This window comes from Goodfellowiella coeruleoviolacea (genome assembly GCF_024171785.1).
GTDB classification, from domain to species: domain Bacteria; phylum Actinomycetota; class Actinomycetes; order Mycobacteriales; family Pseudonocardiaceae; genus Goodfellowiella; species Goodfellowiella coeruleoviolacea.
This window is the reverse complement of sequence record NZ_JAMTCK010000015.1, coordinates 1-55,016: the sequence shown is the minus strand read 5'-3', so window position 1 is coordinate 55,016 and position 55,016 is coordinate 1. Positions and strand designations below refer to the sequence as shown.

Genomic DNA, 55,016 nt, shown 5'->3' with positions numbered 1-55,016 from the left:
AACCGGGTGATCAGGCCGACGATGTCGGCACTGGCCCGGCGGTGGGACGTGTCGTAGCGGTCGGCCAGCACTTCGGCGGCGTGGTGCGGGCTGCCGCCGTCGAGCATGGTGCGCAGGGCCAGCGTGGCGGTCGTGTTGAGCTGGTAGTACCGGCCGGTGCGCTCGTCGAGCAGCACGGACCCGTCATCGAGTTCGGTGAAGACGACGTCGGCGCGCAGCCGCGTTGTCATGGTCGGGCTCCTTCGGGGGTGGGACTGCGGGTGTCAACGGGGTCGGGCTGGTCGGCGACCCCGGGGCGCGGCAGCCGGACGTGCGAGTCCAACCAGGACTCCACGCCCAGGGTCCGGCCGAGCGCGGGCAGGGACAGTCCCAGGTAGACAGCGCTGAAACAGGTGCGGCGCAGCCCCTTGAGGTCGACCAGTCCCCGGTCGGCGAGCAGTGACTGGTCGAGCAGCCTGGCCAGTTCCTCGCGGTTCTGTCGCAGGCCGGCGTAGCCGTCCGCGGTGAAGCTGTCCTTGGTCTCCCGGCTCAGGCTGGCCTCGGGCACGATCCCCCGCATGGCCTGCTTGAGCAGCGGCTTGCACTGGAACGGGGTGCCGCGCTGGTCGGTGCGCACCGCCAGGCAGGCGCTGATCACCTGGTCGTCGAAGAACGGGGCCTCCACGGGCAGGCCGACCCGTTCCAGCACGGTGGACAGGTGCCGGGTGAGCCGGCCGTCCTGGCGGATCCGGTGCAGTGCGGCGTGCTGGCCCCGGCTCGGGGCGAGCGGTTCGGCGCCGCCGGCCAGTTCGGCCACCAGGTCGCGCACCGCGTACACGGCCTGCGGGGTGGCCCACGGCGGCAGGTGCGGGGTGATCTCCCAGCCCAGCTCGGGTTCGGTGCGGCCGATCACCAGGGGTGGCGCGGTCAGCGGCTGCCTGGCCAGCCACTGCGCGTAGCCGCGGCGGGTGGCCAGGGCCACGGCGGTGCCGGACAGCGTCCAGCGGGTCAGCGCGAGGTAGCCGCGCAGGTGGTTGAGGGCGGTGCCGGGCCGCTCGCGCAGCACGTCGTGCAGGTAGGCGGGCAGGCCGCGGCACACCTGGTCACCGCCCGCGCCGATCAGGTGCAGCCGCGACCCCCGGGCCATCAGGTGCCGGGCGAACCCGGACCAGAACCGGTACTCGCGCACGCCGTGCGACGGCTCGTCCAGGTGGCTGCTGGCCTCGACCAGCCCGGCGAACATGTGGGCGACGTCCCTGGTCAGCACCAGGTGTTCGGCGGGAGGCAGGGCGGCGGCCGCCCGTCTGGCCCACACCACGTCCTCGCCGCCGTTGTCCGGCCCCTTGTGGGTCAGCGCGACGAGCTGCGCCGGCCCCCGGCTGGCCAGGAAGTAGATCGAGGTCGAGGACAGCCCGCCGGACAGGTCGGTGCTGATGGTGCCGCCGGTGCGGGTGCGGGCGGCCACCGCGTTGGCCAGGGCCGCGGTGACCGCGGGCACCCCTTCGAGCAGGTCCAGGTCGGGGTCGGGCGGGCTCCACCAGCGGGGTGTTCGGGTCTGGCCGTGCACGTCGACCAGCAGGTAGCGGCCGGGCGGCACCGCCTCGACCCGGCGCCACGGGCACAGGTCGGCCAGTGGCTCGGGGATCGACGCGAGCAGCCACAGCGGCAGGTAGCGCTCGTTGATGCCGGCGCCGGTCAGCCTGGCCAGCACGTCGCTCCGGTCGGCCGCCACGGTGGTGCCGGCGTCGTGCGCGTAGAACACCCGGCGCACCCCGGATGCCGTGCCCTGCACTCGCAGTCGGCCGTGCACCGAGGCGATCAGGTGGTAGCTGCCGGCCATGCCGCTGGTGACGGCGCTCAGGTCGGTCACGTCCCGCAGCCGTTCGGTGCGCCGGGCCAGTTCGGTGGTGGTGATCGACACCCGGCCGAGCACCACCACCTTGACGTGACCCGCCTCCGCGACGGTGACGGTGTCCGCTGCCCACTGCCCCACCAGCATCGGGCGCCCGGACGGGTGGGTGATCACGGTCAGGGACTCGGGTGGGCCCAGCCGCGCGGCCACGCCCGGCCCGGCCGGGACGTCCGGCAGGGCCGCGAACCAGGGGCCGCTTCGGTCGCTCGCGTACTCCGACACCGCCATGTGCATGTGACTGATGCCGATCCCGGGTCAGAGCGGACCCAGGCCGAACAGCCCGTCAAGGTGCCATTCGACCGGGCCGTGCGTCACGTCGGCGAACTCTCCGACGTCCTGCACCAGGGGCGGCTCGTACGGGTCCCGCTCCGCCGTTGTCTCATCCATCGCGGCCTCCACAACCAGGTGTAGTTCAACGACTACCCTCTGAGGATGAGGCGGCGGTTTCCCCGGTCGCAAACCCAGGCGGATGGATCACCCGACGGCACAACCTGATCAGCGACGGCGGCCACGCCACGTGGACCGTGAAGCGGTTTCCGACCCGTCCGGGATTCCCCCGCCCGTGGCGGCGTTTTCCGGCCCCGCACCGGCTCCGGTGTGGACGGTGCGACGACCGGGGCCTACCGCTCCACTGTGGACTCGGCGGATGGTCCACAGTGGAGATCGGTGCCGGTCGGCGCGCCCGGTGCGGGTCAGCCGGCCGGACTGGCTTGTCTGGCCGGACTGGCTCGCCTGACTGCCCTGACTGCCCTAGCCGCCTTGGCTGCGCTGGCTGTCCTGACTGCCCTAGCTGCCCTAGCTGCCCTAGCTGCCCTAGCTGCCCTGACTGCCCTAGCCGCCTTGGCTGCCTTGGCTGCCCTAGCTGCCTCGGCTGCCCTAGCTGCCCTAGCTGCCCTGACTGCCCTAGCTGCCTGGCTGTCCTGACTGCTCTGGCTGCCTTGGCTGCCCTAGCTGCCTCGGCTGCCCTAGCTGCCTCGGCTGCCCTAGCTGCCCTGACTGCCCTAGCTGTCCTGACTGCTCTGGCTGTCCTCGACCACCTCGGCGGCGAACATCGCCACCAGTTCCATCCCGCCGATCTCGGTCAGGTTCGCGCCGGCCGCCTGCCACTCGGGCGAGGCGAACGTCGTCTTCATGGCTTCCCGTGACTCGAAGTACAGCTCGGCCACCAGGTGCGGTTCGTGGTCGCCGAGGAAGCCGGGCACGTAGACCCGTTGCACCTTGGCCACCTCGGCGCGCAGCACGCCGGGCGCCCTGGCCACCAGCGGCAGGTGGGTGGCGAAGTACTTCTCGTCGAACTCGTCGGGATTGGCGGGTTTCCGGTACAGCGCGAGGTACTTGATCACGTGACGCCTCCCAGTGTCACTCCGGCGCCCACCTGGCTCCGCCAGATGAGCTGTGGTTCTCCAGCCTGGCGGTGCTTTCCAGCCTGGGCCGGCACTGTAACAACAGCTTCACGCGCCGTCACCGAACGCTGCTCCGGTTGGGGCCCTCGGCACCATGGAAGTGTGCGGATCATTCTGCTCAGACATGCGCAAAGCCTTGGCAACGTTGACGAACTGGCCTACTGCCGCATCCCCGACCACGCCCTGCCGCTGACTCCGCTCGGTGAGCAGCAGGCCACCGCGGCCGGCCCCGCGGTCCGCCGCGTCCTCGGCGCCGAGCCGGTGGCCGTGTACGTCAGCCCCTACCTGCGGACCCGTCGCACCCTGCACCTGCTCGACCTCGGTGACCTGGTCGAGCGCACGGTCGCCGAGCCCCGGCTGCGCGAGCAGGACTGGGGCAACCTCCAGGACCCGGTCGAGCAGGAGCTGCAGAAACGCCAGCGCCACGCGTTCGGCCACTTCTTCTTCCGGCTGGCCCACGGGGAGTCCGGCGCGGACGTGGACGACCGGTGCGCGGCCTTCCTCGGCGAACTCCAGCCGAAGATGATCCGGGATCCCCGACATCCCAAGACCGTGCTGATCGTCTCGCACGGCCTGACCATCCGACTGCTCTGCCGTCGATTACTCGCGTGGAGCATCGAGCTGTTCGAGTCGTTGTCCAATCCCGAGCACTGCGAGCACCGGGTGCTCAGCTACGACGGCGGGGTGTGGCGGCTGGATCGACCGTTCGCGCAGTGGCGGGACGCGCCGGACGGCACCACCCAACTGGCGCAGCGGTGATCCAGCCGCTTCCGCCGCACCCGGGTCAGAGCAGGCCGCGGCGGTAGGCGTTCACCAACCTGCGTGGCACCAGGAGCTTCCGGCCGTCCGCCGTGGTGATCGGCACCAGCTCCGGTGCGCTCGCCTTCCAGCGCGCCCGGCGATGCCTGGTGTTGCTGCGTGACGTGCGGCGCTTGGGGACGGCCATCAGCGCTCCCCTCCCCGCCGCTCCCGCCGGCCGTAGCGGCGGTGGAACTTCTCCACCCGGCCCGCCGCGACCAGGCGCTGCTGCCCGGTCCAGAACGGGTGTGCGCCCGCGGTGACGTGCACGTCCACCTCGGGCTGGCTGCCTGGTTTCACGCCTGGTCCTCTCGGTCCTCTCGGTTCTTCCGGTTCGTGCGGTTGGTTGGGTCGTCGCGGCCGGGCGTGCCGGCGCCGGTGGGGCTGGGCGGTGCGCAGCCGCTGTCCCGCCAGTCGGCGAACGGGTCCGGGTAGCGCAGCCACTCCCGCTGGCCTCGGCCGAGTTCCGCGTCGGTGAGCAGGGCGGCCCGCAGTGCCGAGGTGATCTCCTCGGGGTCGGCCAGGTGGGACAGCACCGCCAGTTCCTGGGTGCGGTCGCCGTGGTCGGGGTGCCAGCTCAGCGCGGCCATGGCGCGGCGCTCCGGGTCGACACCGGCCCAGTCCGCGTCGGGGATCGCGGCCAGCCACGGGCCGGCGTGCCCGACCCGCAGTCCGCCGCCGGCCGACTCCAGCCACAGCGCCACGTCGGGCTGGCTGGCCAGCCACACCCGGCCCCTGGTGCGCACCACGCCGTCCAACAGCACGTCCAGCGCCCGGTGCAGCCGCTGCGGGTGGAAGGGCCGGCGCTCGCGGAACACGGTGAGCGCCACCCCGCAGTCCGGCTCCAGCGGTGGCTGACCGCGCAGCAGCGGCCCGTGCGGGTCGTCGGTCCGGCCCCGCCGGGCGTTGTCCGGCACCCGCCCCAGCAGGCCGGCGACGTCCACACCGGCCCCAGCACCGTCCGGGGTGGACAGTTCCACGCGGGCGGTGGCCGGGGCCAGCCGGTCCAGCACGGCCCGGGTGCGCGCCCCTGCCCAGGCGTCCGCGCCCGGCACCAGCACCAGCGCGTCGGCGAACTCCACCTGGCCCACGGCCACCTGGGCCAGGGTGCGCTCGTCGGTCGCTGCCGCGCCGAGACCGCGCTCGGCCAGGGTGGTGTCCCCGGTGGCGTCGGTCAGCCAACTGGCCAGGTCCACGGTGGTGATCACCGCCTCGATCCGCACCCGGTCCGCCGCGGTGCGCCCGTCCGCGAGCAGCACGTGGTGGATGGCCCAGCAGACCGCCTCGGGTTCCAGGGCGGGGTCCAGGTGCAGCACGATCCGGTGGACGGTGTCCGACCGCGCGGCCAGCCGGACCAGCAGCGGCAGCAGGTCCTCGCGCAGGGTGCAGGACACGCAGCCGTGGGCGAGTTCCAGCAGCGCGGTCCGGTCGTGGATGTCCGGGCCCGGCCGGTGGTGGCGGACTCGGCGGTGGATCACGCCGTCGGCGAGCCGGCGCAGGTCGTGCCGGATCACCGCGGTGCCGGCCCGGTCGAGCAGCAGCGCGTCCGCGACCGTTGCGGCGGCCGGCTCGGCCAGCCCGGCCACCAACACCACTGGGATGCGCTGGTCCGTGACCACGACAACCCCCTATCGACAATGATTTCCATCTAGCTGTCGGGCACGCTACCCTGTCGCCGGGCATTTGTGAAAACGGATCCCGTTTTCATCTAGGTCTGGCCCATCAGGAGTGAGGAGAGCGGAACCCGTGGCCCGCAACGAACTTCGGCCCATCGTCAAACTCCGGTCCACCGCCGGGACCGGCTACACCTACGTGACCCGCAAGAACCGGCGCAACGACCCGGACCGCCTGGTCCTGCGCAAGTTCGACCCGGTGGTACGCGCGCACGTCGAGTTCCGCGAGGAGAGGTGACCGACGTGGCCAAGAAGTCCAAGATCGTCAAGGACCAGCAGCGCCGCCAGGTGGTGGCCAGGTACGCGCAACGCCGGGCGGAACTCAAGGAGGCGCTGCGCTCACCCGCGTCCACACCGGACCAGCGCGCCGCCGCCGCGCGCGCCCTGCACCGGCTGCCCCGCGACGCCAGCCCCACCCGGCTGCGCAACCGGGACGCGGTGGACGGCCGGCCGCGCGGCCACTTCCGCGCGTTCGGGCTGTCCCGGATCCGGCTGCGGGAGCTGGCCCACCGCGGCGAACTGCCCGGCGTGACCAAGTCGAGTTGGTGAGGAGGACACCACCGTGGCACGAGTCGAGCGGCGCCCTGGCAAGCGCCGGCAGAACCTGCTGCTCAAGGAAGGCGTCGAGCGGGTGGACTGGAAGGACACCACCCTGCTGCGCAAGTTCATCTCCGACCGGGGCAAGATCCGCTCCCGGCGGGTCACCGGCCTGACACCGCGCCAGCAGCGCGAGGTCGCCTCGGCGATCAAGACCGCCCGTGAGATGGCCCTGCTGCCGTACCCGGGACCGAGCCGGAGCTAGCCAGCCCCTCCCTCCGCATCGGACACCCGACCGGGTCAGAGTCCTCACCTGACCGGGTGGCAGACTGGCGCTGAGCCCACTGGACACACTGGACTGGGAACCAGCCGGCAGAGCACACCGTCCACTCGCTGACGTGTTACGCCAGGATCGGCACAACGACCGATCGCACCGTTAGCCTGGATAGGCCAAGCCGGCGTACGTGGCAGGACGTCCACGTGTTCAGTCGGACTGGGGAGTGTCGAGGGCGAAGTGGAGTACGACAGCCCGCTGGCGGCGGGCGACATACCTTCCGAGGACCAGCGGGTCCGCGACCTGCTCAACGCCGGCCGGCTGGCCGACGCCAACCAGTTGTTCGACGAGGTGGTGGCCAGGGTGCCACCGGGCGGCGGACGCTGGAGCCGGTCGGCCGTGCTGGTCAACCGGGCGGTGTTGGCCTGGCGGCTGAGCCGGATCCCGCTCGCGCTGGAACTGGCCGCCGAGGGGTGGACCGACCTGGACTCCGAGCACCCCGACTCACCGGCGGCGGCCCAGACCATGAGCGCGCTGGGCTACCTGCTGGAGGGCATCGGCCACCGCCGGGCCGCCCTGGACATGCTGCGGCTGGCCGTGCAGGTCGCCAGGCGGTCCGGGGACGCCGAAACGCTCGCGCAGTGCCTGCAACGGCTCGGCGGCATCCTGAACTTCCGCGCGGCCTCCGGCCCGCCCCAGGCCGCCGAGCAGGTGTTCCGGCAGGCCGCCGGCTACCTGCGGGAGGGCCTGGAGCTGGTGGCGGACCCGGCGTTCCGGCGGGCGATCATGGCCGCCTACAGCCGGTCGCTGATCGGCATCGGCGCGTACGACCGGGCCGAGCAGCTGGCCAGGGACACCCACGACCAGTGCGTGGCGGTCGGCGACGAGTGGGGCCAGGCCGTGGCCGACTGGGTGCTCGGCATCCTGCACCAGCACCGCGGCGACCAGGACCAGGCTCGCGACGTGCTGCGCCGCGCCGTGGAGCTGGCCGAGCGGGTCAACGACATCTCGCTGTTGTTCCGCTTCTCCCTCGACCTGGCCGACGCCTGCGCCGCCGTGGGCGATCCCGTGGGTGAGGCCGCCGCGCTGCGCCGCAGCGTCGGGGCCAGCCTCACCGCCGTCGAGACCCTCCAGGAGGGCCTTGGCCAGGCGCTGGAACAGCGCAAGGTGGCCGTGCAGGCGCAGCGGCTGGCCGTGGCCGCGCAGGAGGCGGCGGCGCGCGACCCGCTCACCGGGCTGACCAACCGGCTCGGGCTGGAGCGCACCGCGCCGTTCCTGTTGGACAGCACCGCCACCAAGGGCCGGATCCCGTGGCTGGTGCTGTTGGACGTGGACGGGTTCAAGGGCGTCAACGACGACGCCGGGCACGCGGCCGGCGACGCGGTGCTGCGGGAGATCGCCCAGCTGCTGCGGCGGGAGTGCCGGATCGACGACCTGGTGGCCCGGTGGGCCGGCGACGAGTTCGTGGTGCTGCTCGGCGACACCGGCAACGACTACGACATCGGCCCGGCCGTGGCCGAGCGCATCCGCAAGTCCGTCGACCAACACGACTGGTCCGGACTGCTCGGGCCGATGATCCGCCCGCCAACGGTCAGCGTGGGCGTGGCCGCCGGACCGGCCAAACTGGACACCCTGTTCAAGGCCGCGGACGCCGCCCTGTACCGGGCCAAGCGGCTCGGCCGCAACCGGGTCGAGGTGGAACCGACGGCCAGGTCGTAGCCTCTCCCCCGTCAGGCAGTTGGCACGTGGTGATGGGAGCGTGGCGCGATGCGGACCATGTCCGAACAGGAGTGGCGGGACTTCGTCGGCGAGGGCACCAGGACCGGCAAGCTGGCCGTGGTCCGCAAGGACGGCAGCCCGCACGTCACCCCGGTGTGGTTCCTGATCGACGATGCCACACCGGACGCGCCGCACATCGTGTTCACCACCGAGGCCACCTCGGTCAAGGGCCGGGCGCTGCGTCGCGACGGCCGGTTCTCGCTGTGCGTGGACAAGGAGCACCCGCCGTACGGCTACGTCCGGCTGGACGGCGTCGCCGAGCTGTCCGAGGACCTGGACGACCTGCTCACCTGGGCCACCCGGCTGGGCACCCGGTACATGGGCGAGGACCTGGGCCCGGCCTACGGCCGCCGCAACGGCGTGCCCGGCGAACTGCTGGTGCGCGGCCGGATCACCAAGGTCGTCGCCGTGGACAACGTCTCCGACTGACCCCGGCCACCAGCACCGCCCGGTGCCGCCCAGTGCCGCCCGGAAGCGGCCGACCCTAGGGGATCAACCCGCAGCCGACCCCGAGCGCGACGTCGTCCACGTCCGCCTGGGGTCGGACCGCGAACCACTCCGCGGACCGATGCCGGAACCGCACGCTCGTCCATAGCTTTGCCGTGTCCCGTTCACCCCGGCAAAGGAAGTGACGACACATGCGATTCCGCTCCGCGGCCGCTGCCCTGACCAGTGCTGTGCTGACCGGCGTGGCGGTGACCACCGCCGCGCTGCTGGCGGCACCGGCCGCGTCCGCCGCCGACACCGCGTCCGCCGCCGACGTCGGCACACAGGTCATCGGGGGTCGTCCGGCCACCGAGCGCTACGAGTTCATGACCGCGTTCCAGCTCAACGGCGCGTTCCGCTGCGGCGGCTCCCTGGTCGCGCGGGACTGGGTGGTCACCGCCGCGCACTGCTTCGCCCGGCGGGAGGCGGACGGTTCGGTCGTGCCGATCTCCACCGAGGGCCTGACCGCGCGGGTCGGCAGCCACGACTGGACCACGGGTGGCAGCCAGGCCCGGGTCACCGAGATCGTGCTGAACCCGGAACTGGGCCTGGGCAGGGGTGATCTGGCGTTGCTGCGGCTCGACCACCCGGTGCGCCAGCGGCCGATCCGGATCGCCGCCGCCTCCGGTGCGCCCGGAACCGTGACCCGCGTGCTCGGCTGGGGCCGGACCAGCGAGGACTCCCCGGAGAAGTCCCAGTGGCTGCGGGAACTGGACACCCGGATCGTGCCGGACGAGCAGTGCGGCGACATCTTCGACCCGGCCAGCACGTTGTGCACCGAGGGCGTGCTGCCCGGCACCAACGCGTGTGACGGCGACTCGGGCGGTCCCCAGCTCCAGCGCGGGGCCGACCGCCGCTGGGAACTCGTCGGCGCCACCGGCGGCCCCGCCGACGACGACGGCCGCTGCGGCACCGGCTTCGGCTACTGGACCGACGTCACCGCCTACCGCGACTGGATCGAGCACACGGTGTGAGCCGCCGGCCGGTCCCCGTCCGAGGTGGTCAGCGGAATCCGCCGCAGGCCCGCCCGCTGACCACCTCCGGCCCGCACCCGGGCCAGCCAGGGCTCAGCTGGTGGGGCGGTGGGTGGGGAAGTGCACCACCTGCTGGAAGGTGGGCCGGTTCTGCCAGCCGATCTTGTTCTGGGTGATGCCGCCCATGGGGCGGTGGATGATGGTGTCGGCGCACCACTGGTCACCGGCCGAGCAGTCGGCGTCGCCCGGGTAGACCTGTTTCGCGGGGGTGGCCACGGCCTTGGCGAGGCTGTCCAGCAGCACCTGGCGGCACTGGGTGAGCAAGCCGCCGCCGCAGTAGCGCCGGTCCAGCCCGCCGCTGACCTGCTCGCCCAGCACCGCGCGGAGGTCCTTGTCCACGTAGCTCCACCAGCCGTACTGGAACGAGGAGCCCTTGTGCGGGGTGGTGCCGTGGGTGTCCGACGGCGGCTCGTCGACCTGCACGGCCCTGGTCAGCTCGGTGTAGAGCGGGCTGCCCAGTCCGGGTTCGAACGCGGCCCGCACCAGCAGCGGCCACCACGCGTCTAGCACCCGGATGGCGTCGGCGTGGGTGTAGTTGTGGCTGCCCGGCGTGGTCTCCCGGCGCAGCGAGCCGGCCGCCTGCCAGGCGCGCAGTTGGCTGACCGCGTTGGCCAGGGCCGGGTCGGTGACCGGTGCCGCGTCGATCACCCGCAGCAGTTCGGGCAGCACCTGCTCGGCGCGCAGGTCGACCAGGGCCGCCTCGGCCATCGCCCGGGTCAGCGCGGCCGGCGTCACCGGCACGCCACTGTCCACAAGTGACTTCACCCGGTCGTCGAGCAGGTCGCCCCGGTGCACCGAGCCGTTGCCGAACCCGGCGGCCGTGTACTGCTCGGCCTGCTTGTTGTTCCAGCTGATGTAGTAGTCCTGGTTGATCGAGTTGGGGTGCTGCGCGAACGGCGTGTAGCTGGCCGTGTTGGTGGTGGGGTTCCAGCCCAGCCACTCGTTGGCCGGCTCGGCCAGCACCGGCAGGTTGGGGTCCACGGTGGACGGTCGAACCGGGTTGCTGCCCGAGTTGAAGTAGGCGATGTCCTCGGCGTCGGCGTAGAACCAGTTGAACGTGTAGCTGATGTTGTTGGCGGCGCGCTGGAAGTCCGCCGCCGAGCGCACCACGTCCGGGTTGTTGAACTGCTGGAACCCGATGATGGAGTCCACCTCGTGCAGGTAGGTGGACCGCAGGGTGGTGAACGCGACCGGCTTTCCGCCGACGGTGCCCCGGTTGCGCACCACCCCGTACTTGGTGCGCAGCGCGCGCAGGGTGTAGGCGCCCTTGGCCGTGCCGTCCGCGAGGGTGGGCTGCCACTCGTTGCGCCGCTCCAGCCGTTCCATGGCCACGCACTGGCCGTGGAACAGGTAGTACTCGGAGTCGCGGGTCACCGGCCCGCCGTCCGGCCGGCACAGCGGCACCGCGTAGGTGTCGATGATGTCCTGGTTGGCCGAGGTGGCGCTCCACGCGTAGTCCACACCTCGGCCCAACTGGACGTACATGCTCACCCCGGCGAAGGACGCGCCGCGCGCGCTGATGCCCGGGCCCTGCAGCTCCTGGAGGATCAGCAACTGCGGGGCGAAGTACCCGGTCTGCGGGCCGAACACGGCCACCGGGTTGCCGTTCTGGCCGTGCGCCCCGGACACCACCAGGGCGTTGGACATGCCGTGCGGCCGGCTCAGCAGGTCGGCGGGCAGCACGCCCCGGTCGAAGATCCCGCGCAGGGACTCCAGTTCCGGGGAGGCACCCGAGGGCCGGGGGTCACCGGCCGGTGCCGGCCCGACCTGTTGCGTCCCGGCCGACCCGGTGGGGTCGTGGACGATCGGCTCGTCGGTCACCGTGCCCGCGTCCGGCAGGGCCACCCCCGTGGCCTGGGCCGGGCTGGCCGCGTACGGGAAGGCCTGGCCGTCGTGCAGGGTCAGCACGGCCTCGGGGTCGTTCTGCTCGCGGAACGCCGCCCAGGCCCGCTGCCCGGCCTGCGCGCCGAACGCGTTCTGCGCGGCCAGCAGCACCAGCGCGGACTGCACCTCACCGCCGCCACCGGCACCGAACAGCGCGCCCACCACCGAGGCGATGGCCACCAGGTCGGTGGCCTTGAACGGCTCGATCTCGCCGGCGTTGGTGATCGCGTCCACGTGCCCGGTCAGCACGTACTCGCCGGGGAAGTAGCGGCCCCGGTGGGACTGGTCGATGTAGGCGTTGATGCCGGCCAGGTAGTCGGTGACGTCCTGGAGCGCCTGCTGGCCGGCCGGGCCGGCCGAGGCGACCCGGTCGATCTGGGCCTGCAGGTCGGCCTCGGTGTAGGGGGCGGCGGCCCAGAAGGTCTGCTCCAGTGCCCGGTTGGCGGGCGCGCCGCCGGCGAACGGGGTCAGCTGGCCCCGGCCGACGTGCCGGAACAGGTCCATCAGCCAGAGCCGGTCCTGTGCGGCGGCGTAGCCGGCGCCGAACTCGGTGCCCGACCGGGTGGTGCCGTAGATGTGCGGCATGCCCAGGGTCTTGTCCCGCACGATGGTCACGTCCGAGCGCGGGCTGGTGGTGGACTCCACCTGGTCGGCCGGCACGCCGAAGGCCGCGGTGTTGAAGAACGTGCTGAGCTGCTCGTTGGTCAGCCCGGGGTAGCCACCGGCCAGGTTGGCGTACTTGCCCAGCTGGTCGGCGCTGTGCTTGGGCCGGATGCCCAGGGTGCGGTTGGCCAGGATCTCGGCCAGGGTGGCGTTGCCGTTGGCGCCCGGTGGCAGCACGTCGAAGCACTGGGCGGCGCAGTGGTCCGGCGCGGCGAAGGTGCTGGCCGGGGGCGGCTGTGCGGTGGCAGGGGGTGACACGGCGATGGTGAGTGCCCAGCCGGTGGCGACCGTGGCCAGCAGGGCGATCCCGGCTTTCCGTCTCGACATGGATGGGCTCCTCTCCGGAGACGGGTGAGGCGCGCGTTACACGTGGTAACACGATCGCGAAATTCCTTCGCGTTTCACATCCACCGAATGGTGGTGCGCCACGACAAGCCGTAGTTGGATCTTGACCAGAAACATCTTTGGTGGGAAAAAGACTGCCGGTTCTGCTCCACACCTTCCCCTGCGTTGAAGGAGAACCCGTGATCCACGAACACGGTCAGCTCAACCGACGGGCGTTGTTACGTGGTGCCCTGGGCACCGGCGTGCTGCTGGGCAGCGGACTCGGCGTGGCCACCGTCGGCGCCGTGACCGCCCCCACCGCCGCGGCCGCGACCGGCCCCACCATCGCCAGCTGCGCGACCTGGGGCGCCCGCCAGCCCACCCGCAACCCCACCGCGGTGTACAGCCGCCCGGCGCGCATCCTGATCCACCACACCGCCACCGACAACGTCGAGGACTACTCCCTGGCGCACGCCTACGAGCACGCCCGGTGGATCCAGGACCTGCACATGGACACCAACGGCTGGCTGGACTCCGGCCAGCACTTCACCAACAGCCGCGGGGGTTACCTGATGGAGGGCCGCCACCAGAGCCTGGCCGCCCTGCGCAGCGGTGACCACCTGATCGAGGGCGCGCACTGCCCCGGCCAGAACCGCACCGCCATCGGGATCGAGAACGAGGGCAACTACATGGAGGTGGAGCCGCCGCAGGCGCTGTGGGACTCCCTGGTCGCCTTCTGCGTCTACACCTGCCAGCAGTACGACATCCCGCCCACCGAGATCGACGGCCACCGCGACTACTACGACACCCTCTGCCCCGGCGACAGGCTCTACGCCCTGCTGCCCAGGCTCAGGGAAGAGGTCGCCGCCGCGCTGAACTGACAAGCCCTGAACCGACGCCGGCCCGGCCGGTCCACTGTGGACCAGTCGGGCCGGCCAGGACCGCCGACACGGGACTGTCGGCGGTCGGTTCCAGCGGCGGACGAGCGAACCACCTGGCCGCCGCTCAGTGCTCCGCCGGCCCGGCGTCCCTGACCAGCGCGATCGCGTCGACCCCGCCCAGCGCCTCGACGTCCAGCGGGATGTAGCGGGGCTCGGCCGCCGCGTCGCGCCTCGGCACGAGGTCGGTGCGCCCGCCCAGCGCCTCGACGAGTTGGTCGGCCGGGTAGAGCGCACCGTCCTCAGTGGACTCGGCGAGCAGCCCTTGCAGGCTGTCCGATCCCGGATCGGTCAGGCCGACAGCGGGCGCCACCCCGAAGTCCGCGCCGATCACCGCGTAGTCGGCACCAAGGCGTGGCGCGACCAGGGCGCCCGCGCTCCACCACCGCACGTCCACCACGTCGTTGCGCCAGCGCGTCCGATGCCGCTGGAGGTGGCCGTTGTGCGCGAAGACCAGCGTCGGGCCGCGCTCGGCCTCGGCCGCCGCGATCGCCACCAGGTTGTCCGCCATCATCGCGTCCCGGGTCGCCAGCATCCTGGCCACCCGCTCGGTGCCCGGGTCCGCCATCACCGCGTGGTACCGCAGCAGGCCCTGGGCCGTGCGCGCGAACAGGCACGCCCGGTCGTACGCGGCCGGCGAGGTGGCGGCGCGCAGGCTGGGCGCCTCGGCCGCCAGCACCCCGATCAGGTCGTCGCTGACCACCCGGAGCTGGCGGGCACGCGCCGACCGGCCAACCGACCGGGTCGGGTCCATGCCCGCCTCGGGGTTGGTCCACTCGTTGTCGTCGCCGACCAGCTCGTCAACGGCGGCGATGGAGTGGGGCACCCTGGCCGGGTCGAGGTGCGCCGCGAGGTAGTCGTGCAGCGCGGTGAGCGCCTGGCGGGGACTGGCCGCGTGGCTCATCTCGATCGGCGCGTCGAACCCGTGGAACCGCACGTGGTCGGCTGGGTCGCGCGCCGCGTTGACCGCGCGCAGCCAGGCGATCAGCTCGCGGTTGGCCGCCTCGTCCCGGAAGCCGTGGCTCAGGCCGTTCGCCACCACCTCGTCGAGGTCGCCCGCACCCGTGGTGACGTGGTCGTTGACGACCAGGCCGGCCACGCAGTCACTCTCGATCGCGATGGAGCGGTAGCCGTGCCGCTCGACCAGGTGCCGCAACACGCGGTTGCGCAGCAACGGGAACGCCGCGAACAGGTGCGTGGGCTCACCGAGCCCCAGCACCCGGGGCTGGACCGGTCTGGCGGCCAGGAACCGGTCCAGTGCGTCGCCGAGATCGGCCTCCTCGGCACCGAACCGCCAACCAAGCGAACCGACAGCGGCAGCGGACATCGCCACACCTTCCTTTCCCAGATCCGACCCTTCTAACGTATCCTTGAACAATTCGTTTAAGGATTTCGCAGAGCGAAGACTGCAATAACCGCGTCAACCCTCAACGGGAGGTTTCATGGCGTCGCGTTCGGACCGGCTCCGGCCCGCCGATCTCGCCCGCGAGCACGGGCTGTCCGCGCAGGCGATCCGCAACTACGAGGAGGCGGGCATCCTGCCGCCGGCCACCCGCGGTCCGCAGGGCTACCGCCGGTACACCCCGGTCCACGCCCAGGCGCTGCGCACCTTCCTGGCGCTGCGGCCGGGGCACGGCCACCAGGCGGCGACCGAGATCCTGCGGGCCGCCAACGCCGCCGACCACGACGCGGTGTTCCGGCTCATCGACCAGGGCCACGCCGAACTGCTGCGCGACCGCACCACCCTCGACGAGGTCGCCAGCGCACTGGAGAAGCTGGCCTCGACGGAGCCGAGCCCGGCCGCCGATCGCGCGCCGCTGACCGTCGGCGCCCTGGCCCACCAGCTCGACGTGCACCCCGCGACGCTGCGCAAGTGGGAGGAGGCCGGGGTGCTCCACCCGCACCGCGACCCCGCCACCGGCTACCGCCACTACCTGCCGGACACCGTGCGCGACGCCCGGCTGGCCCACCAGCTGCGCCGAGGCGGCTACCTGCTGGAGCAGATCGCCCTGGTGATCGACCAGGTCAGGAACGCGGGCGGGGTCGGCCCGCTCAAGGAGGAGCTGCACACCTGGCGCGCCCGGCTCCAGCAGCGGAGCCGGGCGATGCTCGACGGCGCGGCCCAGCTGTCCACCTACCTCGACCTCACCGCCGCCGACGGACCGCACCGAGTGGACAGTCCCAACCGGACACCATGATCACCCGACCAGGCGGCATTCGCCGTGTCGGCGTTCCACCGCAATCCTGTTGATGTTTCAGTGAGTCGGGCCATTCGTGTTCCGGGTCCGGTCCTCGACGGTCCGGGAACACGCCGTGGTGCCCCGCCACTCCAGCATCCCCGTGGAGGAACACATGTCCGTCCGCAAGGCATTCGCCGCTGCCACGCTGATCCTGGCCGGCTTGTTCACCAGCGCCGGCACGGCCGCCGCCGACAACATCACCGTTGGCAGCGAGGTTCCCGACGACCTGACCGACCTGACCTGCATCCCCGCCGACGCCCAACCCGTTGGCGTCGACCTGACCGGCCTGGTCTGCGACGCACCCGCCGAGTAACCCCCGCCGGCCCGCAGCCCCCGCGCACCCGCTCCCCCGGGCCGCGCGGGGGCTGCCGCGCGTCACCCGCCCCCTCCTCCCCCCCCGGTCCACCTGTCCACGGCGTGGGGCCCCGGCCTTCCCCACAAAGGCCGGGGCCCCGGGTTGGAGCGTCCCGCTTCCCCCTACTCCCCCTCGCGCGGGCCGCCCCGCCCCACCCCCCAGTCCTTGGCCCTGGTCTCGAACTCGTCCTTGGCGCCGGGGCCGCCGTACTCGCCGAGCACCTGGCCGAGGTAGCCGGCCAGGCCGAGCCGCTGGGCCTCGCCGAGTCCACCGGGCGAGGCCTCTTCCAGCGCGGCCAACAGGTTGTCCGCCCAGTGCACCTGTTCCTGACCGCTCACCAGCCGCACCAACTGGGTCAGTTGCGGTGCCACCTCGCCGATCCGCTCGATCTGGTTGTCGTTGTGGTGCAACCACCACAGCAGGGCGTTGCCCACGCTGTTGAACACGTTGTCGCGCAGGTACCGCAGCTCGGCCCGCTCCAGTTCCCGCTCGGCTTGGCGCAGCTCGCGCCGCCGGTTCAGCTCGACGTGCCGGCGGACCAGGTCGAGGTCGGCCTCCTCGACGGTGATGTGCACGTCCTCGGCGCGCGCCCACACGTTGGTGTTCTCCACCTGCAACCGCTTGCCAAGCTCGAAGGCGAGCTGTTCGCGCAACGGCTTGTGGTGCACGGGATTGGCCTGCCTGGTGATGGCCGCGGCCCGCTGCACGATCGCGTTCACCGCCGTGGACTGGGGAATGGCGTGCCGGTAGTCGGCACGGCCGTCCAACGTCCACACCACGGTGAAGCTGGCCTGGAAGTCCACAAAGGACATGCTGCTGGGCAGCGCGGTCTGGTACTCCTTGCGGTGGTGCTCGGGCTCGGGCACGGCAGGGGCGGTGGCCTCGGCAGCGGCCGAGGCGGCCCGTCGATCCGCGGCGGCGAGGTAACGGCGTTCGCGGCGCTTGCGCCACCGCTCGGCCACGGACCCGAATAATCCCGGACTGGTGTCCGGCCACGGTCTGGTCGTCATCGGGGTGTCCCCTCCTCTGCGGGCGAGCGCCGCAGGGCCAACGGATGCACTCGATCGATGCGCTCGTCCAGAGCGTCGACCACGGCCCGCTCGTCGGCCTCGCCAGCGGCGGGCCAGTGGGGAACCGCCATGTCACGGTGCCAGCGTTCGGCGGTCAGCCGCAAGGAGTCCAATGGGCGAGCACGTTCGCCGGCGGCCGTCACCAGAACGTCCAACAGCGCGTCCCGCCAGCGCGCGTCCTTGGCCAGGGTCAGCCACGCCCGCACCGCCCAGTCGCGTTTGCCGTGGTCGACGCCGTCCAGCACAGCGTCCCAGGACCGCACCACCAGGTCGTGGACCAGCGTGTCACCGGCGAGGTCCGCCGGGGTGAGCGGACCGCTCTCGGTCACGGTCAGCTCGACCAGCACCCGCACGCCCAGCAGCCACTGCCCGGCCCGCCCCCCGGCCACCCACTCGGCCACCCGGGTGAGCACCGCCTCGGGGCCGCCGGGGTGCGCGGCCAGGCCGAGCACGGTGTCCACCACCAGGTCGGCCACCCACGGCTCGTCGTGCCCGGCCAGCCAGCCCAGCGCGGTCAGCGCGGTGCTGTGCGTCCGACCGAACTCCCGCCGGCACACCGCGACGATCGTGCGCACCATCCGGCCGGGCAGCCGGGGGTCCCGGGCCCACTCGTAGATCCGGGCCCGGATCCGCTGCCCGATGGGGGCGCGGACGGCGGCCAGGCCGAGCACGGTGTCCGCCAGTTCCCTGGTGGCCGCCTGGGGCGCGGCCGACCACACCCGGACCGCCCGCACGACCGGCGCGGCCATGTTGTTCCGCGCGCACAGCTCCACCACCCGGTCCGCCAGCATCGGCACGTCCCACCGGTCCAGCAGGATCTCGGGGTCCAGCGGCACGGCCACCAGCCAGTCGACCAGTGCGCCGCGCAGCTGCGGGTAGCCCTGCCACACGTGGTGCAGCACGGAGAAGTCGTAGGCGCTGCGGGTGAACCGCACCCGGTCGTCGCTGATCTCCACCCCGCGCAACCCGGCCAGCCGGGCCCGGAAGCTCTCGCTGGCCAGCCCCTGCGGTCCGGTGTCCGGCGCGTTGGTGATCCGCAGCAGCGCGGCCTCGGCGCGGTAGACGTGCTCCAGTTGGCCGCCGTTGAGCAGGGCGGTGGCCAGCAGCAGCGCCCGCCGCCTCGGATCGGCGCACTGGTCGAACTCGATGGCCAGCTCGTCCGACCAGTTGTGGTAGGCGGCCACGGCCTCGGCCAGCCGGCCGGCCGGGTCGCCGGCCGGGTCGGCGGCCGGGTCCGGGGTGACCGAGCAGAACAGGCGGGCCAGCCGCACCACGTCGGCCGGGCGAGCGCGCAGGCAGATGTCGGTGACGGCCGCATCCGCCAGCACCGCGTCGGCCGTGGCCGGGTCGACCCCGCTGGCGGTCAGGTGGGCGCGCAGCACGTCGGTGGCTGGTGGCGCGGCGGTGATCTCGGCGACCAGGTGGCCGTAGCGGTCGGCGAGCGCGGTGGTGTTCGCCGCCCCGGGCAACAGCACCACCAGGCGACCCCGGGCCTCGACGATCCGGCCGAGGAACGCGCCGAGCTGGCTGTCCACCCGACCGCCGGTTTCCATCGCGGTGAGGTCCAGCAGCACCAGGGCGTTGTCCGCGACCGGACGGGCCCCGAGGTCGAGGTCGACGTCGGCCTCGATGAGGTCGATCGCCGGATCGGGCGCGCCGAACACCGCGTCCAGCAGGGCGATGCCCAGGGCGCGCAGGTTGATCCCGGTGTCCTGGTCGGCCACGAACACGACCCGGTCGTCGCCGCGCAGCTTGTCCAGTGCCGAGGTGAACCCGGCGGGCCGGACGAACGTGGTCAGGTGCCAGTGGACGGTGGCGCTGTCCAGCAGGGTGCTGCCGGTGGCGCTGGGCGGGACCGGGGCGCCGTCCGCGCCGAAGAACACGTACTGGGTCAGCCGGTGGTAGTAGTCGCGGCCGGCGACGCGGTTGCGGTCGCCGGTGACATCCTGGTCGATGTCGAGATCGCGGTCGCGGTCGCGGTCCCGGTCGAGATCGAGGTCCCGGTCGCGGTCGCGGTCGAGGTCGGTGGTGGCGGGCACGCCAGGGGCGGTCACCGGTCGCCCCGCTTCTTCTTCGGGATCCTGTTGACACCGCCCCGCAGGTCCCGGCCGACCACGATGTTGTCGTTGCCGGTCACGTTCTGGTCGCCGCCGCGGTGGTGGGTGTAGCTGTCGATGTAGCCGGCCTGGATCGCGGTCCCGTGCACCTGGCCGGAGATGGAGTTGCGCACGTCGCGCACGGTCGGCCTTGGTTCCCTGATCACGTCGCTCACCTCGTCCTCGGGCCCGGTGTCCGGCTCGGTCTCGTCGCTCTGGTCGGTGCTCGCGCCGGTGCCGAACCCCTGGGTGAGCAGGTCCCCCGACGGTTCGGGCACGTGCAGGTAGGCGGTGCCCCGGTACTGCTTCACCCGCACGGTGGTCGGCACGAACACGCTGGTCGGCTTGGTGGCGTAGCCGCTGGCCACCACGTCCTCGTAGACCCGGGCGGACAGGATCGCGGCGACGAAGGTGACGTCCTTGTGCGAGTTGGCCAGCAGCTGCCGCAGTTCCTCGGCCTCCAGCAGCCGGCTCACCTCCACCCGGGCGTCGCCCGAGCCGCTGCCCAGCCGGTCGTCCTCGGACAGGGTGAGCGGGCCGACCGAGATGCCCACCCGCAGCCGCATCCGCGTGTTCCGGTTCTGCCAGCGCAGGAACTTGTCGTACTCGCGCAGCGTGGCCTGCAGGCTGTCCAGGAACGGCCCGACCAGGACGGGCAGCACCTCCGGCCGGAACCCCACCGCGTACCCGTCGCCGGTGCTCTCCGGGAACCGGCGTTCCTCCCAGAGATCGCCGTGGCCGGCGTGCTGCAGCGCCGTGCGGAGCACCCCGGGCACCTCCTCGATGAGGTAGCGGTGGTCCGCGGCCTGGTTGTCGCTGAACCGCTCGATGTCCACCACGACAACTGCCTGGTAGGGCGGCAGTTCCCGAATCCGCTGAGCCGGCTCGTGTGGTGCGTCAACCATGTCCAGTCCTCGTCCCTTCCGATCCCTGATCGATGTGCCGCGACCGTGCGTTCACCGTGCCACCGCCGCGGCCGGCGGATTGTCCACGAATGAACAAATGAACGGTGACGCAGGTCACATTGTGACGGCTAGCGGGTGAGCCTGTCAGCTGCCGCGGCGAGCCGACGCAGCCGGGCCAGGTCGGCGACCAACAGGCGTCGGTCGGCGAGCAGCACCCCCTCGGCGCGCAGCTGCGCCACCAGCTGGGCGACCAGGCTGCGGGACACGCCCAGCGCCTGGGCCAGCAGGGTCTGCGAGAACGGCACCACCACCGGCTCCTCGGGTGGCTCGCCGGCCAGCTCGATCACCTCCAGCAGCAGGCCGATCAGTCGCTGGCGGGGGCTGCGGTGGGCGAGCGCGCTGGTGCGCTGGTTGCTGCCGCGCATCTTGCGCACGAAGTAGCGGTCGAACTCGGCGCGCCCGCCGTGCGCGCGCAGCACGTGGTCGAACGCCTCGGCGGTGAGCAGGTAGGCCACGCACGGTTCGAGCGCGACCACCGTGGCCGAGCGCGGTCCGCCGTCCCTGGCGGCCATCTCGCCGAGCAGGTCGCCGGGCCCGTTGAGGGCCAGCAGCAGCACGCCGCCGTCGCTGTCGGTGTGCACGACCTTGACCCGACCGGCGGTCAGCACCAGCAGTGACCTGCCTGGCGCGCCCTGGACCAGCAGGTGCTCGTTGGTCCGGTAGTCCCGGCGCGTGCCTCGGCGCAGCAGCTCGTGCCAGAGCGCCGCCGGCACCATCGCGCGGAAACCCCGCGGTGTGCTCCGCGAGTCGGGAGAGGTCACGGGCATGTTCTCTACCGGAAATCCACGCCACCGCGAAGGGCCGCCGGGTCAGCTTCGCCCGAACAGCCGTGTGACCGCCGACGTGCCGGAGCCGCCGAACCCGGCCCTATGCCTGGATGCGGGTGGCGGAGATGGCGCAGCCGTCACACCAGAACCCGAACAGCAGCCCCGGCAACCGCAACGGGCCGAAGGGCGTGCGGCGGCTCTCGATCGCGGCCAGGAACGGCATGTAGTTCCCGCACTCCGGGCAGAGGGCATGGGTCTCGGGTGACGGCCAGCGCGGTAGGCCGCCACGAAGTCAGCGACCCGGGGGTCGGAGGTCGCCATGAGACAGCTGACCGCCGCGGCGACCCCGTCGGCGCCGGCGCTGGTGAACAGCGCCGTGATCTGCTCGTCCTTCGCCGCGACCGGTAACCCGTCGGCGAAGACGATCTCCTCGACGCGGTTGGGCGTGTCCACACCTGCCTCCGTCCCGCGGGGAACCCGAGCGCCACATACTGGCAGCCCGTGGGTTCGGGTGACGTGCGGGCACCGGTTCAGCGCCCCTGGTTCGGGCCACGCACTGCGCGTCGTCCGGTCGTGCCGCAGCATCGGAGTTCCCGGAACTCGCCGGCCCGCCGGAAGGACACCGCCCATGACGACCGAGCGACCACCGGAGCGCCCCACCGCCGTGCCTGGTCAGCCCACCGTCGCCGTGCTCGGCATCGGCATCATGGGCCACGGCATCGCCGGCAACCTGTGCCGCCACGGCCTGCCGGTGCGGGTGTGGAACCGCACCAGGACCAAGGCCGAGCCACTGGCCGAACTGGGCGCGGTGGTGGCCGGCAACCCGGCCGAGGCGGTGGCCGGGGCCGACGTGGTGCTGACCGTGCTCAACGACGGCCCCCGGGTGCTGGAGGCGATCACCTCGGCGGAGACCGGGCTGACGCCTGGCACGGTGTGGGCGCAGGTGAGCACCGTGGGCGTCAGCGCGATCGCCCCGCTGGTCCAGTTCGCCGCCGACCGCGGACTGACCTTTGTGGACTCACCGGTGCAGGGCAGCAAACCAGCGGCGGAGCAGGGCCAGCTGGTGGTGCTGGCGGCCGGCCCGGCGTCGGCCCGCCCCGTGCTGGAACCGGTCTACCGGGCGATCGGCGAGCGCGTCCGGTGGGTGGCGGACACCGGCGAGACCGGCGCGGCCAGCCGGCTCAAACTCGTGCTCAACAGCTGGGTGCTGGCCCTGACGCACGGCACGGCCGAGGCGCTGGCCCTGGCCGAGGGGCTCGGCGTGGACCCGGCCGACTTCCTGGCCGTGGTGACCGGCGGCCCGCTGGACAACGCCTACCTGCGCACCAAGAGCCGGGCCATCCTGGCCAACGACTTCACCCCCACGTTCACCGTGACCAACGCGGCCAAGGACGCCGCACTGGTCGTCGGGGCCGCCGAGCAGGCCGGGGTGCGGCTGGACGTGGCCGCCGCGGGCCGACAGCGGCTGGAACGGGCCGCGGCCGGCGGGCACGCCGACGAGGACATGGCCGCGTCCTACTTCGCCAGCTTCATCCACTGAGCCCGCGCTCAGCAGTGCCCCAGCATCTCCAGCAGCGCGGCCTTCTCCTTGTCGTTCACGGACAGCCGGTAGGCGTGCTTGACCTCGATCCAGTAGCCGGCGTAGGTGCACCAGTAGGTGGTCAGCGGCGGCTTCCAGGACTCCGGGCCCTGGTCGCCCTTGGCCTGGTTGACGTTGTCGGTCACCGCGAACAGCTGGTGGTGGTCCAGGTCGTTGGCGAACTTCTGGCGCTGCTCGTCGGTCCAGTCGGCGGCCCCGCTGCGCCACGCGTTGGCCAGCGGCACCATGTGGTCGATGTCCACGTCGGCCGCGTTGGTCCAGGTCTCGCCGTCGTACGGGCTGGTCCACTCGCCGGCGGTGGCCTTGCAGTTGTCGTCGGTGCGCACGTTGCGGCCGTCCCGCTTGAGCACGGCCTCCCGGGTGTCGCACTTGCCCTCGACCGTCTTCCAGTGCGGGAACCGCTCGCGCGAGTAGCCGGACATGCTGCCCTCCGGCCGCACGGTCAGCTCGTTGAGCAGCTGGGTGGCCTGGCCGGGCGCGGCAGCCGAACCGCTGGACGCCTGGCCGCTGGACGCCTGGCCGCTGGACGACTGGCCGGTGCTGGGTGTTCGCGCGCCGGACGAGGTGCCGGGCGCGCAGGCCGCACCGGCGGCGGCGACCAGGCTGACCACCAGGGCGGTCAGCACTCTCGGCAATGACGTTGCCATCGGGTACCCCTTTCTGGTGACACCCGGTCGAGTGGCACCAGAAACGTTTTCTACCCAGCCGCCGAGTGATCCACCTAATTCACAGGTAAAGGACCGGACCGCTCCGGGGTGGGGCAGCCACCGGCTGACGGGGACGGGCACGCCGACCGCGCCGCCTGGACCACCCGCCATCATCCACAGTGGACAGAACACCGTCCGGGTGATCCCCTGGGTTGCCGCACCGGCAACCGGGATCACCGACTTGGAACATCCACTTAGGACACCTCAGCGCGCCCGGCCGCGATCCCGGCCGGCGGCTCGACCGGGGGCGTGGCGCCGACCAGGGCGGTGACCGCCGGGTGCCAGGTCTGGTGCGGCGGGCCGGCCAGCACCAGGCGCCGGACGACCCGCTGGCGCAGCGGGACCAGCACCAGCCGGCTGTCCAGCATGACCCGGACCAGCTCCGGCACCACGGACACGCCCATGCCGGACCGGATCATGGCCAGCAGCGTGCCCAGCTCGCGCACCCGGTGCACGGGGTCCAGCACCGCGCCGGCCAGCCGGTGGACCTCGCGCACGTGCGCCTCGCACCCGCCGCAGGAGAGCAGGAACGCGTCGTCGGCCAGGTCCCGCACGTCGATCACGTCCTCGCCGGCCAGCGGGTGGTCGTGCCGCAGCAGCGCGTGGAAGGCGTCCGCGCCCACCAGCACGCCCCGCTCCGGCGGCGCCGGATCGACCACCACGGCCAACTCGACCGCGGCCCCGGCCAGCCAGTCGGCCACCTCGTCGTCCTCGCCCTCGAACACCCGGACCCGCACCCGGGGGAAGTCCAGCCGCCACCGGGCCAGCAGGTCCGGCAGCAGCCCCTGGCACACCGTGGGCGGCGCGGCCAGCCGCAGCGTTCCGGTGGGCAGGTTGCCCTGCTGGGCGGCGAGGTCGGCGATGGCGGTGGTGGCCGCGACCGCGCTGCGGGCATGCGCCAGGATCTGGTCGCCGAACGCGGTCGGCCGGGGCCGCCCCGCGCGGACCAGCACCTGGCAGCCGACGGCGCGCTCCAGCGCCGCGACCGCGTGCGACACGGCCGACTGGCTGATGCCGAGCACGTCGGCCGCCGCGCTGAACCCGCCCTCGTCGACCACGGCCAGGAACGCCCGCAACTGGGCGATGTTCACCGACACCGGCGGCCCTCCCATGAGCATCTCTCATAACGCGCATCTGCATTACTTGTTGGACTCATGATGCCCGGACCGGCGAGGGTGACGCCGAACAACCGGCGCGGTCGGAGCGAGGTGCGGACATGACCAGGCAGCACAGGTCGGTGGGCTGGGTTCCCGGGTTCGTGGCGGTGTCCGCCATCTGGGGCTCCAGCTTCACGTTGATCAAGCTCGCGGTGGACGCGGGCGTGGCCCCGGTGTGGGTGGCGCTGTGGCGGTGCCTGTTCGGCGCGCTCACCCTGTGGCTGGTCTGCCTGGTGCAGCGCACGCCGATGCCGAGGGATCCCCGGCTGTGGGGGCACGCCGCCGTGGTCGCGGTGCTGCTCAACACGGTCCCGTTCACCCTGGTCGCCTACGCCGAGACCCGGGTGAGCACGGTGCTGGCCGGCGTGCTCAACGCGACAACGCCACTGGCCACGCTGGTGTTCGTGCTGCTCCTGGTGCGCCAGGAGCGCCCGACCGCGCGCCGGGTGGTCGGGCTGCTGGTCGGCTTCGCCGGGGTGCTGGTGGTGCTGGGCGCGTGGCAGGGCGCGGCCAGCGACCTGTCCCCGGGCAGCCTGGCCGTGCTGGGCGCCACCACCTGCTACGGCGCCGGGTTCGCCTACACCCGGCGGTTCTTCTCCGGCGGCGCGCACTCGGCGAGCGCGCTGTGCGCCGTGCAGATGACCTGCGCGACCGCGCAGCTGGTGGTCGTCGCCCCGCTGACCGGCACCGGCCCGAGTTGGCCGGGCCCGCTGCCGGCGGCCGGGCTGGTGCTGCTCGGCGCGCTGGCCACCGGGTTCGCCTACGTGCTCAACATGCGGGTGATCCGGGTGGCCGGCTCGACCGTGGCGGCCACCGTCACCTACCTGACGCCGGTGTGGTCCACGCTGCTCGGCGCGCTGCTGCTGCACGAGCCGCTGGGCTGGCACACGGCGGCCGGCGGGCTGCTGGTGATCGCCGGCGTGGTGTTCACCCAGACCAGGACCGGGCCCCGGGTCGGGTCGGCCGCGCCGGCGGCGCGTGACGCCCTGGTCCGGACCGACTGACCACGCCGCGCGAGTACGACTGGTGACGGCCCGTGTGGAGCTGGTCGGCGCGTGGTCGGCGCCCGGGCGGTGTCCTATCGTGGGCAGCGGCGGAACACCCTCCAGGTCCGGCTGGACCGCTGTTCCGCTGTGTCCGGAAGAGCGAGTGGGTGAGCAGCGTGGCCGAGAAGCAGACCGAGCACAGCGACGTCCAGACCACGCCCGCGGACCCGCTCGCGGCAGAGGCACCGGCCCGCACCCGTCGGGTCCGCGCCGACGCGCAGCGTAACATCGCCGCCGTGCTGGCCGCGGCCAAGGCGGTGTTCGCCGAGTCCGGTGTGGACGCTCCGGTGCGGGAGATCGCCGCCAGGGCCGGTGTCGGCCTCGGCACCATCTACCGCCACTTCCCGCAGCGCTCGGACCTGGTCTCGGCCGTCTTCCGGCAGGAGGTCGACGCCTGCGCCGACGCCGCCGCCGTCCTCGCCGCCGAGCACGGGCCGGGCGAGGCGCTGGCACGCTGGTTGCAGCGGTACACCAGCTTCATCGCGACCAAGCGCGGACTCTCCTCGGCGCTGCACTCGGGCGACCCCGCCTTCGACGCACTGCCCGCCTACTTCGCGGAACACCTCGGCCCCGCGCTCGCCGCGCTGCTCGACGCGGCCGAGGCGGCCGGCGAGATCCGCGGCGACATCACCCCGGAGGACCTGCTGCGCGCGGTGGCCAACCTGTGCCTGCCCGCCCACGAGGACGAGACCGGCCACGCCCAGCGCATGGTCGGTCTGCTCATCGACGGGCTGCGCTACCGCGCCGGGAGCGCGCGCACGGGCGGCGGCTGAGCACGCGGGCCCGCACCGGTCGACGAGCGCGCCAGCGCCGTCACCGGAGACGTGCGACGCCCCAGCGCCAGGTGATCTCTCGGGAGAAGGAAACCCATGACCGAGAACCCGACCGGACCCGCGGCGGCCGAGCTGTGCGCGTTCTGCGAAGTGGTGCCGGTGGCCCCCATCTGCCCGCACTGCGGCGCGCGCAACGACGCCCCACCCCCTCGGGTGGCACCGTGGCCACCACAGACCTCGCCGGGCCCCACCGGCCAGCAGCGGCCCGGGCACTGACCCGCGCAGCACCTAAGCTCACGGGTATGGCGAGGTATTACGAAGTGCACCCGGACAACCCGCAGCGGCGCACCATCAACCAGGTCGTCGAGCTGCTGCGCGGGGACGGCCTGATCGCCTACCCCACGGACTCCTGCTACGCGCTGGGCTGCCAGCTGGGCAACCGGGAGGGGATCGACCGGATCAAGTCCATCCGCCACCTCGACGACCGGCACCACTTCACCCTGGTCTGCCAGGACTTCGCCCAGCTCGGCCAGCTGGTGCACGTGGACAACGCGGTGTTCCGGCTGATCAAGGCGGCCACCCCGGGCAGTTACACGTTCATCCTGCCGGCGACCAAGGAGGTGCCGCGCCGGCTGCTGCACCCGAAGAAGAAGACGGTGGGCGTGCGCATCCCCGACCACACCGTCGCCCAGGCGCTGCTGGCCGAACTGGGTGAGCCGCTGCTGTCCAGCACCCTGCTGCTGCCGGACGAGGACGAGCCGCTGACCCACGGCTGGGAGATCAAGGACCGGCTGGACCACGCGGTGGACGCGGTGCTCGACTCGGGTGACTGCGGCACCGAGCCCACCACGGTGATCGACTTCTCCGGGGACGAGCCGGAGATCGTCCGCTACGGCGCGGGCGACACCGCGCGGTTCGAGTGAGACCGCGGGTGCCGCCCGCTCGGCACCGGCTCGGCTGACCAGCCGGGTCAGTTGCCGTTGATCAGGTGCAGGGCCAGGTCCGGGACGAAGTCGCCGGCCCTGGTGCCCTTGCCCAGGTTGCAGTCGCCGTCGGAGTCACCGGGAACCTTGACCCACAGCAGCATCTCCGCGCCGCTGGTGCTCACCTGCGAGGTCGCGCCGAGCTTGCGGCCGGGCGGGTTGCACCAGTCCTCGGTGGTGCTGGAGTTGCCGTCGTCCCAGGCGCCGTTGGCGTTGCGGCTGGTGTCCACAATGTACTTGCTGCTGTAGCCGTGCTGGGCGGACAGCCGGGCGTTCACGGCGTTGCCGTAGTCGGTGGACTCCCTGGTGGTGTAGAAGTTCGACACGTTCACCGAGAAGCCGCGCACGTTGCGCACGCCGGCCGCGTTGAGCCGGTCGGCCATGGTGTTGGCGTTGATCCACTTGGCGTTGCCGCCGTCCAGGTAGACCCAGGTGTTGGTGGCCTTCTGGGTGAACTGCTGGGTGGCGTAGTAGATCAGGCTGGTGCGGGTGCTCTGCTGGTCCGCGGGCATGCAGTCGAGCTGGGCGAGGGCGTCCGGCTCGACGATCACCACGGCCGGCCGGCTGCCGATCGCCGCGGCGAACGTGGCGATCCAGCTCCGGTACGCCTCGGGGCTGCCGGCGCCGCCGCTGGAGTGGCCGTGGCAGTCGCGGCCGGGGATGTTGTAGGCGACCAGGACCGGCAGCTTGTCCGCGGCGTCGGCGGCGCTCACGAAGTTGTTCACATCGGTCCACAGGTCCGTGTTCCAGTTGCCGAACCACCTGGCCATCGGCTTGCTGGCGATGTTCGCCCGGATCGTGTTGGCCGTGGTGCCGGGGTGCTCGTTGGCCCATCTGGCCGGGTTGGAGTTGGGGTCGACGTAGAAGCCGCTGGTCAGGTTGACCGGGTTGCCCACTGCCGCGGCCATCTCCTGGTGCGTGGTGTTGTCATCGGCGGCGGCCTGGCCCACGCCGAGCCCGGCCACGAGGGTCAACATTCCGAGAACGCTCGCCGTGCGGCGCATCAGCTCTCCTTGTTCGGGACGTACTCGTGCCAAGCCTGTGGTGGTGCATCCCCTGGTGGCCCGCCGTTCGGGAAGGGCACTGATTCGATTCTGCCCCGGACCTCCGACCATTCGTAGTCTTGTCTTTCCTCAGGTAACCGGTATAAGGGACAACTCGTAAGTTTTTCACCACTTGCCTCGGCCAACCGGTTGTCCGACTCGCGCCGGCTCAGCCGGTCACCGACCAACGAACCCCGTGCCTGGTGAGAAACCCCAGGAAGTCGGCCGGGTCGAAGGCCTCGGCCGGGGCGAGCACCCCCGGCTTGGCACCGTCCGCGACCAGCCGCCGGATGCTCTCCACCGCGATCAACGCCGTGCTCCCGTACACGTCGACCCCGGTCAGCACGCCGCGCGCCCGTCGGCCGTCCACCCCCACGGCGTCGGCGACCAGGACGAACCCGCTGTCGGCGCGCTGCTCGGCGTCCGGCCCCTCGGGCAGGGACGCCACGACCTCGGCGGCGGCGACCGCGCTCAGCCGCGCCAGGAACTCCCGCTCGACCACGGCCGTGACCAACCGGGCCGGCAGGTGCCTCGGGATGCCGGGCAACTCGGGCGCGGCCAGCCCGGCCACCTCGACCGGGGCGGCGTCGCCGGGGAACACCAGTGACGTGGGAACGCCGTCCGCGTCCGCCAGCCACTGACCATCCACAAAGGACAGTCCACCGCCGGTGAACGCGGTGATGTTGGCCAGCATGGAGTTCAGCGTGCCCCGGGACATGGTGCCACCGGACAGGCGGTGCGCGATCACCAGCGCGTCGACCGGTGCCACGCGTGCCGCGGTCAGGTGCGCGAGCAGGTCCGCGGGCACGCCGTCGTCGGTGGCGGCGGGCAGCACGGTGATCCCGGCCCGCTCGGCCTCGACACCGAACGCGTCGTGCACGTACTTGGTGTGCGGCTGTTCCCCGGAAATGTCGACATAGTGACACCGGGCCGCGATGGCCGCGCGCAGCACCGGTTCACCGTGGACGGTGAACGGCGCCACGCAGCTGATCACGCCGTCGCTGCCGCGCAGTGCCTCGGCCAGCGCGGCCGGCTCGTCCAGGCCGGCGACCCGCACGGCGGCCCCTGGCGCGCCGGCCTCGGTGGCGGCCAGCCGCAACCGCTCCGGGTCCCGGCCGACCAGCAGCACGTCAAGGCCCCGCCGGGCCAGTTCGGCGACCACGAGCCGCCCGGTGTACCCGCTGGCGCCGTACACAGCGATCCGCATCTGGTTTCTCCCCATGCCTGGTGGTGAAGTGACCGCACCGACGCTAGGTCGATCCGGGAAGACTCCCCATACCCAGCGGTCTCGTGTTCATGCCCGATCGTCTTTTTCTGGACGGCCCGGCGATACCCTGGGCGCATGGACGTGCTCAGCGACGCGATCACCGCCATGCGCACCGGTCGCCCGCACTCCGCGCGCACCCGCCGGCACGCGCCGTGGGGGCTGCGCTTCGCCCCGTTCCCGGCGGCCGGCTTCCACGTGGTGCTCCAGGGCATGTGCTGGCTGTTCCCGCCGCACGGTGAACCGATCGCGCTGTCCGCCGGCGACGTGGTGTTCCTGCCGCACGGCCACGGGCACGGCCTCGCCGACAGCTCCACCACCCCACTGTCCGATGTGGACAGCACCGCGCTGCCCGAGTTCCGGGCCGACCGCGACCAGGAGGGGGGCACCACCGCGCTGCTGTGCGGCGCCTACCTGCTCGACCAGGCCCGGCCGCACCCGCTGCTGGCCGAACTGCCCGAGGTGGTCCACCTGCCGGCCCGGATCGGGCGGCACCCGGCGCTGCGGGCCGCCGTCGACCTGCTCGGCGCGGAACTGACCGAGCCCGGGCCGGGCGCGGACGCGGCGCTGCCCGCCCTGCTGGACGTGCTGCTGCTCTACCTGCTGCGCGCCTGGCTGGCCGACCAGGCCGGCCAGCACGACCGGCACACCGGCTGGGTGGCGGCGCTCAACGACCCGGTGGTGGCCGCGGCGCTGCGCGGCATCCACCACGACCCGGGTCGACAGTGGACGGTCCAGGAGCTGGGCGCGCACGCCGGGCTGTCCAGGGCCGCGTTCGCCAAGCGGTTCACCGCCCTCGTCGGCCAGCCGCCACTGGCCTACCTGACCTGGTGGCGGATGACCCTGGCCGCCCAACTCCTCCGCGACTCCGACGTTCCACTTCGGACAGTGGCCGAGCGCACCGGCTACGCCTCGGAGTTCGCCTTCGCCAAGGCGTTCAAACGCGAGTACGGCACGGCCCCCGGCCGCTACCGGTCCGACCGGTCCGACCGGTCCGCTCGGCGCGACCAGCCAGGCCCGGGCGCACCGGCCAGCGTCAGCGGCGGGTAGCGCGGTCGGGCACCGTCGTGGCCGGAGCAGAACCGGATCGCCTGCACCGACACGCCGGTGCGCCAGGCCAGTTCGCCGATCGAGTACAACTGCTCGCCGTCCACGCACCCCGCCCTGGCGTCTCCCGTCACGGGAGATTCAAGCCGGTTTTCCCGCACCGCCACCCGAGGGCCTGGTGTCCTGGTCGAACAGGTCCGGGGCGGCGTCGGCGATGCGCTGGCGCATCGGTCGGCGGTGCAGCGCGGCCAGCGCCTCCGCCACGATCCGGCTCAGCGGCGCGGACAGCTCGGCCTCCAGCGCCTCGATCGCGGCGGTGGTGGCGGCCCACTCCGCGTTCAGCACCGGCACCAGGCGCTCGGCGGCCGGGGTCAGGCGCACGATCCGCTGCCGCGCGTCCGGCCCCGGCTCCAGGGTGACCAGTCCGGCCTTGCGCATCTGCGCCACGGTCTGGCTGGCCGCGGAGTGGGTCACGCCGGTGGCCGCGGCGATCTCGCTGATCGAACTCGGGCCGGCGGCGGCCAGTACGCGCACGGTCGAGGTGAACCTCGGCCGGAACCAGCCAAGACCGAGGTCCTCGTACACGGCGCTGAGGTCGCCGTCCAACAGTTCCAGCAGGTGGCGCAGGCGGGTGCCGAGGAACTCGTGGTCTCGACCGACCGGAGCAGGGGATGTCACAGCACTAATATAACAGCGCTAATATAACGGCCTTGATCGCTTCTGGGGAGAGGAACGACATGACCGACGAGTTGTATCCGCTGGTCGAACCGCACGAGCAGGGCATGCTCGACGTGGGTGACGGCAACCAGGTGTACTGGGAGATCCGGGGCAACCCGGCCGGCAGGCCCCTCGTGGTGGTGCACGGCGGGCCCGGGACGGCCGGCTGGGGTTCCGCCCAGCGCTACTGCGACCCGGACCGCTACCGGGTCATCGTGTTCCACCAGCGCGGCGCCGGCCTGAGCACCCCGCACGCCAGCGATCCCGCCACCGACATGCGGCACAACACCACCGAGCACCTGCTCGCCGACATGGAGCGGCTGCGCGAGCACCTCGGCGTCGAGCGCTGGGTGCTGCTCGGCGGCTCGTGGGGCTCCACGCTCAGCCTCGCCTACGCCGAGCGGCACCCGGACCGGGTGAGCGCGATCGTGCTCACCGCCGTGACCACCACCCGGCGCTCCGAGATCGACTGGCTCTACCGGGGCGTCGGCCGGTTCCACCCGCAGGCGTGGGAGCGGTTCCGGGACGGGGTTCCCGAGGCCGAGCGCGACGGCGACCTGACCGCCGCGTACGCGCGCCTGCTGGAGAGCCCCGACCCGGCGATCCGCGCCAAGGCCGTGCGGGACTGGGCCGCGTGGGAGGACGCGGTCATGTCACTGGAACCCAACGGCCATCCGAACAGCTTCAGCCAGGGCCGCTCAGCCGACGAGCTGACCGCGCTGGTGCGCATCTGCGCGCACTACTTCTCGCACGGTGCCTGGCTGGAGGAAGGCGTGCTGCTGCGCGAGGCCCACCGGCTCAACGGCATCCCCGGCGCGCTGTTCCACGGCCGGTTCGACCTGGGTGGGCCGCTGGACACCGCGTGGGCGCTGACCCGGGTGTGGACCGACGCGGAACTGGTCGTGGTGGACGACTCCGGGCACATGGGCAGCCCCACCATGCGCGCGGGCATGCGCGCCGCCCTCGACCGGTTCGCGGTCACCGCCCGCTGAGCGGAGGCACCCCCTCGTGGTGCAGTGCGGTGCGCAGGGTGTGCACGGCCTGGGTGATCGCCGCCTGGGCCGCGTGGGTCTCGCGCAGCGCGTTGAGCATCACGAAGTCGTGGATGACGCCCTGGTAGCGCACGGCGGTGACGGGCACCCCGGCCGCGCGCAGCTTGGCCGCGTACGCCTCGCCCTCGTCGCGCAGCACGTCGGCCTCGGCCGTGATGACCAGCGCCGGCGGCAGCCCGGTGAGCTGGTCCGCGCTAGCCTCCAGCGGGGCCGCGGTGACCTCGGTGCGCTGCGCGGTGTCGGGCGCGTACTGGTCCCAGAACCAGGCCATGACGTCGCGGCGCAGGAAGTAGCCCTCGGCGAACTGGTGGTAGGACGGGGTGTCCAGGCTGGCCGAGGTGACCGGGTAGAACAGCACCTGCTGCACGAAGGAGACATCGCCCCGCTGCTTGGCCAGCAGGGTCAGCGCCGCGGTCATGTTGCCGCCGACCGAGTCGCCGGCCACCGCCACCCGGGCGGGGTCGAGGTTCTTCTCCGCGCCGTGGTTGACCACCCACTGGGCCACCGCGTAGTTCTGCTCGACGGCCACCGGGTAGCGGGCCTCCGGGGACAGCGCGTACTCGGGGAAGACCACGGCGGCCTCGCTGCCCACGGCCAGCTCGCGCACCAGCCGGTCGTGCGTGTGCGCGTTGCCGAACACCCAGCCGGCGCCGTGGATGTAGAGGATCACCGGCAGCACGCCGACCGAGCCGGCCGGCCGGACGATGCGGACCCGGACCTCACCGGTGGGGCCGCCGGACACGGTGATCCACTCGTCGTCGACCTCGGGCTTGGCGATCTCGCCGGACTGCACCTGGTCGACCACCTCGCGCCCCTGGACCGGACCGAGGTCGGACAGGTACGGCGGGTTGGCGTTGGCGTCGGCGAACGCCTGGGCGGCGGGCTCCAGCACCGGCCGGCCCGTGCCGGCCGAGGGGCTTGTGCTCGTGGACATGGTGTTGCTTCTCCGTTCCTGTCGGTCCGCTCCGGTCACGTCCGTCGAGTTCGGACGGTAGGTGGCCGGCGCGGGAAGCGCTGACCTCGGCACCCCGCGTGCGGGTGAGGCCGGGGGCAGCACGTCATGGGGCGCGGTGGGCGGTGCGCGGCGCGCGATGCGGCGGGCGGCCGGCACCGGGCGGTGCGGCGGCCGGCACCGGGCAGTGGTCAGCGCGCGATGCGGCGGTCCGAGGGACTGATCGGCACGTCGTTGATGCTCGCGTAGCGGCGGCGCATCAGCCCGTTGTCGGCGAACTCCCACTGCTCGTTGCCGTAGCTGCGCCACCACTGACCGTCCCGGTCGCGCGACTCGTACTCGAAGCGCACCGAGATGCGGTTGCCCGCCCAGGCCCAGAGTTCCTTGCGCAGCCGGTAGTCGAGTTCGCGCGCCCACTTCTCCCGGAGGAACGCGCGGATCTCGTCCCGGCCGTGCAGGAACCGGTCGCGGTTGCGCCACTCGCAGTCCTCGGTGTAGGCGAGCGCCACCACATCGGGGTCGCGGGTGTTCCACGCGTCCTCGGCGGCCCGCACCTTGCGCCGGGCGGTCTCCTCGGTGAACGGCGGCAGCGGTGGTCGTTCGGTCATGACCTGCTCCTCTCCCGGGAGATCCCGTGGTGGAGACGCGTTGGAGAACGTTCGTTCTCCGCTCGGGTCAGTACTATAGGAAAACGATGGTTCTCCACGCAAGAGGGGTTGCCGTGGACGCTCAGACAGCTGAGACCCGGGTGTTGGCCGCTGCTTACGAACTGTTCTACGAACGCGGTGTGCAGGCCGTGGGCATGGACGAGATCCGCGCCACCTCCGGCGTCTCGCTCAAGCGCCTGTACAAGCTGTTCCCGGCCAAGGAGCGCCTGGTCGAGTCCTACCTGCGGCAGCGGGACGAGCGGCTGCGCGAGTCGATGACCCGGTACGTCGAGGCGCACGAGTCCCCCGAGCGGCGCCTGCTGGCCGTGTTCGACTGGCTGCACGAGTGGTTCAGCGAACCCGACTTCCGGGGCTGCGCCTTCATCAACATGTTCGGTGAGCTGGGCAGCACCTCGCCGGTGGTCATCGACGCCACCCGCGCGCACAAGGAGGCGGTCCGGCAGTACCTGACCGAACTGGTGGCCGCCGCCGACCAACCCGCCTGGCTGACCGACCAGCTCGCCCTGCTCGTGGAGGGCGCCATCACCACGGCGGCCATCTTCGGCACCGCGGAGCCGGCCAGGCAGGCCCGCGCGGCCGCCGCCCGGCTGCTCACCACCACGCGCAACGACTGAGCCGCGTTGCGCCGAACAGCCGTTACCCCGCGGGTCTCCGCTCGCTGATGCTGGACAACGCCAACCGCACGGGTTGGACCACGACCAGCGCCGAACGGAGCACCAGCCGATGTCGACCGCCCACACCGCGGACCCCGTCCCCACCAGCCACCGAGCCCGCCGAAGACGCGCCACCAGCCTCGGCCTCGTCCTGACCGCGGCCGGTGCCCTGCTCGCCACCGCGCCGGCCCAGGCCGCGGCCGCGGACCTGACCGTGGCCGAACTCCCGCTGCTGCCGGGCACCACCGGCAGCTTCGCCTCGGCGATCAACGACACCGGCACCGTGGTCGGCCACTCGGGCGGGCTGCCCACCCGGTGGGCCCCCGACGGCACCGCCACGGCCCTGGCCACCCTGCCCGGTCAGACCAGGGGTGGGGCCACCGCGATCAACAACAGCGGGGTGGCGGTCGGCACGGCAACGCTCGACGACGGGACCAGCCGCCCGGTGCGCTGGGCGGCCGACGGCACGCTCAGCGAACTCACCACCCCGCCCGACGTGGCGATCACCTCAGTCCTGGGGATCAACGACAGCGGCACGGCCGTGGGCATGATCGTGCTCAACGACACCTACGAGATCCACGCGGCCCGGTGGAACACCGACGGCACCGTCACCGACCTGGGCACCCTGCCCGGTGGCACCTACAGCCAGGCCAGGGCGATCAACGACAGCGGCACGGTCGTCGGCTTCGCCGAGGACGCCGGCGGGGTGATCCGGGCGGTGCGGTGGACCCCGAGCGGCACCATCGAGCGGCTGGCCACCCCGGGCACCGAGACCAGCCAGGCGTGGGGCATCAACGACAGCGGCAGCATCGTCGGGTTCACCGGCACCAGCCGGGAACAGGCCCTGCGCTGGGACAGCGGCGGCGCGGTCAGCGTGCTGGCCATCCCCGCCGACGCCCAGTCCGGCCGCGCCAGGGACATCAACGACAACGGCCAGATCACCGGCTCGTACTACAACTACAGGTTCGGCACCCTGCCCAGCTGGTGGGAGGCCGACGGCACGTTCGCCGCGCTGGAGAACCCGTCGGGCTACTGCTGCATGGCCCGGCCCTGGGCGATCAACAACAGCGGCGTGATCGTGGGCAACCTGACCGTCACCGGCAGCAGCGGGGAACGCGGGGTCCGGTGGACCCCGGTCGTGCCGGACTGACCGGCGGGCGGGCGCGCGCCGGCCAGCGGGTCAGTGGACGGCGCGCAGCAGCCGGGAGACGTTGATCCGGGTGGGCGCGAGGCCCGCCTCGATCTTCTGCATCATCTGCTCGCCGTTGAGCCGGCCGTAGGCGAGCAGGTCGACGTTGGCCAGGCTGAACTCCGGCCAGGTGTGGATGCTCAGGTGCGACGCGGACAGCAGCAGGATCGCGGTCACCGCGCCGTTGGGGAACACGTGCGAGGACTCACCGAGGACCGTGGCGTTGCCGGCCTCGGCCGCGGCGCGCAGCAGGTCGAGCAGGCGCCGCTCGTCGGTGAGGATGCTGGCGTCGCCGACCCAGACGTCAACCGCGTACGAGCACAGGTCGTCCACGTTGATCTGCTTCTGCTCCGGGGTGGCGGCGGTGCCGGACGCGCCGGAGCCTGCGGTGTCGGGGCCTGTTGTCATGAGCGGTCGGGGCTGCGGCGTCCCGCGGACGTCCGTGTCCCCTTCTCCTTTCACACCAAGAAGGATTTTCGCGCGATTCGCCGAGGGAGGTTCCGGATTCGTCGAGGAGCTTCCGGGGCTGGCACGACCGCCACATCGGACGATGGCCCAGTTTGTCGGCCCACGCACAACGGTTGGCAGTTTACCAGCGGTTCTGGGTGGACAGCGGGGGCTGACGGCACGGGCACCCCGGCCGGTTGTGGGTTCGGGCATGTCCAGGCCGGATCGCGGTGGCACTTTGCCAACTGGTGCTAGCATGGCCAGCAGAGAGTCATGGGACGAGCGGTGCCGCCACAGGACTGGCCGCACCGCTCCTGTTTGTAGGGGACAAGCCATGGGGCGCGGCCGAGCGAAAGCCAAGCAGGCGAAGGTGGCCCGAGAGCTGAAGTACTCCTCTCCTGCAACGGACTTCGAAGCGCTGCAGCGTGAGCTGTCAGGCGGCTCGACGTCTGTGAACGACCACAACGGCTACCACGACGATCAGGACGACGACTACGACGACGGTTTCGCCAGGATGTCCCGCTAGGCATCCTGCCGTCCGAAGTGGACCGCTGGTTGGTGGTGCACACCGATGCACCCGTGTCGCCACCAACCAGTGTTGTCGTTCTCCGCTTCCACTCCTCACCCGGGTTGCCTGGTTGCGCGCCCGTGGTCACTCCGCGTCGCGGCTCACTCACCCCGGTGCACCCGCACCCGGCTGAAGTCGCCGGCGCGCAGCGCCTCGGCTGAGATCAGGTAGTACAGCTGCCCTCCGTCACCCCACTCGAACTCGTCGTCACTGGTGAGTTGGCGCAGCAGCACCTCGCCCGCCCTGGTGAGGTGCCCCGCGGGCGCAGGTGTCTCGACCGCGTGCTCCGGCCGCGCCGCGATGACCCGCCAGGAGCGCGGGTCGGTGAACGGGTTGACGCCGTCGTACTGCTCGTGATCCAGGTAGGGCTGGATGTGGAAGAAGTTGAGCAGGCCGGGACTGGCGGGGAGTTCCGCGCCGAGCCAGCACGCCAGGGCGTCCACGTCCAGCACCGCGAGCAGGCTGAGCGGAATGCCGTCGACCTCCGGCCAGCGCGTGCCCGGTTCGAGCAGTGCCGCCCCACCCAGGCGGCACCGGCCGGTGCCCTGTTCTCCGGCGTCGGCCGGGACGATCAGGTGACCGCGTCGGGCCAACGCCGCCATGTTGCGGCCACCGTGCTGCCCCAGCACCTCGGCGCAATGTCGTTCGATCTCGGCCACCAGGTCCGTGGCATCGTTCACGCCGGCGATTCCATCATGCGCCGCTGACACTCCTGGCTGGCTCAGGCTGGCGGTGGCCAGCTCAGCTCGGCTCAGCTCCGCGGTTGCGGCTCGTGGTCGGTCGCCTGCGGTGAGTCCGGCTCCGGGGTGAGGCGCTCCCGGAGGAACCGCACGACCCGCTCGCGCGCGAGCAGGGCCGGGTGGCCGGGCTCGTCACGCAGCTCCCGGGTGAGCACGGAGTGGGCGTCCTTGCCGAAGCCACCGCTGTTGCCCGGGGCCGAGTCCAACTCGATCACCTCGAACGCGTCGCCGAGCCGGGCCCGCAGCGTGGCGAAGCGCTCCGGGGGCACGAAGCCGTCCTCGGTGAACCGCAGGCCGAGCACGCACAGGCCGGCGCTGGTTATTCGCGCCGCCACCCGGTCCAGCTCCGCTGTGGACACCCCGGGGTCGCGGCGCCGGGCGGCACCCAGCGGCAGCGGCACGGACGGCTGGCTGAGCACGGGTGCGAGCACCGCCTCGTCAGCGGCCGCGGCCAGGGCGAACCCGCCGGTGAAGCACATGCCGATGACGCCGACGCCACGGCCGGGCGTGCGCTCGTTGAGGTCGCGGGCCAGCGCGCGCAGGTAGTCGGTGAACGGGCGATGCGCGTTGAGCGCGAACGCGCGGAACTCGGCGGACACGCACAGCCTGGCGATCACGCTGGTGCGGTAGCCGCTGGTCTCCGGCTTGCCCGGCACGCCGAACGGTGAGGGCACCACCACGGTGAACCCGCTGTCCACCAGGTGCTCGGCCAACCCGAGCACCTCGGGGGTGATCCCGGGGACCTCCGGGACCAGCACCACCCCGGGGCCCGCGCCCTTCTCGTAGCAGTCGTGGGTGTACCCGGCCGCGCTGAACGCCGCCCGGCGCCACCCGGTGAGCTGCCCTGTCGGCGCTGCTGTGGCCACGTGCGTCTCCTCAAGTCGAACCCGTGCGGACCGTGCTCGCCGGACCGGGCCCCCGCCCGCACCCCGCCACTGCCAAGGAACGCCCCGCCGCTACCGGATCTTCCACCGTCACCCATGTCATCAGTCAAACATGTGTTCGAAGCATCCGGCAGTCACACGATCCGGTGATCCCGGCCAGGGCACCGGTCAGGAGGTCCTCGGCTGGTGCGGCCGGTCCAGCACCGGCAGCTCGACCACCACGGACAGGCCACCGTCGATGCCCGGTTCGGCGGTCACCGTGCCACCGTGCGCGGTGGCGATGGAACGCACGATGGACAGGCCCAGCCCGGCGCCGCCACTGGCGGCGGTGCGGTCCCTGGTCAACCGGCGGAACGGCTCGAACAGCGCGGGCACGGCCTCGGCCGGTACCCGCTCGCCGGTGTTGCGCACCACCAGCCGGCCGGACTCGACCAGCACCCGGACCGCGCCGTCCGGCTGGTTGTAGGTGATCGCGTTGCGCACCAGGTTGACGATCAGCCGCTCCAGCAGCACCGGGTCACCGGGCACGGTCATCTCGCTGCCCTCGCGCTCCAGCGTCACCTGGTGCTGTGCGGCCAGTTCGGCGTGCGTCTCCAGCACGGACACCACCAGCTCGTCCAACCGCACCGGCACGTGTCCGGTGAGCCCCCGGTCGCTCTCGGCGAGCGCCAGCAGCCCCTCGATCAGCCGCTCGTTGCGCTCGTTGGCCAGCAGCAGTTGGCCACCCAGCCGGTGGAGTTCCTTGTCCTTGCTGGCTTCCAGCGCCAGTTCCACCAGCATCCGCTGCACCGCCAGTGGCGTGCGCAGCTCGTGCGAGGCGTTGGCGGCGAACCGGCGCTGGCCGTCGAACCCGGCCGCCAGCCGGTCCAGCACGTCGTCGATGGTGTCGGCGAGCCGCTTGAGCGGGTCCGCGGCCGACCCGGGCTGACGCAGCCGCTGCCCCAGGTTGTGCGGGCCGAACTGGGCCACCGCGGCGGTGACCGCCGACAGCGGACGTATCGTCCAGCGCACCACCGCCCACCACAGCCAGCCGAGCAGCGCGGTGACGGCGACGTACACGACCAGCGTGACCACCGGGGACGCCACCAGTTCGAACCCGAACAGCGGCCAGGACGGCCGGACGCCGGTGGTGAAGACGCTGCGCGCGGCGGTGACCGGACTGGTGCTCAGCCAGAGCGCGACAACGGCGGTGGTGGTCAGGCAGGCCACGGCGATCCGGCCGTGCAGCGACAGCCGCCAGCGCCGGCCGCTCAGACCTCGAACCGGTAGCCGGCGCCGGGGACGGTCGTGATCAGTGGCGGCTCGCCCAGCTTCCGACGCAGCGTCATCACCGCCACCCGAACCGCGTTGGTGAACGGGTCCGCGTTCTCGTCCCATGCCTTCTCCAGAAGTTCCTCGGGACTGACCACCGTCCCGGCAGCGCGCATCAGCACGCTCAGCACGCCGAATTCCTTGGGCGACAACGCTAACAACTCACCGTCCCGGTAAACCCGGTGGGCGGGTTGGTCCAGCACGACCCCGGACAGCTCCAGCACCGGCGGCAGCGCCGGCATGGCCCGCCGCCCCAGTGCCTGCACCCGCGCGACCAGTTCGGCCAGGGCGAACGGCTTGGTCAGGTAGTCGTCGGCGCCCAGCCCCAGTCCGTCCACCCGGTCGCGGATGCTCACCGCCGCGGTGAGCATCAGCACCCTGGTCGCACCGCCACGGCGCACCACCTGCCGGCACACCTGATCGCCGTGCACCTCGGGCAGGTCGCGATCGAGCACCAGCACGTCGTAGGCGTTCACCGCGAGACGCTCCAACGCGGCAGCGCCGTCGTAGCACACGTCGACCGCCATGGCACGGCGACGCAGCGCCTCAGCGACGCCGTCGGCGAGTTGGAGTTCGTCCTCCACCACCAGGACCCGCATGGCCCGGATTATTCGACGATGCGGATACGGGTGGGATAAGCATCGTGCTCAGCTGCCGCGCAACCGCGAACCGGTACCACTTCCGGCGTCCTCCACCCGGATGCCGGCACCACGCCCGGGACTGGCCGTTGTCGCCGCGTTGACCGGTTTGGCCGGCTGTCACGTCCTGCTCCACCGCCCCGGCACAGGGCGACTTCGAGGTGTACCGAGCCGGGGCGCGGTTCGTCCTCGACGGCGGCGATCCCCACAACGGTCCGGTGTGGACGAACTCGTGCTTCGCCTGTCCGCCGTTGCCTCGGTGCTGCTCATCCCGTTGGCCTTGGTGTTGTCTCTTCCCGCTTCGACGAAGTCGTCGCACCGTGCTGGGAGCGCTACCGCCTCAGCCCGCTGCGCCACTGGGGTTCCGCGGTGTTCGACACGCACCGGATCGGCCAGTTCGACCACAGCGGCAGCCAGTCCCTGCGCGGCGTGCTGGCCGAGGCCGGACGCCTTCCCCCGGGCCTGCGGGCTCTCCTTGGCCAGTGCGCTGCCGGGTGGTGCCGGTGCTCACCGCGATCGGCATGCGGCCGGCGCGGCGGCACCTGGCTGGCCGTCATCGGTGGGGTGGTTTTCGCGGCGCGGGAGCGCAGTCCCCCGCCCACCCGGGGGCGACCCCAGGTTCAGCCTATCGACCACCACCAGCGAAACCCAGAGCCACGCCAGAGCCTGTGGACAACTCACCGCACCTGTGGACAACTCGTGGCATTCGGGTGACGCGCGCTGGTCGGGCCGGCCCGCGCGGGGTGCTCCGGACCAGCGCGGAAACGGTGGAACAGCACCGGACGAACCACATTCCCCGATTCCACCTCACCCGCCCGCCCGGCGAAAAGGCGACCGCAACTCGAACTGGCGGAAAATACACGCCACCTCCCCACCGGGGCCGAATTCCAGCACCGGTGGTGAAACCGAATTCCGGTCAGTGCGGGAAGAAACAGATCAGCCAGAGCACGAACAGCCACATGGCCAGTGCGGTGAACAGCAGCCAGGTCGGGTCGTCGTAGTCGCGTCGGGAACGCCACCACCGCCAGGCGTACCTGAGGAAGCGTGGGCGGGGAACACCGCCTCGGCCGGGGTGTCGGCGCTGGGCCCGGGCATGGTTGTGCGATTCGTCCACGCCAGGTCTGACGTACCAGGTCGGCACCGGTGATGCGGGCGCGGGGAACTTCCCCGTCCGGCGTGGAACCGACCGCGCACGACGCGCGGCGACCCGGCCAGGCACGGGCGGGCCGGCGCAGGGCGGGTCGGCGCTCAAAGCTTCCGAACAACTGGGCGCGCCATAACTGGACACGCCGTTGCAGTGACCGGCAAGCTGTTCTCCGGAGAACGCGGGAAAACCGGTCAGGCCGCACGGCGGATCCGCCAGAAACAGCGGCAGGACACCCGACCGCTATTGGATTTTCCGCCCGCGCGCTGCTCCTATCAGGCACAATTCAGCCAACCGCGGCCGAGGCCGTCGTAGCGTTGTGCGCATGGATTTCGAAATACTGGGCATCGGCCAGGACATTCGCCGGTTGCGCGAATGCCGGGGAATGACGCTGGACGCGTTGGCCGGGCACACCGGCCTCGGCAAGGGCTACCTGTCCAAGATCGAGAACGGGCTGGTCGTGGTGGACCGGTGGGCGACGCTGGCCAGGATCGCCTCGGCCCTCCGGGTGAGCACGGTCGAGTTGGGTGAACGCCAGTCGCTGGCCGACCGCGGCTGCCTGGACGCGCGGGCCGCGCTGCCGGAGATCCGGGCGGCACTGCTGGCCAGCAGCCTGGACGAGCCGGTCGCCAGCACCAGGCGGACCATCGACGAACTCGGCGAGGAGACCACCAAGGTGGCGGCCTGGCACCAGGACTGCCACTACGCCGAGGCCGGTCGGGCACTGCCCCGGCTGCTGACCGACCTGCACGCCATGGCGGCGGCGGGAGGCGCGGACCGGCCGCGCGCGCTGCACAGCACGGTGCAGGCCACCCAGACGGCCGCGCTGCTGGCCCTCCTGCTCGGCGCGGCTGATCTGGCCTGGCTCGCGGCGGACCGGGGCCACGAGGCGGCCCTGCGGCTGGATGACCCGCTGCTGATCGCCGCCGCCGAGTACGCCCGCACCCGGGTGCTGATCGGGCTGGGCGCGTTCGAGCACGCCGGCCTGCTGGCGCGGCGTGCGGTGGAACTGCTGCGGCCGAGGTGTGACAGTGAGGCGGCGGTCGAGGTCTACGGCACGTCCCTGCTCACCGTCGCGCTGTGCGCCGCGCTGCTGGGCACCGGCGACCCGGGCGAGCACCTGAGCGAGGCAGCCGCGACGGCCAGGCGAACAAGCGGCAGCAACGCCTACTTCCTGGCGTTCTCCCCGCTCAACGTCGAACTCTGGCGGGTGGGCGTTGCGCTGGAGGCGGGCGATCCCCTGCTGGCTGCCGAGGTGGCGGCGCGGGTGCGGCCGGCGGACATCCCGGTCCGGTCGCGGCGCAACGCCTTCCTGATCGACCAGGCCCGCGCCCTGCACGCGCTGCGCAACCGGGACAGCGACGTGGTCGACCTGCTGGTTCGGGCGGAGAAGCTGGCGCCGGTGCGCACCAGGCGCAGTGTCTGGGCACGCGAGATCGTGGCCGAGGTGTTGCAGCGCGCCCGGCGGGACGCGGGCGGGCCGGAACTGCACTCGCTGGCCGACCGGATGGGCCTGGGACGGGGTGGCTGAGTCGGCTCCCGCGCGTCGACGCGTGGTCGGGTGCCCGGATCGGGCGGATCAGGACGCGCCGCCGGGTGCGGTCCCGGCGGGCGCGGAGCCCGCGGTCACGGCTGGTGCAGCGGGTTGGCGACCCGGCCGTGCCTGGCGGCGTGCGGGCGCTCCGGCCGGTCCCGGTAGCCGTCGACCAGCAGCCGGTTGCGGTTCAGGCCGAACCGCTCCACGTCCGGGCCGAGCAGGTCGAACAGGGCGAACCGGTCGGCGAGTTCTGGGAAGCGCTGGTGGTAGCCGGTGATCTCGGCGCGCACCATGCCCCAGAACTCGGCCTCGGCCACGCCGAAGTAGCGCTGGAACAGCTCGGCCAGGTAGCGGAAGTGGCCGACGAACAGGGCGGTGACGATGTGGTGGCGCAGGATCTCCGGTGGTTCGCGCAGCAGCACCGCGTCGACCTCGGGCGGCATGGTGGCCAGTTCGGGGAACAGCCGCCGCCCCGGCGGTTCGGCGCACACGTTCACGTCGTCGACGAAGTCCTTGACGGCCAGCCGCGCCGGCATCTCGTGCTCGTCGAACACCAGGATCGCGTTCTCCCCGTGCGCCGAGAACGCCACGCCGTAGCGGTACAGGAAGTGCAGCAGCGGCGGCAGGATCGCGTGGAACACCCGGCCCAGCCAGGTTCGCGCGTCCACAGTGGAGCGTTTGATCAGCTCGGCCACGAACGGCCGGTCGGCGTGGTCCACGTGGAGCAGGCTGGCCAGGGTGCGGGCCCGCTCCCCGGGCACCAGCTTGGTGATCAGCGACTCGCGCCAGATCGCGCCGAGCAGTTCCCGGTACTGGTAGGGAACGCCGGGGATGTCCTCAAGCAGGCTGTGCCGCACGGTCACCGACGCGACCTCGCCGAGCAGCACCACGTCGGTCTCCTCGGCCAGGAACGGGTCGTTGGCGTGCAGGCCGAGCACCCACTCGGTCACGGCCGGGGCGGCCAGGGTGCGTTCGGTCGGCAGGCCCCGCCACACCAGGGTGTTGAAGATGGACAGCGGCAGCTTGACGTGCCGCCGGCTCGGAGTGTCCACATTGGAGAAGGTGCGGATGGACTGCTGCGGCAGGTGGCTGTCGCAGCCCTCGCCCAGCGGCACGATCCGGTTGGTGGCCACGTCCGAGGCGAAGGTGGTCACCACGACCTCGTCCCACTGCCACGGGTGCACGGGCAGCCACAGGTAGCGGGACGGGTCCAGCCCGCGCCGGCCGAGGCTGTTGGCGAAGCGCAGCCGGGTGGCGTCGTCGAGTTCCTCGCTGAGCAGCCGGCCGGCGGACAGCGCGGGCACGGCCCGGTACTCGGCGATGTCGGTGTGCGCGGCCAGCCACGGCAGCCGCAGCGGCGTACGGGCCTCGGGCGCGTACCGGGCGGCGTCCGAGGCGGAGAAGCCCACCCGGCCCTTGTTCGGCACCAGCCACGGGTGCCCGGTCTGGTGGCCCTCCAGGTCGGCGTAGGGCAGGTCGGCGAGGTCGGCCGAGCTGAGCGCGTCGCCCGCGAGCAGCCCGGCGTCCGCGACCAGGGTGGCGGACAGCTCCCGCACCAGGTGCCCGGCGGTGTCCCCGGCCAGCCCCAGGGTTTCCCTGGCGTCCAGCACGAACCGCAGCGGGTCGTTGGCGACCACGATCTGGTCGTCGAACACCCGGCGCACCGATCCCGGCTCCACGTGCCAGGTCTCGTAGGCTCCGCGCCGCGCCCGGAACACGTACGCGACCCCACTGGTCAGGGCCAGCCGGTACTCGCCGCGCCCGATCTCCTCCGGCGCCAGCAGCCCCTCGTGGGAGAACTCCGCGATCGCCTTGGCCAGCAACCGGATGCCGGCCCGGTGCCAGGTGGCTGCGGTGAGTGCGGGCGGCACGAACAGGGCCATCGAACCCCCAGGGAGGACGCGGACAGCGGAAGCGGGCGAGGGCCTTCTCCTCCGGTGCCCCAGCGACAACCCTCATCATGCAGAGGTGACCCAGTGGTGGTCAAGAGTCACCGACCGTGACAGCAGTCGGGCAGCCGCGACCAAACCGGGCGCGCCGGACAGCCCCGGTTCGGGGGTACCGCCCGGCGGTCAGACGCGCTCGGCCACGAAGTCGCGCAGGGTCGCGATGGACTGCAGGGAGTCCAGGTTCAGGTCCTCGTCGGCCACGTCCACCTGGTAGCGGTCGCGGATCGCGGTCAGCAGGGTCACGCCGGCCAGCGAGGACAGGCCGATCTCCGGGCCGAACAGCTCGGTGTCGGCGGGCAGCCGGTCGATGGCGGCCGGGTCCACCCGCACGGCCTCGGCCAGCAGCGCCCGGATCACCCGCTCGACGTCGGCGCGGGTCTGCTCATCCGACACTGGACGCGTCCTCCGGTTCCACCAGTTCCAGCCACGACGGGTACGCGGGCAGCGGCCGCGCCAGTGACCGGCTCAGCGTGACCGGGCCGGCCGCCGGGTCCACCGGGCCGTCGCTGTCCAGCACCCGCAGGCCGGCCTGGCGGAACAGCAGCCGCAGCTCCAGGTTGGCCGACGTGGCCCGCAGGTCCACCCGCAGTTCGGTGGCGCCGTCCGCCCTGGCGCGGTCCATCAGCCAGCGCAGGAAGCCCAGGGACACCCCGCGCCCGGCCACCCGGCAGGACAGCGCGAGCAGCCGCACCCACCACCGGTGCTGGTCCTGGTCCCGCTCGACCAGGGCGGCGCCGATCATCCCGTAGCCGCCGAACCGGTCGTCCAGCCAGGCGACCGGCAGCACGTGGCCGGCGTCGGCGACCAGTTCCCGCGCCCGGTCGGCGGACAGCGCCAGGCCGGAGGAGTTCAGCCGGTGCGTGCGCGTGGCCAGCTCCACGAACCGGTCCACCTCGGCCGGGCCGGCCGCGGCCAGCCGCAGCCGCATCCGGCAGGACCGGAGGAACTCCTCGCGCGAGCCGGTGAACTCGGCGCCGGCCTGCCGGCGCAGCGCCTCCTCCCGGTACCGGGCGACCCGCCGGGCCGCCTCGTCGGTCACCGGGCCCGACCCGAGCGCGTCGACCAGGTCCGGCACGGCCTCGGGCGCGAGCACCAGCACCTCGGGCAGCATGGCCGCGACCTCGGCCCGCTCGTAGGGGCTGTCGTCCACCAGCACCAGCGTGTTCACCCCGATGCCGAGGTCGGCGGCGATGCGGCGCAGTGACTCGCTCTTGTCCTGCCAGCCGACCTGCGGCACGAGGAACCGGTCGCCGAGCCGGGCGTCGGCGCGGACCCGGTCCAGCAGCGCCGGGTCGGTGCGGCTGGCGATGCTGCTCACCACGCCGCGCCGGGCCAGCGCGTCCACCGCGGCCAGCACCGCCGGCCGGGGGTCGGGCAGCGCGTCGGTGGCGGCCTCCACGGCGATGCCGTCCCACACGGTGTTGTCCAGGTCCCACACCACGCACTTGACCCGGTCGAAGCTGCCGCCGCCGCTCATCGGGCCTCCGGCAGCCGGTTCAGCCGCATGCTCAGGTGGGTGGCCTCGAAGCCGAACTTCCGGTAGAGCGCGCGCATGGGCACGTTGCCGACGTGCACCTTGCCCACCACCTCGGTGACGCCGTGCTCGGCGGCGAAGCCCAGGCCGGTGCTGATCAGCAGCTCGGCCACGGCGGTGCGGTCCGGGACGGGTGCCACGGCCAGCGACCGGAAGTTGGCGTAGCGCTCACCGGTCACCGCGTTCTGGTTGATGCTCATCCACATCCACCCCACGGCCGGCCCGCCCTCGGCCGGGCAGGCCACGTACATGCCGGCCCTGGACCTGGTCATGGCCTTGGCCAGCCGAGCCTCGTGCTTGGCCGGGTCGTCCACGGCGGCCTCGCCGAACGAGATCCGGGCGATCTCCGCCTCGAACTCGGCCAGCCTGGGCAGGTCGCGCTCGTCGGCCGCGCGGACCACGACGTCCTCGACGCCGGCCACCTCGGGCTGGCTGGCCGTCTCGGGTCGCGCCGGCTGCGCCGCTTGTGCCGCTGGTTGAGCTGGCTGTGCCGGTGGCGTCGCTGGTTGTGCCGCTGGCTGTGCTGGTGGTGCCGTCTCGGGGAGGAGCTGGCGGGGGCGGAACGGGCCGCCGCCGCAGTGGGGGCAGCCGGCCGCGCGCAGCGCCGCCACCGACTCCCACCGCGCGCCCAGCCCGACCGGCATCCGCTCGCCGCAGGCCACGCACTCGTACTCGCGCTGCCTGGTGCGCTTGTCCCTGGTGTACAGCGGGCCGTCGTAGCCGCTGGCGGGCAGCGCGGACGCGGTCGCCGAGGTGGTGAGCAGGTGCTGGAGGAAGCCGGTGCCGCCGAGGATGCCGCTGCCCCGGTACTCGTTGAAGTTGCGGATGAACCCGTTGGTGACCAGGCCCAGGTCCATGATCTCCCGCTGGACCTCCAGCAGCTCGTCCGGCCCCTTGGGGCCGAAGGAGAAGAACACGCTGTGCGCCGGGCCGGGCCGCAGCCCCTCCACCGCCCTGGACAGGAACAGCCGCGCGCCCTCGGGCGTGTACGGCGGGTCGGTCATGGCCGCGTCGAACTGACCGCGCAGCTGGTTCGGCAGCGGCTGGCGCAGGTCGTGCTGGACGGCCTCGACGCGCACGCCCAGCTCGCTGGACACGGCCACGATGTGGTCGAGGATGCGCTCGGAGATGTCCACCACGGCCAGCCGGTCCACCAGCGGGCTGCCCAACACGTCGCCCACCACCGCGATGGCCAGCGAGATCAGGTCGTCGTCGCCGACCAGCAGCAGCGACCCGCCGGGTAGCACCCCGGCCCGCAGCAGCGTCACCACCCGGCGGACCTTGGTCTCCGGCGTGCACAGCGACTGGTCCAGGGCCAGGTCCGCCTCGGGGCCGTCGGCCATGATCTGGGCCAGCCGGTCCACCGCCTGGTGCAGCCTGGGCGGGATGACCACCTCGTGGCCGGCGCAGCGCGGACAGGTGGCGTCCAGGTCGATCGGCGCGGCCATGCCCAGCTGGTCGGCCAGGGCCAGGCCGGCCGGGGTGAGCCGGGACGGGCGCTCCTCGCCGAGCAGGTCGCGGCGGCGCAGCTCGTTGGCCACGGCCGCGACGATCGGCACGGGCAGCCCGGTGTGCCGGCTGATCCCCCTGGTCGAGGTGGGCGCGAGCGCGCGCAGCGCCCGGACCACGGACCGGACTCCGGCCGGCCCCTCCTGCAGGCTGACGGCGGCGGCGACCTCGGCGAGGATGTCGTCTGGGGAGCGGAGCCGAGCGTCGGATCGGGGCCCGGTCACGGTCGAGTTCCGGAGGTAACCATGATTGCCACAGTATAACCGGCTGGTCAGGGCCTCGATCCTGGCGCGCCGCCGCCGCTGGGCGCGCTCGGCCGGGCCAGCCGGCGGGCCCTCCCGCCAACCGTCGGGTCCCCGTCCCACCGGTCGCGGCGCGGCCGCGGCCGGCTCGGCTCCGGGGCTCCCCCGGCCCCGGCCCGGTCGGCGCCCCAACCCGCACCCGGACCGCTGTCCGTCCACTTCGGAGGATCGGGTGCGCGGGCCGAGGGTGCCGGTCCACTGTGGAGCAGGCGGGCGGGCCCCGGCCGGGGCTCACGCCGTCGGCTCCCGCGCCCGCACCAGCAGCGCCGCGGTCTTCTCCGGGAAGCGCACCTCGCCGGCTGCGGTGAACCCGGCGGCGGTGAACGCCCGCACCGAGCGCGCGTTGCGGGTGTCCGGCTCGGCCACCACCCGCTGGCAGGCCGGATCAGCGGCGAACAGCGCGTCGGCCACCGCCCGCAGCAGCGCCGTGCCCAGGCCCCGGCCGGTGCGGTCGGGCTCGCCGATGGCCACGTGCACGCCGAGGTCGTGCGCGCCGTGCGGGTAGTGGCCGGCCAGCCGGTCCAGGGCCACCCGGTAGACCTCCAGGTAGGCCACGGGCTGGCCGCGCAGTTCGGCCAGGCAGGGCAGGGAGTGCTGGCCGCCGGCCTGCCTGGCCAGTTCCGCGCGCCACCGGTCCAGCGGCCAGTCCTGGTGCCAGAACTCGACCACGTGCGGCTGGTGCATCCAGCCGTGGATCAGTGCCAGGTCGGCGCCGTCGGGTTCGGCCGGCCGCACCGACCACGGCGGGTCCAGCCGGGGCAGCGGCGGCGGGGGCGGACCGGCGCCGCCCCGATCACCTCGACCGTGCCGCACCGCGTCACCCGGCCAGGGCGCGCCGGATCTCCCCGCACCAGAGCGCCTCCAGCGCGGCGATCTCCTCCAACTGGCCGGCGACCCCCAGCACGGCCGCGGTGCGCTTGCGGGGCAGTTGCACGTACAGGTAGCTGCCGGCCGTGCACCACCGCCGGGCCAGCCGCTCGGCGCGCTCGGCGCAGTCGTGCAGCCCCGGCCGGCCCAGTGCCTCGGCGGCGACGCGCAGGAACCGCGCGTTGAGCGCGCGTTGGCTGGCCACCGCGGTGCACCACGCCCTGGTCTCGGCAAGCCCCTCCGGGCTGAGCCCGGCCAGCGCGGGCGCGTCCACGCGCAGCGCGTCGGCGCACTCCCGCAGCAGGCTCCGGCCGGTCCGGGCCGTCCGCCTCGGGTCACCGGGCACCGCCGCACGGGTGTTGCGGTCCAGCGCCGCCGCGAGCTGCGCCGGTCGCGCGGCCAACGGCGTGGTGTCGGGTTCCGGCGGCTCCAGCACGCTGATCACGCAGTGCCGCCAGTCGGGTTCATCCCGGTGCGCGGCGAGTTCGTCCGAGCCCATGGCCGCGGTCAGCGTGTCGACCCGCACCGCGCCGGCGAACGGGTTCTCCCGGTGGCTGTCCACCACGGTGACCTCAGAACCGGCGTATCCGGTGAGCACGACGCGGTGCGCGTGGTGGGACATCCGGTGGTGCGCGCTGTGCGGCAGGTGGAAGGCGTCCACCGGAACGATCGCCGGCTGCCCGTTGTCCAGCAGCCGCCGGATGGTCGTCCACGCCCGCGCGCCGCTGGCGTGCCGCACGGCCGTGACACCGAGGCCGTACCAGAACCGCAGGGTGGCCTCGGGTGGGCGGCGGGTGATCCGCAGGCACGCCAACGGCCATTCGGCGGACACCGGTTGGACGAGGTGGTACCCCCAGTCGTCGCCGAGCACCGCGGGATCGCGGTCGGTGTGGGCCAACAGGGTTCCGTAGCTGGCGGTGATGTGGTCCAACGAGGTGAACTTGTCCGACCGCACGTCCCGATGGGTCATCCCACACTCCCGCCGGAAGAGTCGGATCTCGTTGCCTGGCCGGCTCGGAACTCATGCAAGCACACCGCGATCTCGGGTGTCCATACTCGAATCCAGGGTCCACTCTTCTTCTGGGCCGGGTTTTCCGGGCCGCCCCAACCCGTGGAGGTTCCATGGCCGTCGCCCCCCAGCTGCCCCGCCCCCGGTCCGACCACGGCGTCGGCGCCGATGTGCTGCGGCGGCAGGAGAATCGTGAGTCCTCGGCCCGCACCTACGCCCGGTCGCTGCCGATCGTGCCGGTGCGGGCGAGCGGCCTGGTGGTCGAGGGCGCGGACGGACGGTCCTATGTGGACTGCCTGGCCGGCGCGGGCACCCTGGCGCTCGGGCACAACCACCCGGTGGTGGTGGCGGCGATCCGGCGGGTGCTCGACGCGGGCGCGCCACTGCACGTGCTCGACATGGCCACGGTGGAGAAGGACGACTTCACCACCGCGCTGCTGGACACCATGCCCGGCGGCCCGGACGGCTGGCGGGTGCACTTCTGCGGCCCCACCGGCGCGGACGCCGTCGAGGCCGCGATCAAGCTCACCCGCACCGCCACCGGCCGGCACAACCTGTTCGCGTTCACCGGCGGCTACCACGGCATGACCGCCGGCGCCCTGGCCGCGACCGGCAACCTCGCGGTCAAGGCACCGCTGGGCGCCACCGCGCTGGAGGTGACCCGCCTGCCCTTCCCGTACGCCTACCGCTGCCCGTTCGGCATCGGCGGCGACATGGGCGCGGAGATCGCCGCCCGGTACGCGCGGCGGCTGCTCACCGACTCCCGCTCCGGCGTGCTGCCGCCGGCCGCGATGCTGCTGGAGCCGGTGCAGGGCGAGGGCGGGGTGGTGCCCGCGCCGGACGGCTGGCTGCGCCAGATGCGCGCGCTCACCGCCGAGCACGGCATCCCGCTGGTGGTGGACGAGGTGCAGACCGGGGTGGGCCGCACCGGCGCGTTCTGGGCGGTGCAGCACAGCGGCGTGCGACCGGACGTGCTGGTGGCTTCCAAGGCGATCGGCGGCAGCCTGCCGCTGGCCGTGCTCGTCTACCGGGAGGAACTGGACACCTGGGCGCCGGGCGCGCACACCGGCACGTTCCGGGGCAACCAGCTGGCCATGGCCGCGGGCGCGGCCACCCTGCGGTATGTCCGGGAGCACCGGCTGGACCTGCGCGCGGCCGCGGTGGGCGAGCGCATCGTGCGGGAACTGCGGCGGGTGCAGGCGGACCGGCCGTGCGTGGGCGAGGTGCGCGGCCGGGGCCTGATGATCGGGGTGGAGATCGTCCAGCCGGACGGCGAACCCGACGAGCTGGGTGCCCGACCCACCGCGCCGGCCCTGGCCGGTGCCGTCCGCGCGGAGTGCCTGGCCCGCGGCCTGCTGGTGGAACTGGGTGGGCGCGACGAGTCGGTGGTGCGGCTGCTGCCCCCGCTGATCATCACCGACGAGCAGGCCGACAGCGTGCTGTCCCGGTTGGCCGACGCCGTGGCCGCGGCCGAGCGCGCCCACCCGGGGGCGGCCCGGTGAGCGCGCCGGAGTGGGCCGACCCGGACCTGGACAACACGGACCTGGACAACACCGGCTTGGACAACACGGACTTGGGCAACACGGACTTGGACAACACCGGCTTGGGCAACGCGCCGGTGTGGTCCGGCGCCGCCCTCGCCGGTGGCCTCACCGGTCCCGCCGCCCTGGCACCGCTGCTGGACGTGGCCGTGCGCGCCCTGGCCGACGGCGCCCACCTGCGTGCCGGCCCGGTGCCGGCGGGCACACCGGCCGACGTGGCCGCCGCCGTGGCCACCGCCCTCGCCGGCAACGCCCTGCCCGAGACCGGCACCGACCCGGCCACCGCACTCGCCGGCCTGGCCACCGCGCTGTCCGCCGGCACCGCCGATCCGGCCGACCCGCACTGCGCCGGCCACCTGCACTGCCCACCGCTGGCCGTGGCCGTGGCCGCCGACGTGGTGGCCGCCGCCCTGAACCCGTCGCTGGACTCGTGGGACCAGGGGCCGTCCGCCACCGCGCTGGAGCCGTGGCTGATCCGCGCGCTGGCCGCCGCCGTGGGCTATCCGCCCGACCGCGCCGGGGGCGTGCTCACCTCGGGTGGCACCGAGTCCAACCTGATGGGGCTGCTGCTGGCCAGGGACCGGGCCGCGCCCCGGCTGACCGGCCGGCCCGCCGCCGCGCACGGGCTGGGCGTTGCCGCCGGCCGGCTGGTGGTGCTGTGCAGCGAGGTGGCGCACTTCTCGGTGCGGCGCAACGCCGCCCTGCTCGGCCTCGGCGAGGACGCGGTGATCGCGGTCCCGGTGGACGGCGCCCACCGGATGGACCCGGCCGCGCTGACCGACCGGTTGACCGCGGCCGTGGGCGACGGGCTGGTGCCGGCCGCCGTGGTGGCCACCGCCGGCACCACCGACTTCGGCAGCATCGACCCGTTGCCGGCGATCGCCGACGTGTGCACGCGCTACGGGGTGTGGTGCCACGTGGACGCCGCCTACGGTGGTGGCGCGGTGTTCTCCGACGCCCTGGCCGGCCTGCTCACCGGGCTGGACCGCGCCGACTCGATCGCCCTGGACCTGCACAAGCTGGGCTGGCAGCCGGTGCCCGCCGGGGTGTTCCTCACCGCGCGGGTGAAGTCGCTGGCCTCGCTGGAACGCCGGGTCGCCTACCTCAACCCGGCCGACGACGAGACCGCCGGCTACCCCAGCCTGCTCGGCCGGTCCCTGCGCACCACCAGGCGGGTGGACGCGTTCAAACTGGCCGTGACCTTCCGCGTGCTGGGCCGCCAGGGCCTCGGCCGGCTGGTCGACGCCTGCCACGCCCTGGCCCACCACGCGGCGGCCCGGGTCCGCGCGCACCCCAGGCTGTCCCTGGCCGCCGACCCGGTGCTCACCACCGCGGTGTTCCGCTGGCAGGACCCTGCCGTCCCCGACCTGGACCGGATCAACGCGGCGCTGCGCCGCCGGCTGTTGCGCGAGGGCCGGGCCGTGGTCGGCCGCACCGAGGTCAACGGCGCGGTGTGGTTGAAGCTGACCCTGCTCAACCCGCACGCCACCACCGCGGACGTGGACGCCCTGCTGGCCGCGGTGGTGCGCGCGGGCGACACCGAGGCGGCGACCCGATGACGCCGCCGGCCGAGTACGACCTGGTGGGCGTCGGCATCGGCCCGTTCAACCTGGGCCTGGCCGCGCTGGCCGAGCCACTGCCCGAGCTGACCACCCTGTTCCTGGACGCCCAGCCCACCTTCCGCTGGCACCCCGGGCTGCTGCTCGACGACGCCCGCCTGCAGGTCCCGTTCCTGGCCGACCTGGTGAGCCTGGTCGATCCGACCAGCCGCTGGTCGTTCCTGTCCTACCTGCGCGCGCACGACCGGCTGTTCCCGTTCTACTTCGCCGAACGCTTCCACATCCCGCGCCGCGAGTACGACCACTACTGCCGCTGGGTGGCCGAGTCCCTGCCGTCCTGCCGGTTCGGCGCCCACGTCACCGCGCTGCGCTGGTCCGGCGATCAGTTCACTGTGGACTACCAGACCGCCGCCGGACCGGTTTCCACCTCGGCCAGCAACGTGGTGCTCGGGGTGGGCACCGAGCCCGTGATCCCCGAACCGCTGGCCGGACTGGTCGGCGCGCACGTCTTCCACACCGCCCGGTACCTGGACCGCTTACCCGATCTGGCCGGGGCGAAGGACATCACCGTGATCGGCTCCGGCCAGTCCGGCGCCGAGGTGTTCCTCGACCTGCTGCGCCGCGCACCCGAGACCGGCTGGCGGGTGCGCTGGCTGACCCGCTCCCCCGCGTTCGCGCCGATGGAGTACTCCAAGCTCGGGCTGGAGCACTTCACCCCGGACTACACCCGCTACTTCCACGGCCTGCCGCCGGAGGTGCGCGACCGCCTGGTGCCCGCGCAGTGGCAGCTGTACAAGGGGATCAGCGCGGACACCCTCGCCGAGATCCACGACGTGCTGTACACCCGCGGCATCGGCGGTGCGCGCCCCGACGTGCTGCTGATGCCCAACGTCGCGGTGCGCGCGGCCGCCGCCGAGGCCGACGGCTACGCGCTGACCTGCCACCACACCCAGCAGGACCGCACCTTCACCGTGCACACCGACCGGGTGGTGCTGGCCACCGGCTACGCCGCCCGCCGCCCCGCCCTGCTCGACCCGCTGGTCGACCTGATCCAGTGGGACGAGCGCGGCCGCTACCGGGTGGACGCCAACTACCGGGTGGCCCTGTCCCCGGCCGTCACCGGAACCCTGTTCGTGCAGAACGCCGAACTGCACACGCACGGCGTTGGCGCCCCCGACCTGGGCCTGGGCGCGTGGCGCAGCGCCACCATCCTCAACACCCTCACCAACGGCCGCGCCTACCACCTACCCGACACCACCGCCCACACCCGGTTCGGCGTTCCCGACCACCCGTAGCCCCAGCCACCAGCAGGCCTGTCCCACCCAGGCGCCGATTCACCCACATGGCCCTGCTTGAAATGTCAACAGTGATGATGGGGTTTGGCGTCCTGGAGGATGTCACTGGTGGTCCTCCCGCCCGGTCTGACCAGAATGTCAACCGGCCCCCGCA

General features: G+C 72.8%; 55 protein-coding genes and 1 pseudogene (1 of these 56 running past the window's edge). 24 read left to right on the top strand and 32 right to left on the bottom strand.

The genetic code is table 11. The features are described 5' to 3' along the window. The 4 genes from LX83_RS28140 to LX83_RS28125 all read right to left on the bottom strand — a co-directional run. Nucleotides 1-230: the 5' portion of a lasso peptide biosynthesis PqqD family chaperone gene (locus tag LX83_RS28140; protein WP_253776758.1), read on the bottom strand. The gene continues 28 nt to the left of window position 1, outside the view; only the first 230 of its 258 coding nucleotides appear in the window; its start codon is at nucleotides 228-230; its stop codon lies off the left edge, out of view. Next, the gene (locus LX83_RS28135; protein WP_253776757.1) at nucleotides 227-2,125 is read right to left on the bottom strand and encodes an asparagine synthase-related protein; all 1,899 of its coding nucleotides are present in this window, start codon (nucleotides 2,123-2,125) and stop codon (nucleotides 227-229) included. Before LX83_RS28135 ends, LX83_RS28140 begins: the two co-directional genes overlap by 4 nt. Nucleotides 2,126-2,146: 21 nt before the next feature. Then, complete coding sequence (locus tag LX83_RS28130; protein WP_253776756.1) at nucleotides 2,147-2,278, bottom strand: lasso RiPP family leader peptide-containing protein; 132 nt, start codon at nucleotides 2,276-2,278, stop codon at nucleotides 2,147-2,149. Between the two features lie 614 nt (nucleotides 2,279-2,892). Beyond that, nucleotides 2,893-3,234: an EthD family reductase gene (locus tag LX83_RS28125; protein ID WP_253776755.1), complete on the bottom strand. Its 342-nt coding sequence runs from the start codon at nucleotides 3,232-3,234 to the stop codon at nucleotides 2,893-2,895. A gap of 162 nt (nucleotides 3,235-3,396) precedes the next feature. On the opposite strand from LX83_RS28125, the gene LX83_RS28120 reads away from it, so the two are divergent. Next, a complete protein-coding gene (locus LX83_RS28120) occupies nucleotides 3,397-4,053 on the top strand; it encodes a histidine phosphatase family protein (RefSeq protein WP_253776753.1) in 657 nt (218 codons plus the stop codon). A 25-nt stretch (nucleotides 4,054-4,078) separates the two neighbouring features. On the opposite strand, the gene rpmF is transcribed toward LX83_RS28120, so the two are convergent. The 3 genes and pseudogenes from rpmF to mrf form a co-directional block, all read right to left on the bottom strand. Then, nucleotides 4,079-4,240, bottom strand: a complete 162-nt coding sequence (rpmF, locus tag LX83_RS28115; RefSeq protein WP_253776751.1) for a 50S ribosomal protein L32 — start codon at nucleotides 4,238-4,240, stop codon at nucleotides 4,079-4,081. Next, nucleotides 4,240-4,374, bottom strand: a pseudogene (gene rpmE, locus LX83_RS38530) (50S ribosomal protein L31); the annotation flags it as partial. The pseudogene rpmE and the gene rpmF, both read right to left, overlap by 1 nt. A gap of 14 nt (nucleotides 4,375-4,388) precedes the next feature. Next, nucleotides 4,389-5,711, bottom strand: coding sequence for a ribosome hibernation factor-recruiting GTPase MRF (mrf, locus tag LX83_RS28105; RefSeq protein ID WP_253776747.1), 1,323 nt, complete (start codon nucleotides 5,709-5,711; stop codon nucleotides 4,389-4,391). Nucleotides 5,712-5,838: 127 nt separating this feature from the next. On the opposite strand from mrf, the gene rpmG reads away from it, so the two are divergent. From rpmG to LX83_RS28075, 6 genes are all read left to right on the top strand, one after another. Further along, entirely contained in the window at nucleotides 5,839-6,003 is a 165-nt protein-coding gene (rpmG, locus tag LX83_RS28100) for a 50S ribosomal protein L33 (RefSeq protein ID WP_253776745.1), read from the top strand. 5 nt (nucleotides 6,004-6,008) lie between these two features. Further along, nucleotides 6,009-6,314, top strand: a complete 306-nt coding sequence (gene rpsN / locus LX83_RS28095; protein ID WP_253777086.1) for a 30S ribosomal protein S14 — start codon at nucleotides 6,009-6,011, stop codon at nucleotides 6,312-6,314. A 13-nt stretch (nucleotides 6,315-6,327) separates the two neighbouring features. After that, nucleotides 6,328-6,567, top strand: coding sequence for a 30S ribosomal protein S18 (rpsR, locus tag LX83_RS28090; protein WP_253776743.1), 240 nt, complete (start codon nucleotides 6,328-6,330; stop codon nucleotides 6,565-6,567). A gap of 249 nt (nucleotides 6,568-6,816) precedes the next feature. Further along, on the top strand, nucleotides 6,817-8,295 hold the full coding sequence (locus tag LX83_RS28085; RefSeq protein WP_253776741.1) for a GGDEF domain-containing protein: 1,479 nt from the start codon (nucleotides 6,817-6,819) through the stop codon (nucleotides 8,293-8,295). A 48-nt stretch (nucleotides 8,296-8,343) separates the two neighbouring features. Continuing rightward, nucleotides 8,344-8,784, top strand: a complete 441-nt coding sequence (locus tag LX83_RS28080; protein WP_253776739.1) for a PPOX class F420-dependent oxidoreductase — start codon at nucleotides 8,344-8,346, stop codon at nucleotides 8,782-8,784. A gap of 209 nt (nucleotides 8,785-8,993) precedes the next feature. After that, nucleotides 8,994-9,815 carry a S1 family peptidase gene (locus LX83_RS28075; protein ID WP_253776736.1) on the top strand — a complete coding sequence of 274 codons (822 nt, stop codon included), beginning with the start codon at nucleotides 8,994-8,996 and terminating at the stop codon, nucleotides 9,813-9,815. Between the two features lie 93 nt (nucleotides 9,816-9,908). On the opposite strand, the gene LX83_RS28070 is transcribed toward LX83_RS28075, so the two are convergent. After that, a complete protein-coding gene (locus tag LX83_RS28070; RefSeq protein WP_253776733.1) occupies nucleotides 9,909-12,749 on the bottom strand; it encodes a penicillin acylase family protein in 2,841 nt (946 codons plus the stop codon). 197 nt (nucleotides 12,750-12,946) lie between these two features. Here LX83_RS28070 and LX83_RS28065 point away from each other — a divergent pair, with 197 nt between their 5' ends. Then, entirely contained in the window at nucleotides 12,947-13,627 is a 681-nt protein-coding gene (locus tag LX83_RS28065) for a peptidoglycan recognition protein family protein (RefSeq protein ID WP_253776731.1), read from the top strand. A 124-nt stretch (nucleotides 13,628-13,751) separates the two neighbouring features. Here the strand turns inward: LX83_RS28065 and LX83_RS28060 are convergent, their stop codons facing one another. After that, nucleotides 13,752-15,011, bottom strand: coding sequence for an erythromycin esterase family protein (locus LX83_RS28060; RefSeq protein WP_253776729.1), 1,260 nt, complete (start codon nucleotides 15,009-15,011; stop codon nucleotides 13,752-13,754). A gap of 115 nt (nucleotides 15,012-15,126) precedes the next feature. Here LX83_RS28060 and LX83_RS28055 point away from each other — a divergent pair, with 115 nt between their 5' ends. Both LX83_RS28055 and LX83_RS28050 read left to right on the top strand, forming a co-directional pair. After that, nucleotides 15,127-15,882 (top strand): TioE family transcriptional regulator, encoded by a 756-nt coding sequence (locus LX83_RS28055; RefSeq protein ID WP_253776727.1) that lies wholly within the window; start codon nucleotides 15,127-15,129, stop codon nucleotides 15,880-15,882. 154 nt (nucleotides 15,883-16,036) lie between these two features. Next, nucleotides 16,037-16,237 (top strand): hypothetical protein, encoded by a 201-nt coding sequence (locus LX83_RS28050; protein ID WP_253776725.1) that lies wholly within the window; start codon nucleotides 16,037-16,039, stop codon nucleotides 16,235-16,237. A 164-nt stretch (nucleotides 16,238-16,401) separates the two neighbouring features. Here the strand turns inward: LX83_RS28050 and LX83_RS28045 are convergent, their stop codons facing one another. The 4 genes from LX83_RS28045 to LX83_RS28030 all read right to left on the bottom strand — a co-directional run bounded on the left by LX83_RS28045 (nucleotide 16,402) and on the right by LX83_RS28030 (nucleotide 21,177). Next, complete coding sequence (locus LX83_RS28045) at nucleotides 16,402-17,289, bottom strand: hypothetical protein (RefSeq protein WP_253776723.1); 888 nt, start codon at nucleotides 17,287-17,289, stop codon at nucleotides 16,402-16,404. Beyond that, nucleotides 17,286-19,403, bottom strand: a complete 2,118-nt coding sequence (locus LX83_RS28040; RefSeq protein ID WP_253776721.1) for a hypothetical protein — start codon at nucleotides 19,401-19,403, stop codon at nucleotides 17,286-17,288. The genes LX83_RS28045 and LX83_RS28040 overlap by 4 nt, the downstream gene beginning before the upstream one ends. Next, a complete protein-coding gene (locus LX83_RS28035) occupies nucleotides 19,400-20,350 on the bottom strand; it encodes a hypothetical protein (protein WP_253776719.1) in 951 nt (316 codons plus the stop codon). The genes LX83_RS28040 and LX83_RS28035 overlap by 4 nt, the downstream gene beginning before the upstream one ends. A 128-nt stretch (nucleotides 20,351-20,478) precedes the next feature. After that, nucleotides 20,479-21,177 carry a Crp/Fnr family transcriptional regulator gene (locus tag LX83_RS28030; RefSeq protein WP_253776717.1) on the bottom strand — a complete coding sequence of 233 codons (699 nt, stop codon included), beginning with the start codon at nucleotides 21,175-21,177 and terminating at the stop codon, nucleotides 20,479-20,481. A gap of 628 nt (nucleotides 21,178-21,805) precedes the next feature. On the opposite strand from LX83_RS28030, the gene LX83_RS28025 reads away from it, so the two are divergent. Beyond that, nucleotides 21,806-22,717, top strand: a complete 912-nt coding sequence (locus tag LX83_RS28025) for an NAD(P)-dependent oxidoreductase (protein ID WP_253776715.1) — start codon at nucleotides 21,806-21,808, stop codon at nucleotides 22,715-22,717. Between the two features lie 8 nt (nucleotides 22,718-22,725). Here LX83_RS28025 and LX83_RS28020 read toward each other — a convergent pair whose 3' ends face one another. Continuing rightward, nucleotides 22,726-23,424, bottom strand: coding sequence for an HNH endonuclease family protein (locus LX83_RS28020; RefSeq protein WP_253776713.1), 699 nt, complete (start codon nucleotides 23,422-23,424; stop codon nucleotides 22,726-22,728). Nucleotides 23,425-23,678: 254 nt separating this feature from the next. Beyond that, nucleotides 23,679-24,596 carry a LysR family transcriptional regulator gene (locus LX83_RS28015; RefSeq protein ID WP_253776711.1) on the bottom strand — a complete coding sequence of 306 codons (918 nt, stop codon included), beginning with the start codon at nucleotides 24,594-24,596 and terminating at the stop codon, nucleotides 23,679-23,681. 104 nt (nucleotides 24,597-24,700) lie between these two features. Here LX83_RS28015 and LX83_RS28010 point away from each other — a divergent pair, with 104 nt between their 5' ends. From LX83_RS28010 to LX83_RS27995, 4 genes are all read left to right on the top strand, one after another. Further along, complete coding sequence (locus tag LX83_RS28010) at nucleotides 24,701-25,645, top strand: DMT family transporter (RefSeq protein ID WP_253776710.1); 945 nt, start codon at nucleotides 24,701-24,703, stop codon at nucleotides 25,643-25,645. Between the two features lie 269 nt (nucleotides 25,646-25,914). Beyond that, nucleotides 25,915-26,460: a TetR/AcrR family transcriptional regulator gene (locus tag LX83_RS28005; RefSeq protein ID WP_253777084.1), complete on the top strand. Its 546-nt coding sequence runs from the start codon at nucleotides 25,915-25,917 to the stop codon at nucleotides 26,458-26,460. Between the two features lie 96 nt (nucleotides 26,461-26,556). Then, the gene (locus LX83_RS28000; RefSeq protein WP_253776708.1) at nucleotides 26,557-26,736 is read left to right on the top strand and encodes a hypothetical protein; all 180 of its coding nucleotides are present in this window, start codon (nucleotides 26,557-26,559) and stop codon (nucleotides 26,734-26,736) included. Nucleotides 26,737-26,762: 26 nt separating this feature from the next. After that, nucleotides 26,763-27,383 carry an L-threonylcarbamoyladenylate synthase gene (locus tag LX83_RS27995; protein ID WP_253776706.1) on the top strand — a complete coding sequence of 207 codons (621 nt, stop codon included), beginning with the start codon at nucleotides 26,763-26,765 and terminating at the stop codon, nucleotides 27,381-27,383. Between the two features lie 47 nt (nucleotides 27,384-27,430). On the opposite strand, the gene LX83_RS27990 is transcribed toward LX83_RS27995, so the two are convergent. Next, nucleotides 27,431-28,420, bottom strand: coding sequence for a glycoside hydrolase family 6 protein (locus tag LX83_RS27990; protein WP_253776704.1), 990 nt, complete (start codon nucleotides 28,418-28,420; stop codon nucleotides 27,431-27,433). Between the two features lie 235 nt (nucleotides 28,421-28,655). Further along, nucleotides 28,656-29,693 (bottom strand): saccharopine dehydrogenase family protein, encoded by a 1,038-nt coding sequence (locus tag LX83_RS27985; protein WP_253776702.1) that lies wholly within the window; start codon nucleotides 29,691-29,693, stop codon nucleotides 28,656-28,658. 135 nt (nucleotides 29,694-29,828) lie between these two features. On the opposite strand from LX83_RS27985, the gene LX83_RS27980 reads away from it, so the two are divergent. After that, a complete protein-coding gene (locus LX83_RS27980) occupies nucleotides 29,829-30,800 on the top strand; it encodes an AraC family transcriptional regulator (protein ID WP_253776700.1) in 972 nt (323 codons plus the stop codon). 138 nt (nucleotides 30,801-30,938) lie between these two features. Here the strand turns inward: LX83_RS27980 and LX83_RS27975 are convergent, their stop codons facing one another. Beyond that, on the bottom strand, nucleotides 30,939-31,475 hold the full coding sequence (locus tag LX83_RS27975; RefSeq protein ID WP_253776698.1) for a MarR family winged helix-turn-helix transcriptional regulator: 537 nt from the start codon (nucleotides 31,473-31,475) through the stop codon (nucleotides 30,939-30,941). Nucleotides 31,476-31,534: 59 nt separating this feature from the next. Between LX83_RS27975 and pip the strand changes: the two genes are divergently transcribed. After that, a complete protein-coding gene (gene pip / locus LX83_RS27970) occupies nucleotides 31,535-32,506 on the top strand; it encodes a prolyl aminopeptidase (protein WP_253776697.1) in 972 nt (323 codons plus the stop codon). Here pip and LX83_RS27965 read toward each other — a convergent pair. Then, on the bottom strand, nucleotides 32,493-33,500 hold the full coding sequence (locus LX83_RS27965) for an alpha/beta hydrolase (RefSeq protein WP_253776695.1): 1,008 nt from the start codon (nucleotides 33,498-33,500) through the stop codon (nucleotides 32,493-32,495). The two genes, pip and LX83_RS27965, sit on opposite strands and share 14 nt — an antisense overlap. 209 nt (nucleotides 33,501-33,709) lie before the next feature. Beyond that, nucleotides 33,710-34,126, bottom strand: a complete 417-nt coding sequence (locus LX83_RS27960; protein WP_253776693.1) for a nuclear transport factor 2 family protein — start codon at nucleotides 34,124-34,126, stop codon at nucleotides 33,710-33,712. 113 nt (nucleotides 34,127-34,239) lie between these two features. Here LX83_RS27960 and LX83_RS27955 point away from each other — a divergent pair, with 113 nt between their 5' ends. Together LX83_RS27955 and LX83_RS27950 are read left to right on the top strand one after the other, a co-directional pair. Next, the gene (locus LX83_RS27955; RefSeq protein ID WP_253776691.1) at nucleotides 34,240-34,800 is read left to right on the top strand and encodes a TetR/AcrR family transcriptional regulator; all 561 of its coding nucleotides are present in this window, start codon (nucleotides 34,240-34,242) and stop codon (nucleotides 34,798-34,800) included. A gap of 109 nt (nucleotides 34,801-34,909) precedes the next feature. Then, the gene (locus tag LX83_RS27950; RefSeq protein ID WP_253776689.1) at nucleotides 34,910-35,989 is read left to right on the top strand and encodes a hypothetical protein; all 1,080 of its coding nucleotides are present in this window, start codon (nucleotides 34,910-34,912) and stop codon (nucleotides 35,987-35,989) included. Between the two features lie 30 nt (nucleotides 35,990-36,019). Here the strand turns inward: LX83_RS27950 and LX83_RS27945 are convergent, their stop codons facing one another. Further along, the gene (locus tag LX83_RS27945) at nucleotides 36,020-36,436 is read right to left on the bottom strand and encodes an S-adenosylmethionine decarboxylase family protein (protein ID WP_253776687.1); all 417 of its coding nucleotides are present in this window, start codon (nucleotides 36,434-36,436) and stop codon (nucleotides 36,020-36,022) included. Between the two features lie 373 nt (nucleotides 36,437-36,809). On the opposite strand from LX83_RS27945, the gene LX83_RS27940 reads away from it, so the two are divergent. Then, nucleotides 36,810-37,001, top strand: a complete 192-nt coding sequence (locus LX83_RS27940; RefSeq protein ID WP_253776685.1) for a DUF3073 domain-containing protein — start codon at nucleotides 36,810-36,812, stop codon at nucleotides 36,999-37,001. Between the two features lie 143 nt (nucleotides 37,002-37,144). On the opposite strand, the gene LX83_RS27935 is transcribed toward LX83_RS27940, so the two are convergent. The 5 genes from LX83_RS27935 to LX83_RS27915 all read right to left on the bottom strand — a co-directional run bounded on the left by LX83_RS27935 (nucleotide 37,145) and on the right by LX83_RS27915 (nucleotide 41,730). Further along, the gene (locus tag LX83_RS27935; protein WP_253776683.1) at nucleotides 37,145-37,723 is read right to left on the bottom strand and encodes a DUF1963 domain-containing protein; all 579 of its coding nucleotides are present in this window, start codon (nucleotides 37,721-37,723) and stop codon (nucleotides 37,145-37,147) included. A gap of 71 nt (nucleotides 37,724-37,794) precedes the next feature. Beyond that, nucleotides 37,795-38,649: a dienelactone hydrolase family protein gene (locus LX83_RS27930; protein ID WP_253776681.1), complete on the bottom strand. Its 855-nt coding sequence runs from the start codon at nucleotides 38,647-38,649 to the stop codon at nucleotides 37,795-37,797. A gap of 186 nt (nucleotides 38,650-38,835) precedes the next feature. Continuing rightward, nucleotides 38,836-39,876: a sensor histidine kinase gene (locus LX83_RS27925; protein ID WP_253776679.1), complete on the bottom strand. Its 1,041-nt coding sequence runs from the start codon at nucleotides 39,874-39,876 to the stop codon at nucleotides 38,836-38,838. 41 nt (nucleotides 39,877-39,917) lie between these two features. Beyond that, nucleotides 39,918-40,577, bottom strand: a complete 660-nt coding sequence (locus LX83_RS27920; RefSeq protein ID WP_253776677.1) for a response regulator transcription factor — start codon at nucleotides 40,575-40,577, stop codon at nucleotides 39,918-39,920. Between the two features lie 955 nt (nucleotides 40,578-41,532). Further along, nucleotides 41,533-41,730, bottom strand: coding sequence for a hypothetical protein (locus LX83_RS27915; RefSeq protein WP_253776675.1), 198 nt, complete (start codon nucleotides 41,728-41,730; stop codon nucleotides 41,533-41,535). 355 nt (nucleotides 41,731-42,085) lie between these two features. Here LX83_RS27915 and LX83_RS27910 point away from each other — a divergent pair, with 355 nt between their 5' ends. Then, entirely contained in the window at nucleotides 42,086-43,291 is a 1,206-nt protein-coding gene (locus tag LX83_RS27910; protein ID WP_253776673.1) for a helix-turn-helix domain-containing protein, read from the top strand. A 95-nt stretch (nucleotides 43,292-43,386) separates the two neighbouring features. On the opposite strand, the gene LX83_RS27905 is transcribed toward LX83_RS27910, so the two are convergent. The 6 genes from LX83_RS27905 to LX83_RS27880 form a co-directional block, all read right to left on the bottom strand. Then, complete coding sequence (locus tag LX83_RS27905; protein ID WP_253776671.1) at nucleotides 43,387-45,180, bottom strand: IucA/IucC family protein; 1,794 nt, start codon at nucleotides 45,178-45,180, stop codon at nucleotides 43,387-43,389. A gap of 189 nt (nucleotides 45,181-45,369) precedes the next feature. After that, the gene (locus LX83_RS27900; protein WP_253776669.1) at nucleotides 45,370-45,639 is read right to left on the bottom strand and encodes an acyl carrier protein; all 270 of its coding nucleotides are present in this window, start codon (nucleotides 45,637-45,639) and stop codon (nucleotides 45,370-45,372) included. Then, nucleotides 45,629-46,723, bottom strand: coding sequence for a hypothetical protein (locus LX83_RS27895; RefSeq protein WP_253776667.1), 1,095 nt, complete (start codon nucleotides 46,721-46,723; stop codon nucleotides 45,629-45,631). The genes LX83_RS27900 and LX83_RS27895 overlap by 11 nt, the downstream gene beginning before the upstream one ends. Beyond that, nucleotides 46,720-48,513 (bottom strand): GNAT family N-acetyltransferase, encoded by a 1,794-nt coding sequence (locus LX83_RS27890; protein ID WP_253776665.1) that lies wholly within the window; start codon nucleotides 48,511-48,513, stop codon nucleotides 46,720-46,722. Before LX83_RS27890 ends, LX83_RS27895 begins: the two co-directional genes overlap by 4 nt. A 309-nt stretch (nucleotides 48,514-48,822) precedes the next feature. Then, complete coding sequence (locus LX83_RS27885; RefSeq protein WP_253776663.1) at nucleotides 48,823-49,404, bottom strand: GNAT family N-acetyltransferase; 582 nt, start codon at nucleotides 49,402-49,404, stop codon at nucleotides 48,823-48,825. Nucleotides 49,405-49,408: 4 nt separating this feature from the next. Next, complete coding sequence (locus tag LX83_RS27880) at nucleotides 49,409-50,428, bottom strand: BtrH N-terminal domain-containing protein (protein WP_253776661.1); 1,020 nt, start codon at nucleotides 50,426-50,428, stop codon at nucleotides 49,409-49,411. Nucleotides 50,429-50,580: 152 nt separating this feature from the next. On the opposite strand from LX83_RS27880, the gene LX83_RS27875 reads away from it, so the two are divergent. The 3 genes from LX83_RS27875 to LX83_RS27865 are packed head-to-tail and all read left to right on the top strand — an operon-like array spanning nucleotide 50,581 to nucleotide 54,862. Continuing rightward, a complete protein-coding gene (locus LX83_RS27875) occupies nucleotides 50,581-51,969 on the top strand; it encodes a diaminobutyrate--2-oxoglutarate transaminase family protein (protein ID WP_253776659.1) in 1,389 nt (462 codons plus the stop codon). Next, on the top strand, nucleotides 51,966-53,567 hold the full coding sequence (locus LX83_RS27870; protein ID WP_253776657.1) for a pyridoxal phosphate-dependent decarboxylase family protein: 1,602 nt from the start codon (nucleotides 51,966-51,968) through the stop codon (nucleotides 53,565-53,567). Before LX83_RS27875 ends, LX83_RS27870 begins: the two co-directional genes overlap by 4 nt. Continuing rightward, nucleotides 53,564-54,862 carry a lysine N(6)-hydroxylase/L-ornithine N(5)-oxygenase family protein gene (locus LX83_RS27865; RefSeq protein ID WP_253776655.1) on the top strand — a complete coding sequence of 433 codons (1,299 nt, stop codon included), beginning with the start codon at nucleotides 53,564-53,566 and terminating at the stop codon, nucleotides 54,860-54,862. Before LX83_RS27870 ends, LX83_RS27865 begins: the two co-directional genes overlap by 4 nt. The last annotated feature ends 154 nt before the right edge of the window (nucleotides 54,863-55,016 follow it).

Excerpts from the sequence above, each read along its gene's own strand:
- LX83_RS27950 (WP_253776689.1), top strand. The coding sequence starts at position 34,910 with ATGTCGACCGCCCACACCGCGGACCCCGTCCCCACCAGCCACCGAGCC.
- LX83_RS28075 (WP_253776736.1), top strand. The coding sequence starts at position 8,994 with ATGCGATTCCGCTCCGCGGCCGCTGCCCTGACCAGTGCTGTGCTGACC.
- LX83_RS27920 (WP_253776677.1), bottom strand. The coding sequence starts at position 40,577 with ATGCGGGTCCTGGTGGTGGAGGACGAACTCCAACTCGCCGACGGCGTC.
- LX83_RS28035 (WP_253776719.1), bottom strand. The coding sequence starts at position 20,350 with ATGGTTGACGCACCACACGAGCCGGCTCAGCGGATTCGGGAACTGCCG.
- LX83_RS27905 (WP_253776671.1), bottom strand. The coding sequence starts at position 45,180 with ATGGCCCTGTTCGTGCCGCCCGCACTCACCGCAGCCACCTGGCACCGG.
- LX83_RS27875 (WP_253776659.1), top strand. The coding sequence starts at position 50,581 with ATGGCCGTCGCCCCCCAGCTGCCCCGCCCCCGGTCCGACCACGGCGTC.
- LX83_RS27865 (WP_253776655.1), top strand. The coding sequence starts at position 53,564 with ATGACGCCGCCGGCCGAGTACGACCTGGTGGGCGTCGGCATCGGCCCG.
- LX83_RS27895 (WP_253776667.1), bottom strand. The coding sequence starts at position 46,723 with ATGAGCGGCGGCGGCAGCTTCGACCGGGTCAAGTGCGTGGTGTGGGAC.
- LX83_RS27880 (WP_253776661.1), bottom strand. The coding sequence starts at position 50,428 with ATGACCCATCGGGACGTGCGGTCGGACAAGTTCACCTCGTTGGACCAC.
- LX83_RS28060 (WP_253776729.1), bottom strand. The coding sequence starts at position 15,011 with ATGTCCGCTGCCGCTGTCGGTTCGCTTGGTTGGCGGTTCGGTGCCGAG.
- LX83_RS27940 (WP_253776685.1), top strand. The coding sequence starts at position 36,810 with ATGGGGCGCGGCCGAGCGAAAGCCAAGCAGGCGAAGGTGGCCCGAGAG.
- LX83_RS28020 (WP_253776713.1), bottom strand. The coding sequence starts at position 23,424 with ATGGCAACGTCATTGCCGAGAGTGCTGACCGCCCTGGTGGTCAGCCTG.
- LX83_RS28025 (WP_253776715.1), top strand. The coding sequence starts at position 21,806 with ATGACGACCGAGCGACCACCGGAGCGCCCCACCGCCGTGCCTGGTCAG.
- pip (WP_253776697.1), top strand. The coding sequence starts at position 31,535 with ATGACCGACGAGTTGTATCCGCTGGTCGAACCGCACGAGCAGGGCATG.
- LX83_RS27965 (WP_253776695.1), bottom strand. The coding sequence starts at position 33,500 with ATGTCCACGAGCACAAGCCCCTCGGCCGGCACGGGCCGGCCGGTGCTG.
- LX83_RS28045 (WP_253776723.1), bottom strand. The coding sequence starts at position 17,289 with ATGACGACCAGACCGTGGCCGGACACCAGTCCGGGATTATTCGGGTCC.
- LX83_RS27960 (WP_253776693.1), bottom strand. The coding sequence starts at position 34,126 with ATGACCGAACGACCACCGCTGCCGCCGTTCACCGAGGAGACCGCCCGG.
- LX83_RS28030 (WP_253776717.1), bottom strand. The coding sequence starts at position 21,177 with ATGCCCGTGACCTCTCCCGACTCGCGGAGCACACCGCGGGGTTTCCGC.
- LX83_RS27985 (WP_253776702.1), bottom strand. The coding sequence starts at position 29,693 with ATGCGGATCGCTGTGTACGGCGCCAGCGGGTACACCGGGCGGCTCGTG.
- LX83_RS27980 (WP_253776700.1), top strand. The coding sequence starts at position 29,829 with ATGGACGTGCTCAGCGACGCGATCACCGCCATGCGCACCGGTCGCCCG.
- LX83_RS28135 (WP_253776757.1), bottom strand. The coding sequence starts at position 2,125 with ATGCACATGGCGGTGTCGGAGTACGCGAGCGACCGAAGCGGCCCCTGG.
- LX83_RS28010 (WP_253776710.1), top strand. The coding sequence starts at position 24,701 with ATGACCAGGCAGCACAGGTCGGTGGGCTGGGTTCCCGGGTTCGTGGCG.
- LX83_RS28080 (WP_253776739.1), top strand. The coding sequence starts at position 8,344 with ATGCGGACCATGTCCGAACAGGAGTGGCGGGACTTCGTCGGCGAGGGC.
- LX83_RS27990 (WP_253776704.1), bottom strand. The coding sequence starts at position 28,420 with ATGTTGACCCTCGTGGCCGGGCTCGGCGTGGGCCAGGCCGCCGCCGAT.
- LX83_RS27910 (WP_253776673.1), top strand. The coding sequence starts at position 42,086 with ATGGATTTCGAAATACTGGGCATCGGCCAGGACATTCGCCGGTTGCGC.
- rpmF (WP_253776751.1), bottom strand. The coding sequence starts at position 4,240 with ATGGCCGTCCCCAAGCGCCGCACGTCACGCAGCAACACCAGGCATCGC.
- LX83_RS28050 (WP_253776725.1), top strand. The coding sequence starts at position 16,037 with ATGTCCGTCCGCAAGGCATTCGCCGCTGCCACGCTGATCCTGGCCGGC.
- LX83_RS28055 (WP_253776727.1), top strand. The coding sequence starts at position 15,127 with ATGGCGTCGCGTTCGGACCGGCTCCGGCCCGCCGATCTCGCCCGCGAG.
- LX83_RS28070 (WP_253776733.1), bottom strand. The coding sequence starts at position 12,749 with ATGTCGAGACGGAAAGCCGGGATCGCCCTGCTGGCCACGGTCGCCACC.
- LX83_RS27995 (WP_253776706.1), top strand. The coding sequence starts at position 26,763 with ATGGCGAGGTATTACGAAGTGCACCCGGACAACCCGCAGCGGCGCACC.
- LX83_RS28000 (WP_253776708.1), top strand. The coding sequence starts at position 26,557 with ATGACCGAGAACCCGACCGGACCCGCGGCGGCCGAGCTGTGCGCGTTC.
- LX83_RS28130 (WP_253776756.1), bottom strand. The coding sequence starts at position 2,278 with ATGGATGAGACAACGGCGGAGCGGGACCCGTACGAGCCGCCCCTGGTG.
- LX83_RS27945 (WP_253776687.1), bottom strand. The coding sequence starts at position 36,436 with ATGACAACAGGCCCCGACACCGCAGGCTCCGGCGCGTCCGGCACCGCC.
- LX83_RS28015 (WP_253776711.1), bottom strand. The coding sequence starts at position 24,596 with ATGGGAGGGCCGCCGGTGTCGGTGAACATCGCCCAGTTGCGGGCGTTC.